Annotated in this window: 52 protein-coding genes and 1 pseudogene (2 of these 53 running past the window's edge); 35 read left to right on the top strand and 18 right to left on the bottom strand. The window is 66.3% G+C overall.

What is annotated here, in order from left to right; genetic code table 11:
* Position 1 carries a 1-nt sliver of an acyl-CoA dehydrogenase family protein gene (locus AC1DP9_RS18650; RefSeq protein WP_477108167.1) on the bottom strand. Its footprint begins 1,250 nt before the window's first position, so a 1-nt sliver of its 1,251-nt coding sequence is all that appears in the window; the start codon is cut by the window's left edge — 1 of its three bases falls inside, at position 1; its stop codon lies off the left edge, out of view.
* A gap of 299 nt (positions 2-300) precedes the next feature.
* Between AC1DP9_RS18650 and AC1DP9_RS18645 the strand changes: the two genes are divergently transcribed.
* Positions 301-1,290 carry a fatty acid desaturase gene (locus tag AC1DP9_RS18645; RefSeq protein WP_092299682.1) on the top strand — a complete coding sequence of 330 codons (990 nt, stop codon included), beginning with the start codon at positions 301-303 and terminating at the stop codon, positions 1,288-1,290.
* Positions 1,277-2,104, top strand: a complete 828-nt coding sequence (locus AC1DP9_RS18640) for a phosphate/phosphite/phosphonate ABC transporter substrate-binding protein (RefSeq protein ID WP_477108166.1) — start codon at positions 1,277-1,279, stop codon at positions 2,102-2,104. Before AC1DP9_RS18645 ends, AC1DP9_RS18640 begins: the two co-directional genes overlap by 14 nt.
* A 10-nt stretch (positions 2,105-2,114) precedes the next feature.
* On the opposite strand, the gene AC1DP9_RS18635 is transcribed toward AC1DP9_RS18640, so the two are convergent.
* From AC1DP9_RS18635 to AC1DP9_RS18600, 8 genes and pseudogenes are all read right to left on the bottom strand, one after another.
* Positions 2,115-3,062 (bottom strand): ABC transporter ATP-binding protein, encoded by a 948-nt coding sequence (locus AC1DP9_RS18635; RefSeq protein WP_477108165.1) that lies wholly within the window; start codon positions 3,060-3,062, stop codon positions 2,115-2,117.
* Complete coding sequence (locus AC1DP9_RS18630) at positions 3,059-3,385, bottom strand: oligopeptide/dipeptide ABC transporter ATP-binding protein (RefSeq protein WP_477108204.1); 327 nt, start codon at positions 3,383-3,385, stop codon at positions 3,059-3,061. The genes AC1DP9_RS18635 and AC1DP9_RS18630 overlap by 4 nt, the downstream gene beginning before the upstream one ends.
* 144 nt (positions 3,386-3,529) lie before the next feature.
* Positions 3,530-4,000 (bottom strand): annotated as a pseudogene (locus AC1DP9_RS18625) (ATP-binding cassette domain-containing protein); the annotation flags it as partial.
* Between the two features lie 70 nt (positions 4,001-4,070).
* Positions 4,071-4,949: an ABC transporter permease gene (locus tag AC1DP9_RS18620; RefSeq protein ID WP_477108164.1), complete on the bottom strand. Its 879-nt coding sequence runs from the start codon at positions 4,947-4,949 to the stop codon at positions 4,071-4,073.
* Entirely contained in the window at positions 4,946-5,944 is a 999-nt protein-coding gene (locus AC1DP9_RS18615; protein WP_092299694.1) for an ABC transporter permease, read from the bottom strand. Before AC1DP9_RS18615 ends, AC1DP9_RS18620 begins: the two co-directional genes overlap by 4 nt.
* 4 nt (positions 5,945-5,948) lie before the next feature.
* Complete coding sequence (locus AC1DP9_RS18610) at positions 5,949-7,553, bottom strand: ABC transporter substrate-binding protein (RefSeq protein ID WP_092299697.1); 1,605 nt, start codon at positions 7,551-7,553, stop codon at positions 5,949-5,951.
* 34 nt (positions 7,554-7,587) lie between these two features.
* Positions 7,588-8,970 (bottom strand): LLM class flavin-dependent oxidoreductase, encoded by a 1,383-nt coding sequence (locus tag AC1DP9_RS18605; RefSeq protein WP_477108163.1) that lies wholly within the window; start codon positions 8,968-8,970, stop codon positions 7,588-7,590.
* A 148-nt stretch (positions 8,971-9,118) separates the two neighbouring features.
* Positions 9,119-9,595 (bottom strand): nucleoside deaminase, encoded by a 477-nt coding sequence (locus AC1DP9_RS18600; RefSeq protein ID WP_477108162.1) that lies wholly within the window; start codon positions 9,593-9,595, stop codon positions 9,119-9,121.
* A 214-nt stretch (positions 9,596-9,809) separates the two neighbouring features.
* Between AC1DP9_RS18600 and AC1DP9_RS18595 the strand changes: the two genes are divergently transcribed.
* The gene (locus AC1DP9_RS18595) at positions 9,810-9,995 is read left to right on the top strand and encodes a hypothetical protein (protein ID WP_092299706.1); all 186 of its coding nucleotides are present in this window, start codon (positions 9,810-9,812) and stop codon (positions 9,993-9,995) included.
* Between the two features lie 117 nt (positions 9,996-10,112).
* Here the strand turns inward: AC1DP9_RS18595 and AC1DP9_RS18590 are convergent, their stop codons facing one another.
* The 3 genes from AC1DP9_RS18590 to AC1DP9_RS18580 form a co-directional block, all read right to left on the bottom strand.
* Complete coding sequence (locus AC1DP9_RS18590; protein WP_092299709.1) at positions 10,113-10,502, bottom strand: DUF427 domain-containing protein; 390 nt, start codon at positions 10,500-10,502, stop codon at positions 10,113-10,115.
* A gap of 271 nt (positions 10,503-10,773) precedes the next feature.
* Positions 10,774-11,481, bottom strand: coding sequence for a GntR family transcriptional regulator (locus tag AC1DP9_RS18585; RefSeq protein ID WP_092299711.1), 708 nt, complete (start codon positions 11,479-11,481; stop codon positions 10,774-10,776).
* 90 nt (positions 11,482-11,571) lie between these two features.
* Positions 11,572-12,327 (bottom strand): TerC family protein, encoded by a 756-nt coding sequence (locus tag AC1DP9_RS18580; protein WP_092299715.1) that lies wholly within the window; start codon positions 12,325-12,327, stop codon positions 11,572-11,574.
* 192 nt (positions 12,328-12,519) lie between these two features.
* On the opposite strand from AC1DP9_RS18580, the gene AC1DP9_RS18575 reads away from it, so the two are divergent.
* The 7 genes from AC1DP9_RS18575 to AC1DP9_RS18545 all read left to right on the top strand — a co-directional run bounded on the left by AC1DP9_RS18575 (position 12,520) and on the right by AC1DP9_RS18545 (position 20,939).
* Positions 12,520-13,530, top strand: coding sequence for a 2-dehydropantoate 2-reductase (locus tag AC1DP9_RS18575; protein WP_092299718.1), 1,011 nt, complete (start codon positions 12,520-12,522; stop codon positions 13,528-13,530).
* 246 nt (positions 13,531-13,776) lie between these two features.
* Entirely contained in the window at positions 13,777-14,493 is a 717-nt protein-coding gene (locus tag AC1DP9_RS18570) for a GntR family transcriptional regulator (protein WP_092299721.1), read from the top strand.
* A 339-nt stretch (positions 14,494-14,832) separates the two neighbouring features.
* Positions 14,833-16,068, top strand: a complete 1,236-nt coding sequence (frc, locus tag AC1DP9_RS18565) for a formyl-CoA transferase (RefSeq protein ID WP_092299960.1) — start codon at positions 14,833-14,835, stop codon at positions 16,066-16,068.
* Between the two features lie 116 nt (positions 16,069-16,184).
* Positions 16,185-16,967, top strand: a complete 783-nt coding sequence (locus AC1DP9_RS18560; protein ID WP_144197074.1) for a fumarylacetoacetate hydrolase family protein — start codon at positions 16,185-16,187, stop codon at positions 16,965-16,967.
* Between the two features lie 280 nt (positions 16,968-17,247).
* Positions 17,248-18,981: an oxalyl-CoA decarboxylase gene (gene oxc / locus AC1DP9_RS18555; RefSeq protein ID WP_092299727.1), complete on the top strand. Its 1,734-nt coding sequence runs from the start codon at positions 17,248-17,250 to the stop codon at positions 18,979-18,981.
* Positions 18,982-19,022: 41 nt separating this feature from the next.
* Positions 19,023-20,273, top strand: coding sequence for a formyl-CoA transferase (gene frc / locus AC1DP9_RS18550; RefSeq protein WP_092299730.1), 1,251 nt, complete (start codon positions 19,023-19,025; stop codon positions 20,271-20,273).
* A 219-nt stretch (positions 20,274-20,492) separates the two neighbouring features.
* Positions 20,493-20,939 (top strand): PAS domain-containing protein, encoded by a 447-nt coding sequence (locus AC1DP9_RS18545; RefSeq protein ID WP_144197077.1) that lies wholly within the window; start codon positions 20,493-20,495, stop codon positions 20,937-20,939.
* 76 nt (positions 20,940-21,015) lie between these two features.
* Here AC1DP9_RS18545 and sucD read toward each other — a convergent pair whose 3' ends face one another.
* Positions 21,016-21,939 (bottom strand): succinate--CoA ligase subunit alpha, encoded by a 924-nt coding sequence (gene sucD / locus AC1DP9_RS18540; RefSeq protein WP_477108161.1) that lies wholly within the window; start codon positions 21,937-21,939, stop codon positions 21,016-21,018.
* A 1-nt stretch (position 21,940) separates the two neighbouring features.
* Positions 21,941-23,155, bottom strand: a complete 1,215-nt coding sequence (gene sucC, locus AC1DP9_RS18535) for an ADP-forming succinate--CoA ligase subunit beta (RefSeq protein WP_477108160.1) — start codon at positions 23,153-23,155, stop codon at positions 21,941-21,943.
* A gap of 349 nt (positions 23,156-23,504) precedes the next feature.
* Between sucC and frc (AC1DP9_RS18530) the strand changes: the two genes are divergently transcribed.
* Positions 23,505-24,737 carry a formyl-CoA transferase gene (gene frc / locus AC1DP9_RS18530; protein ID WP_477108159.1) on the top strand — a complete coding sequence of 411 codons (1,233 nt, stop codon included), beginning with the start codon at positions 23,505-23,507 and terminating at the stop codon, positions 24,735-24,737.
* 55 nt (positions 24,738-24,792) lie between these two features.
* Complete coding sequence (locus AC1DP9_RS18525; protein WP_477108158.1) at positions 24,793-26,922, top strand: acetate--CoA ligase family protein; 2,130 nt, start codon at positions 24,793-24,795, stop codon at positions 26,920-26,922.
* Positions 26,923-27,101: 179 nt separating this feature from the next.
* On the opposite strand, the gene AC1DP9_RS18520 is transcribed toward AC1DP9_RS18525, so the two are convergent.
* The gene (locus tag AC1DP9_RS18520) at positions 27,102-27,416 is read right to left on the bottom strand and encodes an HAD family hydrolase (protein ID WP_441593462.1); all 315 of its coding nucleotides are present in this window, start codon (positions 27,414-27,416) and stop codon (positions 27,102-27,104) included.
* 107 nt (positions 27,417-27,523) lie between these two features.
* The gene (locus AC1DP9_RS18515; RefSeq protein WP_477108157.1) at positions 27,524-28,492 is read right to left on the bottom strand and encodes a LysR substrate-binding domain-containing protein; all 969 of its coding nucleotides are present in this window, start codon (positions 28,490-28,492) and stop codon (positions 27,524-27,526) included.
* A 215-nt stretch (positions 28,493-28,707) separates the two neighbouring features.
* Here AC1DP9_RS18515 and oxlT (AC1DP9_RS18510) point away from each other — a divergent pair, with 215 nt between their 5' ends.
* The 7 genes from oxlT (AC1DP9_RS18510) to AC1DP9_RS18480 all read left to right on the top strand — a co-directional run bounded on the left by oxlT (AC1DP9_RS18510) (position 28,708) and on the right by AC1DP9_RS18480 (position 39,118).
* Positions 28,708-30,039, top strand: coding sequence for an oxalate/formate MFS antiporter (gene oxlT / locus AC1DP9_RS18510; RefSeq protein ID WP_092299750.1), 1,332 nt, complete (start codon positions 28,708-28,710; stop codon positions 30,037-30,039).
* A complete protein-coding gene (locus AC1DP9_RS18505) occupies positions 30,036-30,947 on the top strand; it encodes a LysR family transcriptional regulator (protein WP_092299753.1) in 912 nt (303 codons plus the stop codon). The genes oxlT (AC1DP9_RS18510) and AC1DP9_RS18505 overlap by 4 nt, the downstream gene beginning before the upstream one ends.
* 237 nt (positions 30,948-31,184) lie before the next feature.
* A complete protein-coding gene (locus AC1DP9_RS18500) occupies positions 31,185-31,397 on the top strand; it encodes a hypothetical protein (protein WP_092299756.1) in 213 nt (70 codons plus the stop codon).
* 535 nt (positions 31,398-31,932) lie between these two features.
* Positions 31,933-33,252, top strand: a complete 1,320-nt coding sequence (gene oxlT, locus AC1DP9_RS18495; RefSeq protein ID WP_477108156.1) for an oxalate/formate MFS antiporter — start codon at positions 31,933-31,935, stop codon at positions 33,250-33,252.
* A gap of 137 nt (positions 33,253-33,389) precedes the next feature.
* A complete protein-coding gene (locus AC1DP9_RS18490) occupies positions 33,390-35,132 on the top strand; it encodes an NADH-ubiquinone oxidoreductase-F iron-sulfur binding region domain-containing protein (protein WP_477108155.1) in 1,743 nt (580 codons plus the stop codon).
* Positions 35,129-37,993 carry a formate dehydrogenase subunit alpha gene (gene fdhF, locus AC1DP9_RS18485; protein ID WP_477108154.1) on the top strand — a complete coding sequence of 955 codons (2,865 nt, stop codon included), beginning with the start codon at positions 35,129-35,131 and terminating at the stop codon, positions 37,991-37,993. Before AC1DP9_RS18490 ends, fdhF begins: the two co-directional genes overlap by 4 nt.
* A gap of 108 nt (positions 37,994-38,101) precedes the next feature.
* The gene (locus AC1DP9_RS18480) at positions 38,102-39,118 is read left to right on the top strand and encodes a zinc-binding alcohol dehydrogenase family protein (protein WP_092299768.1); all 1,017 of its coding nucleotides are present in this window, start codon (positions 38,102-38,104) and stop codon (positions 39,116-39,118) included.
* Positions 39,119-39,211: 93 nt separating this feature from the next.
* Here the strand turns inward: AC1DP9_RS18480 and AC1DP9_RS18475 are convergent, their stop codons facing one another.
* Entirely contained in the window at positions 39,212-40,114 is a 903-nt protein-coding gene (locus AC1DP9_RS18475; protein ID WP_255370947.1) for an alpha/beta fold hydrolase, read from the bottom strand.
* Positions 40,115-40,402: 288 nt separating this feature from the next.
* Positions 40,403-41,020: a TetR family transcriptional regulator C-terminal domain-containing protein gene (locus AC1DP9_RS18470; RefSeq protein ID WP_477108153.1), complete on the bottom strand. Its 618-nt coding sequence runs from the start codon at positions 41,018-41,020 to the stop codon at positions 40,403-40,405.
* Between the two features lie 283 nt (positions 41,021-41,303).
* Here AC1DP9_RS18470 and AC1DP9_RS18465 point away from each other — a divergent pair, with 283 nt between their 5' ends.
* The 16 genes from AC1DP9_RS18465 to AC1DP9_RS18390 form a co-directional block, all read left to right on the top strand.
* Positions 41,304-41,687: a helix-turn-helix domain-containing protein gene (locus tag AC1DP9_RS18465; protein ID WP_092299777.1), complete on the top strand. Its 384-nt coding sequence runs from the start codon at positions 41,304-41,306 to the stop codon at positions 41,685-41,687.
* A gap of 381 nt (positions 41,688-42,068) precedes the next feature.
* Positions 42,069-43,403: a homogentisate 1,2-dioxygenase gene (gene hmgA, locus AC1DP9_RS18460; RefSeq protein WP_477108152.1), complete on the top strand. Its 1,335-nt coding sequence runs from the start codon at positions 42,069-42,071 to the stop codon at positions 43,401-43,403.
* Between the two features lie 19 nt (positions 43,404-43,422).
* Complete coding sequence (gene fahA, locus AC1DP9_RS18455) at positions 43,423-44,703, top strand: fumarylacetoacetase (RefSeq protein ID WP_477108151.1); 1,281 nt, start codon at positions 43,423-43,425, stop codon at positions 44,701-44,703.
* 460 nt (positions 44,704-45,163) lie between these two features.
* A complete protein-coding gene (locus tag AC1DP9_RS18450) occupies positions 45,164-45,922 on the top strand; it encodes a beta-ketoacyl synthase chain length factor (protein ID WP_454757761.1) in 759 nt (252 codons plus the stop codon).
* Positions 45,915-46,691, top strand: coding sequence for a lysophospholipid acyltransferase family protein (locus tag AC1DP9_RS18445; protein ID WP_092299789.1), 777 nt, complete (start codon positions 45,915-45,917; stop codon positions 46,689-46,691). The genes AC1DP9_RS18450 and AC1DP9_RS18445 overlap by 8 nt, the downstream gene beginning before the upstream one ends.
* Complete coding sequence (locus AC1DP9_RS18440; protein WP_092299792.1) at positions 46,678-46,947, top strand: phosphopantetheine-binding protein; 270 nt, start codon at positions 46,678-46,680, stop codon at positions 46,945-46,947. Before AC1DP9_RS18445 ends, AC1DP9_RS18440 begins: the two co-directional genes overlap by 14 nt.
* Before the next feature lie 40 nt (positions 46,948-46,987).
* The gene (locus AC1DP9_RS18435) at positions 46,988-47,245 is read left to right on the top strand and encodes an acyl carrier protein (RefSeq protein WP_092299795.1); all 258 of its coding nucleotides are present in this window, start codon (positions 46,988-46,990) and stop codon (positions 47,243-47,245) included.
* Between the two features lie 5 nt (positions 47,246-47,250).
* Positions 47,251-47,808 carry a COG4648 family protein gene (locus AC1DP9_RS18430; protein WP_092299798.1) on the top strand — a complete coding sequence of 186 codons (558 nt, stop codon included), beginning with the start codon at positions 47,251-47,253 and terminating at the stop codon, positions 47,806-47,808.
* Positions 47,801-49,531: an ApeI family dehydratase gene (locus tag AC1DP9_RS18425; protein ID WP_477108150.1), complete on the top strand. Its 1,731-nt coding sequence runs from the start codon at positions 47,801-47,803 to the stop codon at positions 49,529-49,531. Before AC1DP9_RS18430 ends, AC1DP9_RS18425 begins: the two co-directional genes overlap by 8 nt.
* Positions 49,528-50,277 (top strand): glycosyltransferase family 2 protein, encoded by a 750-nt coding sequence (locus tag AC1DP9_RS18420; RefSeq protein ID WP_477108149.1) that lies wholly within the window; start codon positions 49,528-49,530, stop codon positions 50,275-50,277. The genes AC1DP9_RS18425 and AC1DP9_RS18420 overlap by 4 nt, the downstream gene beginning before the upstream one ends.
* Positions 50,274-51,275 (top strand): LpxL/LpxP family acyltransferase, encoded by a 1,002-nt coding sequence (locus AC1DP9_RS18415; protein ID WP_477108148.1) that lies wholly within the window; start codon positions 50,274-50,276, stop codon positions 51,273-51,275. The genes AC1DP9_RS18420 and AC1DP9_RS18415 overlap by 4 nt, the downstream gene beginning before the upstream one ends.
* A gap of 25 nt (positions 51,276-51,300) precedes the next feature.
* Positions 51,301-51,717 (top strand): acyl-CoA thioesterase, encoded by a 417-nt coding sequence (locus AC1DP9_RS18410; RefSeq protein ID WP_477108147.1) that lies wholly within the window; start codon positions 51,301-51,303, stop codon positions 51,715-51,717.
* Positions 51,714-52,343 carry an outer membrane lipoprotein carrier protein LolA gene (locus tag AC1DP9_RS18405; RefSeq protein ID WP_477108146.1) on the top strand — a complete coding sequence of 210 codons (630 nt, stop codon included), beginning with the start codon at positions 51,714-51,716 and terminating at the stop codon, positions 52,341-52,343. The genes AC1DP9_RS18410 and AC1DP9_RS18405 overlap by 4 nt, the downstream gene beginning before the upstream one ends.
* A 1-nt stretch (position 52,344) precedes the next feature.
* On the top strand, positions 52,345-54,711 hold the full coding sequence (locus AC1DP9_RS18400) for an MMPL family transporter (RefSeq protein ID WP_477108203.1): 2,367 nt from the start codon (positions 52,345-52,347) through the stop codon (positions 54,709-54,711).
* A gap of 5 nt (positions 54,712-54,716) precedes the next feature.
* Positions 54,717-55,946, top strand: coding sequence for an NAD(P)/FAD-dependent oxidoreductase (locus AC1DP9_RS18395; RefSeq protein WP_477108145.1), 1,230 nt, complete (start codon positions 54,717-54,719; stop codon positions 55,944-55,946).
* Positions 55,934-56,511: the 5' portion of a DUF3261 domain-containing protein gene (locus tag AC1DP9_RS18390; protein ID WP_092299813.1), read on the top strand. The gene runs 25 nt beyond the window's last position; the window shows 578 of its 603 coding nt (coding positions 1-578); its start codon is at positions 55,934-55,936; the stop codon falls past the right edge of the window. The genes AC1DP9_RS18395 and AC1DP9_RS18390 overlap by 13 nt, the downstream gene beginning before the upstream one ends.

The following is a 56,511-nucleotide window of genomic DNA, read 5'->3' as shown; positions in this document are numbered from 1 at the left end:
TGTCGTCATCGTGGTTCGGGGCCACTCAGGGTAATCAATACGGCGGGAACGGCGAAGCACGATATCCGCATGTCGATATCGCTTGCGCGTGCGATTCATATGCGAAATCCGGCTGTGCGGTGGCGCGTGGGAATGCCGTCACGGTCGCCCACCGGCGTCGGGTGAATGAGCTCATGAGGAATACGCCGGGAAGTGCTCCGACACCGGGCACGCGCATATTCATATGGTCATTCAATCGTTCCGGTCCGGCGGCTCATGCCCGTAAGCTGAACGTCCATTTCCCGTTGCATCACAGCATTCATGGCCACCTACCTCGACAACAGACAGCGCGCCGAACTGGCCCACGCCGCCCGTCATTGGCTGTGGCGATCGGAATTGCCAACCTGGCTGCTGATCGTTGCCGTCTACGCGTCGTGGTTCGGCGTGGCGGTCAACGCCAACCGGATCGGGCTGCCGCTCGCCTGCGTGCTGCTGACGTTGGCGACCACGTGGTTCCTGTCACTGCAACATGAACTGCTGCACGGCCATCCCACCCGGCTGCCGTGGCTCAATGCCCTGCTAGGCGCCGCACCACTTGGCATCTGGCTGCCATACGGCATCTACCGGCGCTCACATCTGGAGCACCATGCTGCGGACCTCACCCATCCGGATGGCGATCCGGAAAGCTACTTCCTGTACGCCGGTGACTGGCACGCAGCCGGGCCGCTGGTGCGCAGGCTCTACGCGGCGCGCAATACGCTGACAGGGCGTGTGTTGCTCCAGCCGGCGTTTGCCATTGCCTCGATTGGCGCCGATGCCGTGGGCCGGGTTCGACACGGCAACTGGGAGGATGTGCCGACGTGGATCGCCCATCTGCTGGCGCTAGGCGTGCTGCTGGTGTGGCTCGATACCTCCTGCGGGATGCCGGCGTGGCTGGTGCTGGCGGGCGTGGGATACCCGGCGCTGTCGCTTGCCGCGATCCGTTCCTTCCATGAGCATCGTGTGGATCCGCCGTTTGGCGCGCGCAGCGTGATCAACGATGCCGGATGGGCGTGGCGGCTCCTGTTCCTGAACAACAACTATCACCTCGTGCATCACGATCTGCCAGCAGTGCCATGGTTTGCACTTGCTTGGGTCTATCGTCGGCGTGCCGGGGACTACCTGGCGCGCACCGACGGATTCCTGGTGCGCGGCTATCGCGAATGGATCTTTCGATACGCGTTGCGTGCCGTGGCACCGGTGGCGCATCCGGTGTATCACGCCCCGGCGGAGCGCCCCAGGGACGCAGGAGGACACCATGAGCGCACCTGAACGCTGGGTGGCCGCACTGCCGATGTACAACGTGAGCCCCGCCTTGCGGGAAGACTGGCACGCGCTGCTGGCTCGAATCGCGGAACGGCTGGCACGAAGCGATACGCCCGTAGCGTTGTCCGTCGTGGAGCCGGGAGAGGGCGCGGAGGCGCTGCACGCGTTCTGGCGTCGTGACGACGTACTGCTGTCGCAGACCTGCGGTTACCCGCTGATCCGTGGCCTCGCCGGCCATGTTCAATTGGTCGGGACGCCGAGTTTCGCGGCGCGCGGATGCGTGGGGCATCGCTATACCAGCGCGATCATGGTGCGTGCGAAGGATGGCCCTGCCACGTTGACAGACTGCCAGGGCATGCGGGTGGCATGCAACGATTGCACATCTCATAGTGGCATGAATGCGTTGCGCCACGCCGTTGCGCCACTGGCGCGCGACGGGCGATTCTTCGCGCACACGGTCTATACGGGTTCGCACCTGTGCTCGCTGGCGGCCGTTGCGGAAGGTGAGGCGGACGTGGCGGCCATTGATTGCGTCACGCTGGCCTTCGCGCGCGAGCACATGCCGGCGAAGCTGGAGGGCCTGCGCCAGATCGGCGAAACACGTGCTGTGGCAGGGTTGCCCTTCATCGCCTCGCGCCGGGTGGGGCAGGCGCTCCTCGACAATGTCAGGCTGGCGCTGCGCGCGTGCCTGCGCGAGGACGCCGCACTCTGCGCACGGCTACGGCTGCGCGACCTCGTGCCCGCCACGGTGGCGGACTACCTGCCGCATGCGCAGATGGAAGACGAGGCGCATCGCCGTGGATACGCCGAGTTGCGATGACGCCCTGCCACTACGCAACGTGGCAAGCTACCCAGTGACCCGCGTCACGCTCCCGCAAAACTGGTGCGGACTCGCGGCATTGTGCGCTGGCATACGCGCAACGGGTGTGAAAGCGGCAACCTGCCGGCGGCGCCAGTGGGCTGGGCAGTTCCCCCTCGATGACCGCGCCGGGACGCTCGCGCGCTTCGCGGCGCGCCGAAGGTGCCGAAGCGATCAACGCACGCGTGTACGGATGCAGCGCTGAATCCCAGACCGCATCGCGGGGGCCCTGTTCGACCACCTGCCCCAGATACATCACGGCGATGCGGTCGGACATATGGCGCACCACGGGGAGGTCGTGCGAGATGAACAGGTAGGCAATGCCGAGCGTGTCGCGCAGGTCCAGCAACAGGTTCAACACCTGGGCGCGGATGGAGACGTCGAGCGCGGACACCGCTTCGTCACAGACGATCAGGTCCGGTTCGAGCATCAACGCCCGCGCAATCGCCACGCGCTGACGCTGACCGCCAGACAGCTCATGCGGCAGCCGTGCGGCCATATCGGCATGCAGGCCGACCTTGTCGAGCATCTCCGCCACGCGCGCGCGCCGCGCTGCCGAAGCGCCCCGACGATGCACGATCAGCGGCTCCTCCAGCGCCCGTCCCACGGTGGTGCGTGGGTTCAACGAGGCGGCGGGGTCCTGGAACACCATCTGCAGGCGCGTACGGATCGTATCGAGCGCGCTGCCGCGCCGCGCGCCAATGTCCTCGCCATCGAGCAGCACGCGGCCGGTATCGACGTCCGTCAGGCGCATGGCCACGCGTGCCACCGTGGATTTGCCGCAGCCACTTTCGCCGACGAGGCCGAGCGTCTCGCCACGTGACACGTGGAGCGAAACGTCGTCAAGGGCCCGCACGACACCCGTCTGGGTTTGGAAATGCCGCGTGACATTGCGCAGCGCAAGCAACGGCTCGGTCATGCCGCCACCTCTTCGAGAACTGGGATGCTGCGCACCGGCAAGCTCAGCGGGGCATGGCACGCGGTTTGGCGACCGCCTTCGCTTCGCAGTGTTGGGATCTCCGTCCGGCATCGGGGCAGTGCGTGTGCGCAGCGCGGCGCGAAGGCGCAGCCTGGTGGCATGGCGGACAACGGCGGTACCGTGCCGGGGATCTCCGGCAGCCGCGCGCCGGGCGGGAGTGCCTCGATGGCAAGGGAGGCGAGCAGGCCCGCCGTGTACGGATGAGTGGGGTGTGACAGCAGGTCGCCCACATCACCGTGTTCCACGATACGGCCCGCGTACATGACGGCCGCGCGGTCGGCGGTCTCCGCCACCACGCCGAGGTCGTGCGTAATCAGCAGCATCGCCATGCCGGTCTCCGCCTGGAGACGCTTGAGCAGCGCAAGGATCTGGGCCTGGGTCGTGACGTCCAGCGCGGTGGTTGGCTCGTCGGCAATCAGCAGGTCGGGCTCGCAGGCCAGCGCGATGGCGATCATTGCCCGCTGCCGCATGCCGCCGGACAACTGGTGTGGATAGTCGCCGGCGCGCGCGGCTGGTGATGGCATGCGAACCTGCTCGAGCAGCCCCACCGCGCGTTCGGCAGCCTGCGCGCGCGTTACCTGCCGATGCAGGCGAATCGCCTCGGCAATCTGGTCGCCGATCCGCATCACGGGGTTGAGCGCAGACATCGGCTCCTGGAAGATCATGGCGATCCGGTTGCCACGGATGTCCTGCATCGCACGTGCGTCCAGCGCCAACAGGTCCGTGCCATCAAATAAGGCCTGTCCACCCGCAATCCTTGCCGTGCGGCGTGGCAGCAGGCCCATGATCGAGTAGGCCGTCACGGACTTGCCCGAGCCGCTTTCGCCAACGAGCGCCAGCGTCTCGCCGCGATCGATGTGCACCGAGACGTCGTGCAGCGCGGTGACGGGGCCGTTGGCGGTGGTGAAGGTGGTGCGCAGCGCGCGCACATCGAGCAGCGTCATGGCGTCAGCTCCGTCGTTGGCGCAGGTGGGGGTTCAAGGCATCGTTGAGACCGTCACCGAGCAGGTTGAAGGCCAGCACGGTCAGCACGATGGCAAAGCCGGGCAGGCCACAGATGTACCAGGCGTCCACGACTTGTTCGCGCCCACTGCCAATGATCGTGCCCCAGCTCATGACGTTGGGGTCGCCGAGACCGAGGAAGGCCAGCGAGGCTTCGGTCTGGATCGCGGTGGCAACCGTGAGGGTCGCCATGGCGATCACGGGCGGCAGCGCATTGGGCAGCAGTTGCGTGACGATGAGGCGCGTGTGGCCCATGCCGATGGTCTCGCCGGCGAGTACGAACTCGCGCTCGCGTAGCGACAGGAACTCGGCGCGTACCAGCCGCGCGGTGGCGGGCCATGACACCACGCCAATAGCCAGCACCACGGTTGTGACGGATGGCTTGAAGATCGCCACCAGCACCACGGCGAGGACAAACTTCGGCACCGTCTGGAAGACTTCGGTCAGCCGCATCAGTGCGGCGTCGACGCGTCCACGGAAATACCCGCCGATAGCGCCGACGGCAATGCCGAGGGTGGCCGCCAGCGCGGTACTGACCAGTCCGATCAGCAGCGAGACGCGCGCGCCGGCCGCCAGCCCCGTGGCGAGGTCGCGCCCCATGAAGTCGGTGCCAAGCGGGTGAGACGGGTCCTCGCCGGGCCACAGCATCGGCGGACCTGCCATTTCCCACGGGTCGCCCGGGAACACAACGGGCCCCACTACGGCAGCAAGGACGACGATCAGCATCAGCAGCGCGCCGAGCGAGACGGCCGGATGTCGCGTGATGGTGCGCCAGAGCGCCCGCGGACGGGATCGCGCGAAAACGGAAGCGGTCGCTGCAGTCATGGCCGTGCGCCAGTGCGGACCACGGCCACACGCGGGTCAATGGCCGCGTAAAGCAGATCGACGAAGATGTTCACAACGATGACCAGAAGCGAGCTGAGCAGCAGGATGCCGAGCAGCAGGTTGAAATCCCGCGCGAGGACCGATTCGAACGCAAGGCGCCCCAGGCCCGGCCAGCTGAAGACCGACTCGACGAGCACGGCCCCACTGAGCAGCGAGGCCACCTGATAGCCTGCCATCGTCACCAGCGGAAGCAAGGCGTTGCGCAGCGCGTGGACGAGCGTGACGCGGATCTCGCCAGCGCCCTTGGCGCGCGCGGTGCGCACGAAGTCTGCGCCGTCCAGCTCCAGCATCGCGGTGCGTACCAGGCGCGTGTAGACCGCCAGATAGAACGTTGCCAGCGTGCAGGCCGGCAGGATGGCGTGGCGCGCCACATCGCCGAAGTAGGCCAGCCCCGTATGGGCGGCGCTGACATCGGTCATGCCACCAGACGGCAGCCAGCCCAGTCGCGCGGAGAACAGCACGATGGCCATCAGGCCGAGCCAGAACGTTGGCATGGCGTAGGCCACCAGCGTTCCCAGCGAGATGAGGCGGTCGGGCCAGCGATGCACGCGCACGGCGGCCACGACGCCGAGGGCAATGCCAAGGACCAGCGCGATGCCCATGGCGAGCGTCATCAGCAACAACGTGGCCGGCAGGCGGTTCACGATCAGGGTGAAGACCGGCATGTTCTGGCGGTACGAAAAGCCGAGATCCAGCGTGGCGATCTGTCGCAGGTAATGCGCGAGCTGTAGCCACATCGGCTGGTCTAGCCCGAAGTTCGCGCGCAGTTGGGCCATGGTCTCGGGCGTCGCCGCGCCGGCCTCGCCGGCCAGCACGTCGACCACATCGCCGGGCGCGAGCTGGAGGATCACGAAGTTCAGCAAGGCAATGCCAAGCACCACGGGTATCACCTGCAACAGGCGCTGGCGCAGGAACACAAGGGCGGGGCGGCGCATGCGCTTATGCCTTGGGTGTGAGCCAGGCATCGGCATACGAGGCGAACAATCCGTCGCCCTGCGCAGTGGCCTTCCGGAAGCGCGCCGTCGATACCGTGACCCAGGTCTGCTCGACGAGATCCAGCACGGGCACATCTTCCTGCACGATCTGTTGCCAGTTGCGGATCAGCGCCTTGCGCTTGCCGTCATCGGCTTCGCGTCCGGCCGCCTCCATGATCCGGTCGAGTTCGGGATTCGAGTACCCCGAGCCGTTGGTCCACGGCGCGCCCTTGATGATGTTCTTGGTCCAGAACAGGCGCTGCACGCCGAGCGTGGGATCGGGCAGGCGATGCAGGCTCGAGATCATCAGGTCGTAATCCTGGTCAGTGAACACGCGCCGCAGGTAGGTGGCGGTGTCACCGGCGCGCAACTCCACCTCCACGCCGACGCGCGCAAGCGACTGCTTGATGAACTCGGCAGGCCGGCTGGCGGTGACGCCGCCGCCGCCATCGTAGTCGAGCGTGATGCGCAGCCGCTTGCCGTCCTTGCCGGGCTTGAAGCCAGCCTCGTCGAGCAGCGCCGCCGCTTTCTTCACATCGAAGGGGTACTGGCGGGTGTCGCCGGCGTAGTAGTTGACTACCGACGAAGGCACCGGACCCGTGGCCGGCTTGCCGTAGCCGAGAAACACCACCTTGAGCAGCGCGTTGCGATCGATCGCATGGGCGAACGCCTGGCGCACGCGTTTGTCGGCGAAGTAGGGCTTGCGCACGTTGAACTGCGTCAGGAAGATCGTTGCCAGGTAGCGGCCGTCGTCGGTGTTGATGCGGTAGCGCTGCTTGTCCTGGAAGCGGTTCAGGTTCGACAGCGGAATGCTGGAGCCGAGCGCCACGTCCAGCTCGCCGGCTTCCAGCGCCACGGTGCGCGCGGCGGCGTCTGGGATGAATTTGAAGACGATACCGTCGAGATAGGGCTGATCGGCCTGCCAGTAGTGCGGATTGCGCTCCAGCCGGACATGGCTGCCCTTGACCCACTCCTTGAACACGAACGGGCCCGTGCCAACCGGCGCGCTGTTGAGCGGGTTGCTGAGCACGTCCTTGCCTTCATACAGGTGGCGCGGCAGGATCTGCGCGCCGTAGGTGTTGATGTAGTTGATCAGGTACGGGGCCGGCGAGGACAGCCGGATGATGACCGTGTGCGGGTCCGGCGTGTCGACTGCCGTGACGTTGGCGAACGCTGCGCGCCCAAATGGATGCAGCTTCTTCCAGACTTCGAGCAGGGTGTACTGGACATCGGCGGCGGTGAAGTCCTTGCCGTCGTGCCACTTGACGTTCTTGCGGAGCTGGAAGGTGGTCTTGAGCCCGTCCGGCGAGGTGTTCCACGCCGTCGCCAGCGCGGGCACGGGTTTCAGGTTCAGATCGTAGGCGACCAGCCCTTCCAGCACCTTGCTGGAGACTTGCCCGATGTTCATGGTGGTGATGAACGCCGAAGTCAGCAGCGTGGGCTCCGGGGAGACGGCCACATTCAGCACGCCGCCGCGCACGGGGGCGGTGGCCTGGGCGAAGGATTCAGCGGAGAAAGGCAGGCCAATCGAGAGCAGGGTGGATGCAGCCAGGAAATCGCGGCGGTTCATGGATGGGTATGGTGTGATCGGTGGAAGAAGGCGGTCAGGCGGCAGCGCGCGACGTGGCGGGCTCCGGCGCGGATACCCGGCCAGATGGCCGGGGCAGGTCGAGGTGGTCGCGCAGGGTACGACCCGTGTACTCGGTGCGGAAGATGCCGCGACGCTGGAGGATGGGCACCACGCCCTCCACGAAGGCGCTCAGGCCATCGGGCAGCACGTCCGGCATCAGGTTGAAGCCGTCCGCCGCGCCCTGGCGGAACCAGTGCTCGATGTCGTCGGCAACCTGTTCGGGCGTGCCGACGATGACACGGTGCCCCCCACCGCCGGCCAGTTCGCGGATCAGCGCTCGCACGGTCAGCCCGCGCCGGCGGGCCAGCGCCACAGTGGTGTTGAAGAACGTGTGGTTGCCGTTGCCGTTGGCCGGCAGCATCAATGGCTCGGGCAGCGGCGCATCGAGTCGAAGGCGGTCGGTCGGGATGCCCAGCGTGCCGGCCAGCCGGTTAAGGCTGTAGTCCCACGGGATCAGGTCGACGAGTTCGTCGCGCCGGCGCAGCGCCTCCGCCTCGGTCGCACCGATGATGGTCGTGAGTCCCGGCAGGATCTTCACGGCGTGCGGGCCGCGCCCGATGGCTTCGGCCTGCGCGTTGATCCGCCGGCCATACTCGATGGATTCCTCGATCGACTGCGCCGCCGAGAACACCGCTTCAGCATGCCGCGCTGCCAGTTCCTGGCCGTCCGCCGAGCCGCCAGCCTGGAACAGCACCGGATGCCCTTGCGCCGAACGGGGCAGGTTCAACGGCCCTTGCACGCTAAACGACGCGCCGCGGTGCGCAATGGGCTGAAGTTTGCGGGTATCGACGAAGCGGCCGTCCCGCTTGTCGCCGATGAAGGCATCGTCCTCCCAGCTATCCCATAGCGCGCGCACCACGGTCGTGAACTCGTCCGCCCGCGCATAGCGCTGCGCATGGTCGGGCACGGCGTCGTGGCCGAAGTTGCGTGCCGAGGCAGCGTCGGCGGTGGTCACGACGTTCCAGCCCGCGCGACCGCCGCTGACATGGTCGAGCGTGGCAAAGCGGCGGGCGATGTTGTACGGCTCGTTGTAGCTCGTCGAGGCGGTAGCGACCAGCCCGATGTGCGTCGTGGCGGCGGCCACGCAGGCCAGTAGCACAGTGGGTTCCAGCGCAGTAATCGGCCGGAAGTTGATCTGGTCCGCAATGGCCGCGTTGTCGGCCAGGAAGATCGCATCGAACTTGCCGGCCTCGGCGATGTGGGCCAGCCTGACGTAGTGCTGCACGTCGGTGAATGCGAGCGGGTCGCTGTCCGGGAGCCGCCATGCCGACGGCACGAAGCCGCTGTGCAGCGCGTTAAGGTTCAGGTGCAGCTGGCGTGGGGCGCGTTGAGGATCGAGTTCCAGCGGAGCGGTCATGCGAGGGTCCTTTCCCGTACAAGCTACGCAGGATAGGGAAGGGCCTCTCGCAACGGAACGAAGGAAACACGATAACGATATGTGGCGTACGTGGCCGACCATCACCGCGCCACCCGGCCATCAAGGCGCCCGTGGCCGCTTCAGGTCCTCAGGATTTGGCCGTGCCCTGTCGGGTTCTCCAGTCCGCATACAGGTCCGCGACGCCGTCCAGCCTGACGGGCACATAGTCGATGTTCATTGACTGTTCCGCGAACGGCCGCGCCAAGTCCGCGTAGATCGCCGCTGTCGAAAGGCCGAACGGTTCCCCATCGTCATTCGAATAGGCGTACGCCACCTGCGTCACGCCGGCCAAGCGCATGGCCGCCATGCACATCGGGCACGGATGTCCGCTGGCATATACCGCGCAGCCAGCAAGGCTTGGGCGGTCCAACGCCTGGCTGGCAGCCCGGATGGCGTTCAGCTCGGCATGCGAGGTGGGATCGTTGGTGGTCAGGATTTCGTTGACGCCGGTGGCGATTACCTTGCCGTCGCGCACGATCACTGCGCCAAAGGGCCGTCCGCCGGCCTCCATATTGGCTTGGGCGAGCCGGATGGCTTCGCGCAGGAATGTTTCGGTATCGGTCATGGTGTGTCTCGAAGTCGTCATGAAGGCGATAGTACTGGACGCGGGGTGCGTTCCTCGTCGCTTCATGGCTGCCGGCGCCTGGTGGAATGTCCAAGGGGAAGACGGCTTGCGTTGCTTCCCTGCATACGTACTATCACCTAATGCTGCATTGCGACAATCCTTCTGCTACAATTCGGGAAAACCCCATAAGGGTAATCCCTCAAGGAAGGAAGCCATGAACACCCAATCCGACATCAAGATGACCGATCAACTCGAACGCGACCTGATCGAGCGCGAACTGGGCACGCAAAGCCTGGGTTTTGCCAACGACGTGAAGCGCGTTGTGGCTGCTGTGCAGAATGTTTTCTCCCGCCTGCAAGCGGAAGCGCGCAAGGCCAAGGTCGTCTACGCGAACGGTTAATCCGGTCAGAACACCCCTGTAGTGCCTGCGGCGCCTCCTGGCGCCGCCATTGAAAAGCCGACCCGCCGTACAGCCCTTCGAGGTGTGCGGCGGGTCGGCTTTTGGCTTTTTTGGTGATTAACGCGTCACTTCGATGCGATCGACACGATCCGGGTAGAAGGCCAGATGATTAGCGATCTGGGCAACCGCCTGATGGGGCGATTCGTAGGTCCACACGGCGTTGTCCGTGCGGGTGCCGCCGGCGGGAATGCTGTAGTAGGCCGCATCGCCTTTGTAGGGACAGTGGCTGGTGTGCTGGGTGCGCGTCAGTTGAGACATGTCCACGTCTTCGCGCGGAATGTACTGGACTGGCGGGTATGAGGCCTCGGCGAGCGTCAAGGCGCGGCGGGTATCGGCAACCACACGGCCCGCTACGGTCACCACCACGCGCCCGCCCTGGGGCGTGATCGTGATCGGATGATCCGGGCCGGGAATCCTGACGGATTTGTCGGCGGATTTGTCGGTCATGGCAGACCTCCCTAAGAAAGGAGGCGCGGCGATCAGGCCGCGCCTCAAAGAAAAAACCGCCACGGAGGTGACGTGAGGCCGAAAAGGGAGAGAAGAGCCTCGGCCTCGGTATGGACGATAGCAAGCGCGGCCGGCCCGGCATAGCACGCGCGAGGGAACACACTCTTCTCGTGGATTAAACAATCCACCCCAACATTCCAAAACAAAGCCCCGCACTGGGCGGGGCTGCTGGGGCTGTTGGGGCTAGGCGGGATCGAAAACTATCGATCAATCAAAACGATAGCGATTGACCGCCTGCTGACTGTTCCTCGATCCACAGCGACAGCCGCACCTTGTACGCCTGCTGGATATGGCGCCGGGCGATCTGCTCGGCCTGCGCCGGGTTGCGGGCCTCGAGCGCTTCCACCAGCGCCAGATGTTCCTCGTATGAGCCCCGGGCGCGGCCCGGCACGGCCAGCGTGGAGCGGCCGAGCAGCGCCATCGACTCGTGCAGCGAGCGCAAGGTCTTCAGCAGATAGCGATTGTGCGCGCAGCGGTGCAGCGTCTCGTGGAACAGGCGATTGTTGACCGCCAGCTTGTCGGGATCTTCGGCGAAGGCCAGGTCGCGCTCGACAATATCGCGCAACAACGAGATTTCCACATCGGTGGCGTGGCGGGCAGCCAGCGCGGCGGCAGTGGATTCCAGTACCTCGCGCATGACGTACAGCTCGCTCACCATGCTGGCGTCGAGCCGCGTCACCATCATGCCGCGATTCGGCTCGTTGACGACGAGCCCTTCGGACTCGAGCCGCGACAGCGCCTCGCGCACCGGCGTGCGCGACAACCCTAGCGATTCGGCCAGTTCCACCTCGCGCAGGCGCGTGCCGGGCGGCAGGTGGCCGGCCTGGATCGCGCCCCGGAGTTGTTGGTAGGCCCGTTCGGAACGCGGCAGCGACGCGCTCTGGTCGCCGTCGGCGCCGGCAAGATCCGCAGGAAGCATGGATGCGTGTGAGTGGGGATGACAGCAAAGACAGCCATCATACCCGCTCGGGCAGGCGGCTCGCCAGCCACCGCGCCCGAATACCCGATATCAGGCCGGCGGCGACGCCGCGCGCCGGCTGCGCCGCCGTCGCGCCAGCATATTCAACGCCTCCACGCCGCACGAGAACGCCATCGCTGTATAGATGTAGCCCTTCGGCACGTGGTGACCCAGCCCGTCGGCAATCAGCGTCATGCCGATCATGATCAGGAAGGCCAGCGCCAGCATGATGATGGTGGGATTGGCGTTGATGAAGTTCGCCAGCGGCGTGGCCGCGAACAGCATCACGGTCACGGCGGCGATGACGGCCACGAACATGATCGGCACGTGGTCGGTCATGCCTACGGCGGTGATGATGCTGTCGACCGAGAACACGAGGTCGAGCACCAGGATCTGGCCGATGGCCATCGCGAAGCCCGGCGCGGCGCGGGCGACCATGCCTTCCTCGCCGTGCCCGGGCTCGGGCGCGACGTGCTGATGGATCTCACGCGTGGCCTTCCAGACCAGGAACGCGCCCCCGGCGATCAGGATGATGTCGCGCCACGAAATGCCCTTGCCGAGGAGCGTGAAGACCGGCTCGGTCAGCGCCACGATCCAGGCAATCGTCGCCAGCAAGCCCAGGCGCATTACCAGCGCCAGGCTGATCCCCAGCCGTCGGGCCTTCTCGCGCATGGCCTCGGGCAGCTTGTTGGTCAGGATGGAGATGAAGATGAGGTTGTCGATGCCGAGCACGACCTCCATGGCCACGAGCGTGGCCAGGGCGGCCCAGGCGGCCGGGTCGCGCGCCAGCGCGAGTAGCGATTCCATGCGAACTCCTTGGTTGGGGTGGGCTGGGGCAGGGCTACCCGAAAGCGGACTACCAGGATCATGGTAGCGCACGCCGGCGGTGCAGGGGACATCAGATAGGGCGAGATTGAGGTTGTGAAACGCCAAGACTGGAATATAGTATGTGATATATCAAAATAATACCGGTCATCACAACCATCGAGGAGACAACCCATGAAGATCTGTATCTATGGGGCAGGGGCAATTGGCGGCTACATGGGCGCGCAGTTGGCGCTCGCGGGCGCCGACGTGAGTTTTATCGCACGCGGGCCGCATCTGGCGGCCATGCAGGCCAACGGCGTGCGCCTTCATATCGAAGGCGAGGAGCGCGTGGCGCGCGTGCGCTGCACCAGCGATCCGCGCGAGCTGGGTCCGCAGGACTATGTGTTCATCACGCTCAAGGCGCACCAGGTGCCCGGCGTGGTGGATCTGATGCAGCCGCTGCTCGGGCCGGAAACGGCAGTCGTGACCGGCGTCAACGGCATTCCCTACTGGTACTTCCACAAGCATGGCGGCGAGTTCGCCGGGCGCACGCTGGAGAGCGTGGACCCAGGCGGCAAGCAGTGGCGCGGGCTCGGGCCGGAACGGGCGATCGGCTGCGTGCTGTATCCGGCCGCCGAGATCGAGGCGCCGGGCGTGATCCGCCATGTCTACGGTAAGAAGTTTCCTATCGGCGAGCCAGATGGAAGCCGTTCCTCGCGCGTGACGCAACTCGCCGACCTGATGGTCAAGGCGGACCTCGACGCGCCCGTGCGCGACAACATCCGCGATGAGATCTGGCTCAAGCTGTGGGGCAACCTCTGCTTCAATCCGATCAGCGCGCTGACGCATGCCACGCTGGACATCATCACGTCCGACCCAGCCACGCGCGCGCTGTCGCGCCAGATGATGCTGGAGGCCAAGGCGATTGCCGAGCGCTTTGGCGTGCACTTTCGGGTCGATGTGGAGCGGCGTATCGACGGCGCCGGCGCGGTGGGGGCGCACAAGACCTCGATGCTGCAGGACCTGGAGGCCGGCCGGGCGATGGAAATCGACCCCTTGCTGACCGTGGTGCAGGAGATGGGCCGGATGATCGGCCAGCCCACGCCGATGGTCGATGCCGTGCTGGGGCTGATCAAGCAGCGCGACAGGATGGCGCAGGGCGGTCAGACTGCGCCGCCCGTGCCGGTGGCGCGCGCGGCATGACGCGGGAGAAATCCCCGGCGATGTGGTGATCTTGATATACCATATACGAAAGGCCGGACCCGCCCCTTTCTCACCCGTTCGGGTTCTTGACGCGCGATCATCGACGAGATTGATGAGCAAACCGCATGGCGCCATGCCAAACTGGACACCATGCGTCCGCGCGTCAGGTCCCGGCAGTGGAGTGGGGCGGGACGCCGCCGGAGGCCGCCTCGGCCCCCGGGGCGCCGGTCATAGACGAGTGCATTCATGTCCGCCCAAACACCCGAAGTCCAGCCCGCCGGCCTGACCCTGTCGCTGCAGCCGATCAACGCGGGCGCCAGCCTGCGCGACCAGGCCTATGCGATGCTGCGCCAGGCCATTGCCGATGCCGATATCTATCAGTCGCGAGAGGAAGTGCGGCTGGACGAGCGCGTGCTGTCCGAAGCGCTGGGCGTGAGCCGCACGCCGATCCGCGAGGCGATGACGCTGCTCGAGCAGGAAGGCTTCCTGCGCACGGTGCCGCGCCGCGGCATCTACATCATGCGCAAGACCAAGCGCGAGATCGTGGAGATGATCCAGGTCTGGGCCGCGCTGGAGAGTATGGCGGCCCGCCTGGCCACGCTCCATGCCACCGACGAGGAAATCGGCAAACTGCGACACATGTTCGACAGCTTCCGAGACTCCACGCCAGCCGAACACATCGAAGAGTATTCCGACGCCAACATCGTCTTTCACCAGGCGATCGTGCAGCTATCGAAGTCGCAGATCATCATGGACGCGATCAAGAACATCTTCGTCCATGTGCGTGCGATTCGGAAAATGACGATCTCGCAGAGCGACCGCGCCGCGCGGTCGATCGTCGATCATCTGCGGATTATCGAGGCGCTGGAGAAGCGCGATACGGAACTGGCCGAGAAGCTGGTGCGCCAGCACTCGCTGGACCTGGCCGACTACGTGGAAAAGAACTGCGACTTCCTGGACTGACTGCCGGCCACGTCATGCACGCCCCGTCGCCCAGCCCATGACGGAGCGCGGGCATTGTTCCGCGATGTGGCCGAATCTTCTTGCGCCCCAACAGCTTTACGGCACGTTGGGGCTTTTTCTTTGGCACGTTTCTTTGGCTATTTGCCCATCTCGCAGGCGAGGGGCTGTCCTTGGAACGGCCTATGCGCATTTGCTGCGATGCAGCGTCGAAACTTCCATGATTCGGGTTTAAACCCTCTTGCATCTTGCTGATATACCACATACTGTATGTCAAAAGAGCGAAGCACAAATCAGGAGACGAGCATGGCCGAGGCTACCAACCAAAGTCAGAGCAGCACCATGGCGCAACGCAAAGCCCTGGACGGCATTCGCGTCCTGGACATGACGCACGTTCAGGCCGGCCCCTCGGCTACGCAGTTGATGGCCTGGATGGGCGCCGACGTGATCAAGGTCGAATTGCCCGGACGTGGTGACATCACGCGCAGCCAGCTGCGTGACGTGCCCAACGCTGACAGCCTGTACTTCACCATGCTGAACAGCAACAAGCGTAGCCTGACGCTCAATATGAAAACGCCGGAAGGCAAGGCACTGCTGGAAGACCTGATTCAGCAGAGCGATGTGCTGATCGAGAACTTCGGTCCGGGCGTGCTGGCCCGCGCCGGATTCGACTGGGAACATATCCAGGACCTGAATCCGCGCATGGTCTATGCGTCGATCAAGGGCTTCGGTCCTGGCCCCTACCAGGACTGCAAGGCGTATGAAAACGTGGCCCAGTGCATGGGCGGTGCCGCATCGACGACAGGCGAAGCCAGCGGCATGCCATTGGTGACGGGCGCGCAGATCGGCGATTCGGGTACGGGCGTGCACTGCGTGGTCGGGATCCTGGGCGCACTGCTGCAGCGCGAGCATTCGGGGCGCGGCCAGCGCGTGGAAGTCGCCATGCAGGACGCCGTACTGAACCTGTGCCGCGTGAAACTGCGCGACCAACAGCGCCTGGATGCCGGCCCGCTGCGCGAGTACCCCAACGATCAGTTCGACGACCACGTGCCGCGCGCGGGCAATGCGTCGGGCGGCGGCCAGCCGGGCGCTGCGCTGCGCTGCGCGCCGGGCGGTGCGAACGACTACGTCTACGTCATCATCCAGCCGCAGGGCTGGGAGCCGCTGATGCGCCTGTGCGGCCGCGAAGATCTGATCACCGATCCGGAATTCGCCACGCCTGAAGTGCGTCTGAAAAAGCTCGCCGCGTGCTTCGGCATCATCGAGCAATGGACCCTGGGCCACACCAAGTTCGAGGTGATGAACGCACTCAACGAGGTGGATGTGCCGTGTGGCCCGATATTGTCGATGAAGGACCTGATCGGGGACCAGTCGATGTACGAGCGCGGGTTCCTGATCGAGCTGGAGCACCCGGTGCGCGGCAAATACGTGCAGCTCGGCTCGCCGATCACACTGTCCGACTCGCCGGTGAACGTCGAGCGCTCGCCGCTGCTGGGGGAGCACACCAACGAGATCCTCGAGTCGCTGGGGCGGTCGCCGGCCCAGATTGCTGCGCTGCGCCTGGCGGGAGCGATCTGACCCGAGGCGTCCGGCCACGGCCGGTGCCTCGTCTCCACAGCCCCTGACGGGGGTCTCTCCATTCTCTGCTGAAAGAGCAGGCGCGGCACGCTCGCGCCTGTCAGAGGAGTTCTGCCGTGCAAACCTGGATTCGCTTCCGCCGTCCTGATGGCGACGCCGCTTATGGCCGGCTTGACGAGGGTGATGCCGACCGCGTCATCGAATGCGATGGCCCTGGCTATACCGATCCTCGCCCCACGGGCAATAGCTACAGCTACGCCTCGCTGGACCTGCTGGCCCCGTGCCAGCCGGGCAAGATCGTGGCGCTGTGGAACAACTTTCACGCCCTCGCGGCCCGGCTGGAGAAAGCGGTGCCCGTGCATCCGCTGTTCCTGCTGAAGCCGGCAAGTTCGCTGGCCGGCCCCGGCGACGGCATCCTGCGTCCGAGCGGGTATACCGGCAAGATCGCCTACGAAGGCGAACTCGGCATCGTCATTGGCCGCGAATGCCGGAATGTGCCGCTCGCCGAGGCTGCCTCGCACATCTTCGGCTACACCATCGTCAATGACGTCACGGCGAGCGAGCTGCTCAATGCCGATCCCAACTTCCCGCAGTGGACGCGCGCCAAGGGTTCCGACACCTTCGGTTGCGTCGGTCCGGCCATTGTCTCCGGCTTTGACTGGCGAAGCGCCAGCGTGGTGACGCGTCTGGACGGCGTCGAGCGCCAGAACTACCCGTTGTCCGACATTGTTTTTTCGCCCGAGGAGCAGGTCAGCCTGCTGTCGCGGGACATGACGTTGATGCCGGGCGACGTGATCGCCGTCGGCACCTCGATCGGGGTCGGGTCGATGAAGGAGGGTTCTGTGGTGGAGGTGTCGATCCGCGGGATCGGCTCGCTGGTCAACCATGTGCGCGGCTGAACGAGCCAGTTTGCGAAGGCGGGAAGCTCGGTAGTTTCCCTTATCTGGGTGCGTAACTTCGGGGAAATGCTGCGGCGCATCGACGAAAGTTCGCATCAATGCTTGCTGAATACTGATATATCACATACCGTATTTGCCAAAGGTCGCTGCCTGTAGCGAATCGTCAAGGAGGAGACATCGTGAAGTCCGAAGTAGCCAGGCGGGCGCGAGAACGACCGCTGAAGACACCTTGAAGCAGAAGTTTTCCAATCCCCGTCAATTTGTATAGAAGGATGCAACCATGGCAGAAGTCGGAAACGAGCTGCAGCGTCAGGCTGGCGAAGAACATCAGGCACAAACCGATGGTTTTCATCTGGTCATCGAAGCGCTGAAGCTGAACGGCATCGAGAACATCTATGGCCTGCCCGGTATTCCGGTCACGGATCTGGCCCGTCTGGCGCAGGCCAACGGCATGCGCGTTATCAGCTTTCGTCATGAGCAGAATGCCGGCAACGCCGCAGCGATTGCCGGCTTTCTCACGCAGAAGCCGGGCGTTTGCCTGACCGTGTCTGCGCCCGGCTTCCTGAACGGGCTGACGGCGCTGGCGAATGCGACCACCAACTGCTTCCCGATGATTCTGATCAGCGGCTCGAGCGAGCGCGAGATCGTCGATCTGCAGCAGGGTGACTACGAAGAGATGGACCAGCTGGCTATCGCCCGTCCGCACGCCAAGGCTGCCTTCCGCGTGCTGCACGCTGAAGACATTGGTGTCGGTATCGCGCGTGCCATCCGCGCCGCCGTGTCGGGCCGTCCGGGCGGTGTGTACCTGGACCTGCCGGCCAATCTGCTGGGCCAGTCGATGGAAGCCGAGCGTGGCCGCAAGTCGTTGATCAAGGTGGTGGACCCGGCCCCGCGCCAACTCCCTGCACCGGACTCGATCGACCGTGCTGTCGCGCTGCTGAAGAGCGCCAAGCGCCCGCTGATCCTGTTGGGCAAGGGTGCCGCATACGCTCGCGCCGATGCGGATATCCGCGCGCTGGTCGAGAAGACCGGCATTCCGTACCTGCCGATGTCGATGGCCAAGGGCCTGCTGCCCGATACACACCCGCAATCGGCCTCGGCCGCACGGTCGTACGTGCTGGCGGAAGCTGACGTGGTGATGCTGGTCGGCGCGCGCCTGAACTGGCTGCTGTCGCACGGCAAAGGCAAGACCTGGGGCAAGCCGAAGCAGTTCATCCAGATCGACATCTCGCCGACCGAGATGGACAGTAACGTGGCCATCGCCGCGCCCGTAGTGGGTGACATTGGTTCGTGCGTATCGGCAATGCTCGACAAGATCGGCAACGGTTTTGCCAAGCCGGGCGCCGATTGGCTGAACGCGGTGGACGAACGCAAGGACAAGAACCTGGCGAAGATGGCCGAGACCTTGTCCAAGGATGTGTCGCCGATGAACTTCCATAGCGCGCTGCGCGCGCTGAAGGACGTCGTCAAAGCCAATCCGGGCATCTCGTTTGTCAACGAAGGCGCCAACACGCTGGACTACGCCCGTGCCGTGATCGACATGTACGAGCCGCGCAAGCGCCTGGACGTGGGCACCTGGGGCGTGATGGGTGTGGGCATGGGCTACGCGGTCGCTGCGGCGGTCGAAACCAGCAAGCCGGTCCTCGCGCTGTGCGGTGACAGTGCGTTCGGCTTCTCGGGCATGGAGGTGGAAACTATCTGCCGCTACAACCTGCCGATCTGCATCGTCATTTTCAACAATAACGGCGTCTACAAGGGTATCGACGTGAATCCGACCGGCGGCAACGATCCGGCGGTCACGATGTTCGTCAAGGGGGCGCGCTACGACAAGATGATGGAAGCGTTCGGTGGGGTTGGTCACAACGTCACCACACCGGCGGAACTCGAAGCCGCGGTGAACGAAGCCTTGCGGTCGGGCAAGCCCACGCTGGTCAACGCCGTCATCGACCCGGCTGCCGGTACCGAAAGCGGTCGTCTGACCAATCTGAATCCGCAGAGCGCGGCCAAGAAGTAATCCACCCCAGTTTCACCCTCTATTCCATCAGGAGAGCGATTGTGAACCTCCCACTCAACGGCATCAAGATCATCGACTTTACGCACGTGCAAGCCGGCCCCGCCTGCACGCAGCTTCTCGCATGGTTCGGCGCAGACGTCATCAAGGTGGAGCGCCCCGGCTCCGGCGACGTCACCCGCACGCAATTGCGCGACATTCCCGACGCGGACGCGCTGTACTTCACCATGCTGAACAGCAACAAGCGCTCGCTGACGCTGGACACCAAGAAGCCGGAAGGCAAGAAGATCCTGGAGCAGTTGATCCGCGAATCGGATGTGCTGGTCGAGAACTTCGGCCCCGGTGCGCTTGACCGCATGGGCTTCTCCTGGGAGCGCATCAAGGAACTGAACCCGAAGATGATCGTGGCATCGGTCAAGGGCTTCAGCGACGGCCACCACTATGAAGACCTGAAGGTCTACGAGAACGTGGCACAGTGCGCTGGCGGTGCCGCGTCGACCACCGGCTTCTGGGACGGCCCGCCGACCGTGTCGGCCGCCGCCCTGGGTGACTCGAACACCGGCATGCACCTGGCCATCGGCATCCTGACCGCGATCATCGGCCGCCAGCAGACCGGCCAGGGTCAGAAGGTTGCCGTATCGATGCAGGACGCCGTGCTGAATCTGTGCCGCGTGAAGCTGCGCGACCAGCAGCGACTGGACCGCCAGGGCTATCTGGAAGAGTATCCCCAGTATCCGCACGGCACGTTCAGCGACGTGGTGCCCCGTGGTGGCAACGCCGGCGGTGGCGGCCAGCCGGGCTGGGTGCTGAAGTGCAAGGGTTGGGAGACCGATCCCAACGCCTATATCTACTTCACCATCCAGGGCCACGCCTGGGAGCCGATCTGCAAGGCACTGGGCAAGGAAGAGTGGATCAGCGATCCGAACTACAACACGCCCAAGGGCCGTCAGCCGCATATCTTCGAAATCTTCAAGACCATCGAAGAATGGCTTGCCGACAAGACCAAGTACGAGGCGGTGGACATCCTGCGCAAGTTCGATATTCCCTGCTCGCCGGTGCTGTCAATGAAGGAACTCGCGGCGGATGAATCGCTGCGCAAGAGCGGTTCGATCGTGGAAGTCCCGCACAAGGAACGTGGCACGTACCTGACCGTGGGCAGCCCGATCAAGTTCTCGGCCATGAAGCCGGAAATCACCGGTTCGCCGCTGCTGGGCGAGCACAGCGAGGAAGTGCTGGCCAGCCTGGGCTATGCCGCCGAGGAGATCTCCCGTCTGCGTGAGTCGCAGGTGATCTGAGCCAGGCGCCAGCACTGCCAGTGCCCAATGTGACAGCGGGCCACACCTGGAGCGCCGGGGAATGCGTAGACGGGACGTAACGCACCCTGGCGCTTCATGGTTTGGACGCCAAGCTGAGGGACCGGCATGGCCGACGGTGCCACAATGACAGCCCGGACCCCTGGTGGCGAACCTCGCCACCCTCCCATTCGCCTGGAAAGCTCAGGAAAGACCAAGACCATGCAGACCGCGATCGACTATGAACAGCTGGTGTCGGCCATCGGCGACGCCGTGATCATCTCCGGCGCCGACGGTGCCATCACATTATGGAACCCGGCCGCCGAGTACATGTTCGGCTACACCCGGGAGGAGGCCCTGGGCAAGTCGCTGGATCTGATTATTCCCGAGCGCCTGCGTGCGCGCCACTGGGAGGGCTACGACAAGACCATGGCAACGGGCCAGACCCGCTACGGCCATGACTTGCTCAAGGTCCCGGCGATCAACAAGAACGGCGAAGCGATGTCGATCGCTTTTACCGTGGCGCTGCTGCACGGGCAGGGCGGGGAAATCACCGGCATCGTGGCGGTGATCCGTGACGAGACCGTGCGCTTCCAGGAAGAGCGGGCGCTGCGCAAGCGCATCACGGAACTGGAAGCCAGGACGGGCGCCGAGGCAGGAGCCGGCTGACTCACCGGACGCAGTTGCAGCATGGCGCAGGAACGATAGGGCCGGGCGATTCTCCCGGCCTTTTCCGTTTCTACGTTCACGCGCTGGCCAACGCCAGGTTTCGTCTGAGCGGGGCGCGTTCCGATGCCTGCTTCATTGCCGCCGCCATGGTCGCACCCAGCTCCGCTGGCGACCCGGCGACATGGATGCCGGCTTCGCGCATGGCGTTGACCTTCGCTTCCGCCGAGCCCGTCCCGCCCGAGATGATCGCGCCGGCGTGCCCCATGCGGCGTCCCGGCGGCGCCGTGGTGCCGGCGATAAAGCCCGCCACCGGTTTGCGCCTGTGCGCATCGCGCAGGAACTGGGCTGCCTCTTCCTCCGCCGATCCGCCAATCTCGCCAATCATGAGGATGCCTTCGGTCTTGTCGTCGGCCAGGAACATCTCCAGGCAGTCGATGAAGTCGGTGCCGTTCACCGGATCGCCGCCGATGCCGATGCAGGTCGATTGCCCCAGTCCGGCCGCCGTGGTCTGCGCCACGGCCTCATAAGTCAGCGTGCCCGAGCGCGACACCACGCCGATCTTGCCCGGTGTATGGATGTGGCCGGGCATGATGCCGATCTTGCATTGCCCCGGCGTGATTACCCCCGGACAATTCGGGCCAACCAGGCGGCTGCCGGACCCCGACAGCGCACGCTTGACCCGCACCATGTCCATCACGGGAATGCCTTCGGTGATGCAGACGATCAGCGCGATGCCGGCATCGACCGCCTCCAGGATGGCATCGGCGGCGAACGGTGGCGGCACATAGATGACCGAGGCGTCGGCGCCTGTGGCATTGGCGGCAGCGGCCACGGTATCGAAGACCGGGAGGCCCAGGTGCGATTCACCGCCCTTGCCGGGCGTGACGCCGCCCACCATCTTCGTGCCATAGGCCAGTGCCTGTGCCGAATGGAATGTGCCTTGTGCGCCGGTAAAGCCCTGGCAGATCACGCGTGTGTCTTTGTCGATCAGCACGGCCATTTCACTTTCCTCCCTTCTTCGATGGGTGCGTGCGCACGGCGGCCACGACTTTCTCGGCCGCATCGGCAAGATCCTTGGCCGAGACGACCGGCAGGCCCGAATCTCGCAGGATCTTCTTGCCGAGGTCGACGTTGGTGCCTTCCAGCCGCACCACCAGCGGCACGGTCAGGTCCGCTTCGCGCGCCGCGGCCACCACGCCTTCGGCAATCACGTCGCAGCGCATGATGCCGCCGAAGATATTGACGAGAATCCCTTCGACCCTGGGATCGGCCAGGATCAGCCGGAACGCCGCGGTGACGCGCTCCGTCGTGGCGCCACCGCCTACGTCGAGGAAGTTGGCCGGCTCGCCGCCATGGAGCTTGATGATGTCCATCGTGGCCATCGCCAGGCCTGCGCCATTCACCATGCAGCCGATGTTGCCGTCCAGCCGCACGTAGTTCAGGGCGTGCCGGGCGGCTTCGGTCTCGGCCGGGTCTTCCTCGCTCTCGTCGCGCATGGCATCGATGTCGGGATGGCGGAAGAGGGCGTTATCGTCGAAACTGAACTTGGCGTCGAGCGCCATCACGTCGCCGCTGCCGGTGACCACAAGCGGATTGATCTCGACGATCGACGCGTCGAGTTCGGTGAACGCGCGGTAGGTCGAGAGGATAAAACGGGTAGCCGCGCCCACCTGCTTGCCCGACAGCCCCAGGCCGAATGCCAGCCGGCGTGCATGAAACGGCTGGATGCCGCTGGCCGGATCGATTGCCACCTTCAGGATTTTCTCGGGCGTGCGTGCGGCAACCTCCTCGATCTCCATGCCGCCTTCGGTGGACGCCATGATCGTGATGCGCGACGTGGCGCGGTCGATCAGGATGCCCAGGTAGAGCTCGCGCGCGATGTCGCAGCCTTCCTCGACGTAAAGGCGCCGCACTACCCGGCCGGCCGGGCCGGTCTGCCTGGTGACCAGGGCCTTGCCCAGCATCTGCGCGGCGCTCGAGCGGACGTCATCGATCGACTTCACCACGCGCACGCCGCCCTTGCCCGAGCTGTCATCCGCGAAGCGGCCGGCACCGCGGCCGCCAGCGTGGATCTGCGACTTCACCACCCAGACCGGGCCGCCCAGCTTGCGGGCGGCATGGGCGGCCTCGTCTGGCGTAAAGACCACGCGGCCATGCGGTACAAGCACGTCATAGCGCCTGAGCAACTCCTTGGCCTGATATTCGTGAATGTTCACGTGTCTCCTCGGTTGAAAAGCGCCGCGGGCCGCAGGTCGGGACCCGCCTGTTCAGTTTTTCGCGGCGTAAAATACGATATGTAATATATCAATAATAAAATCATGCCGAAACTGGGTGCGAGCTGAATCGCGCAAAAGGGATGTCCGCGCTGACAAGGCCATCGCATCAATCGCGCAAGATTGATCGCAAAGCCTTCTATGTTGCGGGTTAACGCTCGTGTATGCCGCAGGATCTATTGCGATGCGGAATGAAAAGTCTGAACCGCGCTGCATTTTCTTCTTGTTGTGTCGTGATATATCACATACGTTATCCAGCAAGCGCGCACGAGAATACTCAAGGAGACAACGCATGAATAACAAAGCACTCGACGGTGTCCGCATCCTGGACATGACGCACGTGCAGGCCGGCCCCTCGGCCACCCAGCTGATGGCCTGGCTGGGCGCCGACGTGATCAAGGTGGAACTGCCTGGCCGGGGCGACATCACGCGCAGCCAGCTGCGCGACGTGCCGAACGCCGACAGCCTCTACTTCACGATGCTGAACTCCAACAAGCGCAGCCTCACGCTGAACATGAAGACGCCCGAGGGCAAGGCGCTGCTGGAAGACCTGGTGCAGCGCTGCGACGTGCTGGTGGAGAACTTCGGCCCCGGCGTGCTCGACCGCGCCGGTTTCGACTGGGACCGCCTGCAGGAGTTGAACCCGCGCCTGATCTACGCGTCGATCAAGGGCTTCGGCCCGGGGCCGTACGCGGACTGCAAGGCGTACGAAAACGTGGCCCAGTGCATGGGCGGCTCGGCCAGCACGACCGGTACCGAGGATGGTGCCCCGACGGTGACCGGCGCGCAGATCGGCGACTCGGGTACCGGCGTGCACTGCGTGGTCGGCATCCTGGCCGCGCTGCTGCACCGCGAGCATTCGGGCCGTGGCCAGCGCGTGGAAGTGGCGATGCAGGATTCGGTGCTGAATCTCTGCCGCGTGAAACTGCGCGACCAGCAGCGCCTCTCGGCCGGTCCGCTTAAGGAATTTCCGAACGAAACCTTTGGCGACTATGTGCCGCGTGCCGGCAATGCGTCGGGCGGCGGCCAGCCGGGCGCCGCGCTGCGCTGCTCGCCGGGCGGGGCCAACGACTACGTCTACGTGATCATTCAGCCGCAAGGCTGGGAGCCGCTGATGCGCCTGTGCGGCAGGGAGGACCTGATCACCCATCCGCAGTTCGCCACGCCGGAAGCGCGCCTGAAATGCCTGGGCGAGTGCTTCTCCATCATCGAGAAGTGGACCAAGACCAAGACGAAATTCGAGGTCATGGACGCCCTGAACGAGGTGGACGTGCCGTGCGGCCCGATTCTCTCGATGAAGGACTTGATCGAGGACGAGTCGATGTTCGACCGCGGCTACCTGGTCGAGCTGGACCACCCGGAGCGCGGCAAGTACGTGCAGCTGGGTTGCCCGATCACGCTCTCGGCCTCGCCCGTGGAAGTGGAACGTTCGCCGCTGCTGGGCGAGCACACCGAAGAAATCCTCGACTGGCTCGGCCGCTCGCCGGCCCAGATCGCGGCGCTGAAGGCGRCCGGCGCGGTCTGAGCCGCGCCACCTCTCGAATGATTGTCTGCAATGCCTGAACAGATGGAGACCTGACATGGCACATGACAAGGATGCGGTACGCAAGATTCTGGCGACCGTGAAGGAAGAGGGGCGCGCTGCGCTGACGGCGCCCGAGGGCAAGCTCGTCTGCGACGCCTATGGCATCTCGGTGCCGGGCGAGGGCGTGGCCAAATCGCCGTCGAACGCGGTGGAATTGGCGACGAAGATGGGTTTTCCGGTGGTGATGAAGATCGTCTCGCCGGACATCCTGCACAAGACCGAAGCCGGCGGCGTGCTGGTGGGCCTGAAATCGGCGGCGGATGTGGAGCAGGGCTACCGCACCATCATCGAGAACGCCAAGAAGTACAACGCCAACGCCGAAATCATCGGCGTGCAAGTGCAACAAATGATCACAGGCGGCCAGGAAGTGATCATCGGCGCCGTGACCGATCCGTCGTTCGGCAAGCTGGTGGCGTTCGGCCTGGGCGGCGTGCTGGTGGAAGTGCTCAAGGACATCACCTTCCGCATGGCACCGGCCACCAACGAAGATGCGCTGTCGATGCTGGACGGCATTGCCGCTGCCGAGGTGCTCAAGGGCGTGCGCGGCGCCGACCCGGCCAACCGCGAGGCGCTGGCCGGCATGATCGAGCGCGTGTCGCAGCTCGTCAGCGATTTCCCGGAGATTTCCGAGCTGGACCTGAACCCGGTGTTCGCCAGCAAGGACGGCGCCATCGCCGCCGACGTGCGGATCGTGGTGGACTTCTCGCCGCAGCCGGAGAAGTACCGTCCGACGCAGGAGCAGATCGTCAAGCAGATGAACCGCATCATGCGCCCGGACACGGTGGCGGTGATCGGCGCATCCGCCGAGGACGGGAAGATCGGCAACTCGGTGATGAAGAACCTGATCAACGGCGGCTACCAGGGCAAGATCTACCCGATCCACCCCAAGGCCGAAGAGATCATGGGCATGTCGGCCTACAAGAGCGTGCTCGATGTGCCGGGCAATATCGATGTGGCGGTGTTTGCGATCCCGGCCAAGTTCGTGGCCCAGGCGCTCGAGGAAGTCGGCAAGAAGGGCATTCCCGGCGCCGTGCTGATTCCGTCCGGGTTTGCCGAAACCGGCAACGTGCAAGGGCAGGACGAGATCGTGGCGATTGCCCGCAAGCACGACATCCGCCTGATGGGACCGAATATCTACGGTTTCTACTACACGCCGAAGAACCTTTGCGCCACGTTCTGCACGCCGTATGACGTGAAGGGCAAGGCGGCGCTGTCGTCGCAGTCGGGCGGTATCGGCATGGCCATCATCGGCTTCTCGCGCTCGGCCAAGATGGGCGTGTCGGCCATCGTCGGCCTGGGCAACAAGTCGGATATCGACGAAGACGATCTGCTCACCTTCTTCGAGCAGGACGACAACACCGAGATCATCGCCCAGCACTGCGAGGACCTGAAGGATGGCCGCGCCTTTGCCGAGGTGGCGCGCCGGGTGTCGAAGAAGAAGCCGGTGGTGGTGCTCAAGGCTGGCCGGACCAGCATGGGCGCGCGGGCAGCCAGCTCGCACACCGGCGCGCTGGCCGGCAACGACCGCATCTACGAGGACGTGTTCAAGCAGGCCGGCGTGATTCGGGCGCGCTCGCTGCGCGACCTGCTCGAGTTCGCGCGCGGCATTCCCAAGCTGCCGACGCCGAAGGGCGAGAACGTGGTCATCATCACGGGCGCGGGCGGGTCGGGCGTGCTGTTGTCCGATGCCTGCGTGGACAACAACCTGTCCCTGATGACGATGCCGGACGACCTCGACGCCGCGTTCCGCAAGTTCATCCCGCCGTTCGGCGCGGCCGGCAATCCGGTGGACATCACCGGCGGCGAGCCGCCCACGACGTACAAGAACACGCTGCGCCTTGGCATGGAAGATCCGCGCATCCACGCGATCATCCTCGGCTACTGGCACACGATCATCACGCCGCCGATGGTGTTCGCCCAGCTGGTCATCGAAGTGAAGGAGGAGATGGCGGCGAAGGGCATCGAAAAGCCGATCGTGGCGTCGCTGGCCGGCGACGTGCAGGTGGAGGAAGCTGCCGAGTACCTGTACGAGCACGGCGTGCCGTCCTACGCGTACTCGACCGAGATCCCGGTGGCCGTGCTCGGCGCGAAGTACAAGTGGGCGAGGGGAGCGGGCAAGATCTGATGCGGTCCGCCCCGCCGGCATAGCCAGACCTGCCGGCATCTCCAGCACAACCAGCCCCCAACGAGACAGCAACCGTTGGGGGCATTTGATAAACGAAGGGGCAAATGCGACAGGCCGTTCCCGAGGGAACGGCCTGTCTGGTATTGCGCGACGAATCGTAAAGGGAAATCGTAAAACGCCTAGTTCATGCCGGTGCCGGACATCGCACGCAGGTATTCGTTCTTCTTGTCGAAGATCAGCTGGCTCAGGAACGGCGCGTCGTAGGCGTTGAGCAGATGCGCGTGGTGTTCCTCGATATAGCGGGCCACGCGGGTCTTCTCGCATTCGATGCCGCAGAGCCACTCGAACATCGGCATGTCCCAGCGGAAGCGCAGGCCCAGTTCGGCGAAGGCGGCGTTGAAGGCGGCGAGTTGCAACGTACGATCAGGGCCCGTGGCGCCGGCGACGGGCGACGAAACGGACGCGGAAGACGCGGCGGGATGCAGTGGGTTCATGATCGTCTCCTGTGTTTGCAAGGTCACGAGCTTGGTACAAGTGCAGAGTAGGCGCGACGAACGATTTACGATAATTAAAGTTTCATCGAGAAACCATAAGCTATCGCTTATACATTGGGAATCTGGACCTGGTGGGCGATACGCGGCCGGATCAGCCCCTCCACGCCGGTGATCTGCTGGATCAGGGTGGCGCCTTCTTCCATCAGGAAATGCTTGAATGCCAGCGCCACGGGCGGCAACCGCTTGTTCTTGCGGTGCACCACATACCAGTTCAGCATGACTGGGAATCCTTCGATGTCGAGCACGGCCAGCTTGCCGGCCTGTAGCTCCAGCCCCACCGTGTGCGCGGACAGGAAGGCGATACCCATATTGGCGATGACCGCCTGCTTGATCGTCTCGGTGCTCTTGATCTCCATGGCGATGCGCAGGTTCGAGAGCCGCCCGGCAAAACCTTCCTGCATCGAATTCCAGGTATCGGAGCCTTTCTCGCGCGAGACGAACGCCTCTTCGGCCAGCCCGGCCAGGGGGATGTCGCGGCGCCCGACCAGCGGATGGTTCGGCGCGGCCACGATGACATAGGGGTGGGGGGCGAACGACTCGGCGATGGTGTCCATGCCTTCGGGCGGGCGCACCATGACGGCGAGGTCGGTCAGGTTGCCGGCCAGCTGGTGCAACAGTTCCTCACGATTGTGCACCGCGAGATTCAGCGTCACGCCATCATGCCGATTCATGAATTCAGCCAGCAGGCGGGGAAAGAAATAATCGCCGGCGCTGATCACCGCCACGTTGAGCCGGCCTCCGGAAATACCCTTGAGTTGCGCCATCGCGTCCTCGGCCTCGCGGAATTGCTGGATGATGCTGCGGCTGTAGTGCAGCATCTCCGTGCCGGCCGGCGTGAGGTAGATCCGCTTGCCCAGCTGCTCGAACAGCGGCAGGCCCACGTGATGTTCGAGCTGCCGAACCTGTGTGGAAACAGCGGGTTGCGTGAGATGCAGTTCCTCCGCCGCGCGCGAAAAGCTCAGGTGGCGGGCCACCGTTTCGAACACTTTCAACTGGCGCAGCGTGGCGTTCTTCATTGGTCGATATCCTGCAATCTATAAAGGATCGTCAATGATCATAATAAAAAACTTTATGCTTTGCGTATCTAAGTTTGAAGTAGCATCAATCAGCAATGCAACGTGCCGCAATGTCAGGCGCGCTCATTCAGTAGTGAAGTAGGGCGTCCCCACGCAGGTCTGCCCACCAGTCGCGCCGTCAGAGCGCGAGACACACTAATGTAAGGAGACACGACATGGCGCACCCGCACGCGGCAGGCCCCGCCTTTGGCAACGGCAATCTGGACGGGCAGGGCGGCTTGCTCCGCAATCGCTGGTTCCAGCTCTTCATCGGCGTCCTTTGCATGGGCCTCGTGGCGAACCTCCAGTACGGCTGGACGCTGTTCGTGACGCCCATGAATGCGCGTCATCACTGGGGCGAGTCCCCCATCCAGGTCGCCTTCTCCATTTTCATCGTCACCGAAACCTGGCTCGTGCCGGTAGAGGGCTGGCTCGTGGACAAGTTCGGCCCGCGCCCCGTGGTGGCCGTGGGCGCGCTGTGCGCCGGAGCAGCCTGGGTCATGAACTCGTTCGCCACCTCGCTGCCGATGCTCTACGCGGCGGCCGTCGTGGCCGGTATCGGCGCGGGCGGCGTCTATGGGACGTGCGTGGGCAACGCGCTGAAGTGGTTCCCGGACAAGCGCGGCCTGGCCGCCGGGCTGACCGCSGCCGGCTTCGGCGCGGGCTCGGCGCTGACCGTGATCCCCATCGCCAACATGATCCAGAAATCGGGCTACGAGCACGCGTTCTTCACGTTCGGCATCTTGCAGGGCGTGCTGATCTTCATCCTGGCGATGTTGCTGGTCAAGCCGAAGCCGCCCAAGGGGCTCGTCGCCGGCAAGGCCAACCTGACCAACCCCGTGGCGCTGACGCCGGGCCAGATGGTGCGCACGCCGGTGTTCTGGGTGATCTACGCATCGTTCGTGGCCGTGGCGGCAGGCGGCATCATGGCCACTGCGCAGCTCGGCCCCATCGCCAAGGACTTTGGCTTCGCGTCGATGCCGGTCACGCTGCTGGGCATGACGCTGCCGCTGCTGACCATGACGCTGTCCATCGACAACCTCTGCAACGGGCTGACGCGCCCGCTGTGCGGCCTGATCTCCGACCGCATCGGCCGCGAGAACACCATGTTCTTCATCTTCATCGGCGAAGGGCTGTCGCTGATCGGGCTGATGGAATTCGGACACAACCCGTACTGGTTCATGTTCTTCGCGGCGCTCACCTTCCTGTTCTGGGGCGAGATCTTCTCGATCTTCCCGGCGCTCTGTGCCGATACGTTCGGCAGCGAGTACGCCGCAGCCAATGCGGGCACGCTCTATACGGCCAAGGGGACGGCGGCGATGCTGGTGCCGCTGGCCTCGGTGTTGTCGCATCGTGGTGGCTGGAGCCTGGTCTTTACGGTGGCGGCCGTGCTGACCGTGGCAGCGGGGCTGTCCGCCAAGTTCCTGTTGCAGCCGATGCGCCGGCGCTTCATCACCGGACACGCGGCAACCCATCCCACCATGCAAGGACAAGGAGCGGCACCATGAATGTTTCGCTTCCCCAACTGAAGGCCTTTGCTGCGGTTGCGCGCCAGAAGAGCTTCACGCGCGCGGCGGCGGAGCTCGGCCTGACCCAGTCGGCCATCAGTCGTAGCGTGCGTGAGCTGGAGGAGGAAATCGACCAGCGGCTGTTCGACCGCACCACGCGCCAGGTGGAGCTGACCGACGCCGGCGAGCATCTGTCCCAACGGATCTGCCATCTGATCGAGGAAGTCGAGCAGACGCTGCGCGAGAGCCACGGCACCGGCAAGCCCAGCCAGGGCACCGTGCATATCGCCACCGATCCGGTCTTGTCGTCGATGTCCATGCCGATGTGGGTGGCCGGCTGCCGTACGGCATGGCCCGGCATCGGCATCACGCTGCGCGACCGCTCGCACGAATGCGTGCTGCAAAGTGTGCGCAGCGGCGAGGTGGACTTCGGCATCGCCAGCAACCCGGTGGCCTGCGACGACCTCTATTGCGAACCGCTCTATATGGACCCGCTGCACGCGGTGCTGCCCTCCGGGCATCCGCTGGCGGCGCGCGAGTCCCTCGGCTGGGGCGAACTTGCCGATGCCTCGGTGCTCTCGCTCGACCATAACTCGGGCGTGCAGCCCGCCGTGGAGCGTGCGCTGGCCACCTATCACGTACGGCCCGGCGCCTTGCAACTGCTCGGGCATTTCTCGGCGATTTTCGGCATGGTGGCGATGGGGCTCGGCATCGGCGTGGTGCCGTCGCGCACCCAGGCCGCCGGTCTGGCGCCCGCGGCCGTGCTGCGGCCCTTGCGGCCCCAGGTCAACAACAACGTGATGCTGGTTCGAAGGAAGGCGCGCTCGCTCAAGCCCAACGCGGCGGCGGTGTGGGACAACCTGCGTGGCCAGGAGTACGAACAGGGCCAGATGAAGAAAGCGGGGTAGGGCCGTGAATCGGATTCATCTGATGCAGCGCCGCAACGTTTTTTGCGCTGAATAAGGCGCTATTTCCCTCGAATTCGAGAGTCGTTCTCGCAAGAAGCGATCCACAACGCACCCCACGGGGTGCGTTGTTGTTTTTAGTGCCAATCTTCTATTGATATATCACATACAGGATATTTACAGACCTCGCGGTGCAGCATATACTGAAGACTCATTGACCTACCTCATTCAGGAGTTTTCATGCACGCCGCACAGCTTTCCCTCATCGCCCTCGGTCTGATTGCCTCGGGTGTTTCCGTAACCTGGCTGATTGCCACGCGCCTGCCGATGGGTCTGCTGACCACCGCCGGTGACCATGGCCGCTTTGCCGGCCTCGGCTCGGATCAGGCAGTGGACGGGATCGGCCGTGCGACGCCTGCCGCTGGCGCGCGCCCGCAGTTCGCCCACGCGTAAGCCAGTTGGGTTCGAAGGCAGGGAGCTTGTAGCGGCCGGCAACTCCCTCCCAGCAGTCGTCGTACTCATCGGCCGTATCTTTCGTTTCCCCCTCGCTTCATCCCCCGCCTGATCCAGCCTGACCCCGCCTGACCCCGCGTTTCCCGGCTTTTTCCTCGCCTAGGACTTTCCCTAGGACATCTCTTTTCCGCTCGCATTGCAGTATCCCAGGTGCTGGCCGTCAGGCCGCGCCATTGATCTGGCGTCGCCCGCTAAGTCATTGATCGGCAACGAACCGAGCGCCGTTTCGCGGCATGGTTTGATGCGCCCGGCGCACCACTGCCAGCCTCGCTCCGGGCGGCGGTGGTCTGAGTCGTATCGGGCAGAAAAACTGGTCACCTGAAAACGGCTTGACTTGGGTGATATACCACATACTGTATAGCACTAGAGCGGCGAGCCACTCTACGAAAACATCTAGAAAACGATAGCGGTACACAGAGGCATCGAATCAGATGCCCATCCACAACGGCGGCGATGACCGCCAGAAGGAGACACCATGGAACTACAGCAAAGCGCGTCCACGTCACGATTTGCGTCCCCATGGACGCAGCTCGTATTCGGCGTTATCTGCATGGCGATGATCGCCAACATGCAATACGGCTGGACCCTGTTCGTCAATCCGATCGATGACAAATACCAATGGGGCCGCACGGCCATCCAGGTGGCGTTTACGATTTTCGTGGTCACGGAAACGTGGCTGGTGCCGATCGAGGGCTATCTGGTCGACAAGTACGGCCCGCGCCCGGTGGTGGTGGGCGGCGGCCTGCTCTGTGCGATTGCATGGGCGCTGAACTCGGTGGCGTCGTCGCTGCCGCTGCTGTACTTCGCTGCGGCCATTGGCGGCGTCGGGGCCGGCGCGGTGTATGGCACCTGCGTGGGCAATGCGCTCAAGTGGTTCCCCAACCGGCGCGGGCTCGCGGCGGGGATTACGGCGGCCGGTTTCGGCGCGGGCTCCGCGCTGACCGTGGTGCCCATCGCCAACATGATCAAGACCAGCGGCTACGAGAGCACCTTCCTGACCTTCGGGCTGGGGCAAGGCATCGTGGTGGTGATCCTGGGCCTGGCGCTCTATCCGCCGTCGGCCAAGATCCTCTCCGACGTGAAGAGCACCCTGAAGGCGGCTGCTACTTATAATGCGTCGCCGCGCCAGGTGCTGTCCTCGCCGATCTTCTGGGTCATGTACGCGATGTTCGTGATGATGGCCGCCGGCGGGCTGATGGCCACGGCGCAGCTGGGCCCCATCGCCAAGGATTTCGGGCTCCATGACTCGCCGGTGTCCATCCTCGGGCTGACGCTGCCGGCGCTGACCTTCGCGCTGACCATCGACCGCGTGCTGAACGGGCTGACCCGGCCGTTCTTCGGCTGGATCTCCGATAACATCGGCCGCGAGAACACCATGTTCCTGGCCTTCGCGGTGGAGGCGGTCGGCATCCTGCTGCTGTCCAAGTACGGGCACAACCCGGTGGCGTTCGTGATTCTGACCGGCGTGGTGTTCTTCGCCTGGGGCGAGATCTACAGCCTGTTCCCGGCCACCTGTGGCGACACCTTCGGCCCCAAGTTTGCGGCGACCAACGCCGGCCTGCTGTACACGGCCAAGGGCACGGCCGCGCTGCTGGTACCGTTCTCGAGTGTGATTACCGCCGCCACCGGTGACTGGCACGCGGTGTTCATGCTGGCCTCCGGCATGGCGGCGCTCTCGGCGGTGCTGGCGATCTTCGTGCTCAAGCCGATGCGCGAGGCCCATGCCCGGAAGTACGTCAACGATAGTTCGGCGCCGCCGATGGGCTATCGGGCCGTGCCGGACGACCTGACCTGACCTGACCTGAGCCGAGCGCCGGGTTAGACAGAAGGGGCCCGCCATCGCGGGCCCCGTGCGTCTGGCGATGCCGGGCGTATCATCAGACCAGCCGGCAGCATAGCCGGCGCGCAACACAGCAACCGACAGGATTCCCCATGAACCAGGTTGTGATTCCGATTGTGGTGGAGGGCGGGGGACGCGAGCGGAAGCGCCGCCAGCCCAAGGGCCGGCAGGTGGATCCGGCGGCACTGTCCGAGGTGCGCCAGCTGCTGGGCGATGCCCCACGCCGCCGCGATCTGCTGATCGAGCATCTGCACGCCATCCAGGACCACTACGGTCAACTGGCCACCCCCCATCTGGCCGCGCTGGCGCAGGAAATGCGCATGGCCCAGACCGAAGTCTTCGAGGTGGCCAGCTTCTATCACCATTTCGATATTGTCCGAGAGGACGCCGACGGCCATATCGCCGCCCCGGCGGCGCTGACCGTGCGCGTCTGTGAGGGCATCGCCTGCGAGATGGCCGGCGCGCCCGCGCTGCTGGAACGCCTGCCGGCGTTGCTCGGCACCGATGTCCGCGTGCTGGCCGCGCCCTGCATCGGCCGCTGCGAACGGGCGCCGGCCGTGCTGGTAGGCCAGCATCCCGTGGATGCCGCCACGCCTGCTGCCGTCCAGGCCTGCGTGACGGCCGGCACGGTGCGCGATGACCCCCAACCCTACCTCGGCTATGACGACTATCGCGCCCAGGGCGGCTATCGCCTGTTGCAGGCGCTGGAGCAGGGCGATACCAATGCGGATGCGCTGATCGCCGTGATGGAGAACTCGGGCCTGCGCGGGCTGGGCGGGGCGGGCTTTCCCACCGGCCGCAAATGGCGCATCGTCCGGGCTGAGCCGGCGCCGCGCCTGATGGCCGTCAATATCGACGAAGGCGAGCCGGGCACGTTCAAGGACCGCGTCTACCTGGAGCGCGATCCCCACCGCTTCCTGGAGGGGATGCTGGTGGCCGCACGCGTGACCGGCGTGGCCGCCATCTATATCTACCTGCGCGATGAGTACGCGGGCTGCCGTGCCGTGCTGACCGAGGCCCTGGCGCAACTGCGCGCCGCGCCGCCCGTGCCCGGCCTGCCCGAGATCCACCTGCGGCGGGGCGCCGGCGCGTATATCTGCGGCGAAGAGTCGGCCATGATCGAATCGATCGAGGGCAAGCGTGGCATGCCCCGGCTGCGTCCGCCCTATGTGGCGCAGGTCGGGCTGTTCGACCGGCCCACGCTCGAGCACAACTTCGAGACCCTGTACTGGGTGCGCGAGATCGTGGAGCGCGGCCCGGAGTGGTTCGCACGGCAGGGCAGGCATGGTCGCAAGGGTTTGCGCTCGTTCTCCGTATCCGGCCGGGTGCGGCATCCCGGCGTGCATCTGGCGCCGGCTGGCATCACCGTGCGGGAGCTGATCGACGAATACTGCGGCGGCATGCTGGACGGCCACGCCTTCTACGGCTACCTGCCGGGCGGGGCGTCCGGCGGCATCCTGCCGGCGGCGATGGGCGATATTCCGCTCGATTTCGACACCTTGCAGCCACATGGCTGCTTTATCGGCTCGGCGGCTATCGTGGTGCTGTCCGACCACGACCGGGCCGTCGATGCCGCGCGCAATCTGATGCATTTCTTCCGCGACGAGTCCTGCGGGCAGTGCACGCCGTGCCGTGTGGGCACGGCCAAGGCGCTCGACCTGATCCGGCAGCCGGCAGCGGCGTGGGACCTGGCCGCGCTGGCCGACCTGTCCGCCGTGATGCGTGACGCATCGATCTGCGGGCTGGGGCAGGCCGCGCCGAATCCCGTCGATTGTGTGATCCGCTACTTCCCGCATGAACTCACATCCGTCGCTCCTCCGGAGGGCCAGCCATGAATGCACTGACCCGCGCTGAAGTCGCGCTCGTTCAGGCGTCGTCCGATACCGAGGTCACCTTCCGGCTCGATGGCCGGGACGTGACCGCCCGCCCCGGGGAGTCGCTGCTGCAGGTGGCGCGTCGGGAAGGCATCGAGATTCCGCATCTTTGCTACAAGGATGGGCTGGATACGGCCGGCAACTGCCGCGCCTGTATGGTGGAGATCGATGGGGAACGCGTGCTGGCGCCGTCGTGCTGCCGCGCGCCGGCCAATGGCATGACGGTGCACACGGACTCCGAGCGTGCCCGCCGCGCGCAGCGCATGGTGCTGGAACTGCTCCAGTCCGACATGCCGGAGACCGCGTACACGCGCCATAGTGAACTCGACCAGTGGTCGGCCCGGCTCGAAGTCGGCAAGCCACGCTTCGCCCCGCGCGAGGCGGTGCCGGCTGACCTGTCGCACCCAGCCATCGCCGTCAACCTCGACGCCTGCATCCAGTGCACGCGCTGCGTGCGTGCCTGCCGCGACGAACAGGCCAATGACGTGATCGGGCTGGCATTTCGCGGCGATCATGCGCGCATCGTCTTCGATATGGCCGATCCGATGGGCGTCAGCACCTGCGTGGCCTGTGGCGAGTGCGTGCAGGCCTGCCCGACCGGCGCGCTGATGCCGGCACGCAACGTGGCGCTGGCGGTGCCCGACCGCGAGGTGGATTCGGTCTGCCCGTATTGCGGCGTGGGCTGCCAGCTCACGTACCACGTCAAGGACAACCGCATTTTGTTCGTGGAAGGGCGTGATGGCCCGGCGAACCACAATCGGCTCTGCGTGAAGGGGCGCTACGGCTTCGACTACGCCCAGCATCCGCACCGGCTGACGGTGCCGCTGGTGCGGCGCGAAGGCGTGGCGAAATCCGGCGACATCGTGCTGGATCCCGATCGCGTCATGGAGGTATTCCGGGAAGCCACCTGGGAAGAGGCGCTGGCGCTGGCCGCCGGCGGGCTTGCGCGCATCCGGGACACGCTGGGTGGCCGCGCACTGGCGGGGTTTGGCTCGGCCAAGGGCAGCAACGAGGAAGCCTATCTGTTCCAGAAGCTCGTGCGGACCGGGTTTGGCAGCAATAACGTCGATCACTGCACGCGGTTGTGCCATGCCTCATCGGTGGCGGCGCTGCTCGAAGGGATCGGCTCGGGCGCGGTGTCCAATCCGGTGATGGATGTCGGCAAGGCCGAGGTGGTGCTGCTGATCGGCGCCAATCCCACGGTCAACCATCCGGTGGCGGCCACCTGGATCAAGAATGCGGTGCGCAACGGTACGAAGCTGATCGTCGCCGATCCTCGCCGATCGGATCTGGCGCGCTTTGCGCACCGTTTCCTCCAGTTCCAGGCCGATACGGACGTGGCGCTGCTGAACGCGATGATGCATGTGATTGTGGAGGAAGGACTTGTCGATCCCGAATTCATTGCCTCGCGCACGGCCGGCTACGAGGCGCTGGCGGCCAATGTGGCCCCGTACAGCCCCGAAGTCATGGCCCCGGTCTGTGGCATCGACGCGGAAACCATCCGCGAGGTGGCCCGGCTCTATGCCACCTCGAAGGGATCGATGATCCTGTGGGGCATGGGTGTGTCCCAACACGTGCATGGCACCGATAACGCGCGCTGCCTGATCGCGCTGGCGCTGATGACGGGCCAGATCGGCCGGCCGGGCACGGGTTTGCATCCGCTGCGCGGGCAGAACAACGTGCAGGGCGCGTCCGACGCGGGGCTGATCCCGATGATGTTCCCGGACTACCGGCGCGTGGATGACCCCGCCGCCAATGCCGCCTTCGAGGCGCTGTGGGGCATGCCGCTGGACAAGCAGCCGGGCCTGACCGTGGTGGAGGTCATGCAGGCTATCGAAGCGGGTACCGTGCGCGGCATGTACATCATGGGCGAGAACCCGGCGATGTCCGACCCGGACGCCCAGCACGCGCGCGAGGCGCTGGCCGCGCTCGACCATCTGGTGGTGCAGGACATCTTCCTGACCGAGACCGCCTGCCTGGCCGATGTGGTGCTGCCCGCCTCGGCCTTCCCCGAGAAGACCGGCACGTTTACCAATACGGATCGCACCGTGCAGCTTGGCCGGCAGGCCATCGACCCGCCCGGGCAGGCGCGTCAGGACCTGTGGATTCTGTGCGAACTGGCTGCGCGGCTCGGGCTGCCCTGGGACTACGGGCATGCCACCCGCGATGCGGCGCCCGTGGCCTTGGTTTTCGACGAAATGCGACACGCGATGCCGAGCATCGGCGGCATGACGTGGGCGCGGCTCCAGCGCGAGCATGCGGTGACCTATCCCTGCAAGACGGAGGGAGATCCAGGCGAGCCGGTGATCTTTACCGACACGTTCCCGACCGTAAGCGGACGCGGGCGATTCGTGCCGGCAGACATCATCCCGGCGGCGGAGCGTCCGGATCAGGAATATCCGACGGTCCTGATCACGGGCCGACAGCTCGAACACTGGCATACGGGCAGCATGACGCGCCGCGCCGGCGTGCTCGACGCCATCGAGCCCGATCCGGTGGCGCTGGTCCATCCGCTCGATCTGGCGGCACTCGGCGGCAAGCCCGGGGACGTGGTCACGCTGGCGTCCCGGCGCGGCCAGGTGGTGCTCTACGCGCGCGCCGACGATGGCACCCCGCGCGGTGCCGTGTTCGTGCCGTTCTGCTATTACGAGGCGGCCATCAACAAGCTGACCAACCCGGTGCTCGACCCGTTCGGCAAGATTCCGGAGTTCAAGTACTGCGCGATCCGGATGACGCTGGGCGGCGCCGTGCCCGAGCAGCTGAGCTTCGGCGGTGGGCAAATCCTGGATTCGCTGGCCGGTGCATTGGCCTTGCCCGGATGATTTTCCGAAAATTCGTGAAAGTGATTGCGGATTCATCTGGCTAATCAGGGCAATCCGAAACGGTTAGGATGCAGGCATCCCCTCGATACGTTGGAAAGGATGCCTGCAATGAAAGCCATTGGACTGACCCGTTACCTGCCGATCAGCGACCCCCAAGCGCTGGTGGATGTGGCAATCGACAAGCCCGCCGCTTCGGGCCACGACCTGTTGGTCAAGGTGGAGGCGATCGCCGTGAACCCGGTGGACACCAAGGTCCGCGCGCCCAAGGACAAGGTCGAAGATGCCCCGCGCGTGCTGGGCTGGGATGCCGCCGGCACCGTGGCCGCCGTGGGCCCGGACGTGACGCTGTTCAAGGTCGGCGACCCGGTCTTCTATGCGGGCAGCATCACGCGGCCCGGCGCCAACAGCGAATTTCACCTCGTCGATGAGCGCATCGTCGGCCATAAGCCAGCATCGCTGGACTTCCCCAACGCCGCCGCGCTGCCGCTGACGGCCATCACCGCCTGGGAGGCGCTGTTCGATCGCCTGGGCGTGTCGCCAAAGGGCGACGATGCCGGCCGTTCGGTGCTGATTATCGGCGGGGCAGGGGGCGTGGGCTCCATCGGCATCCAGCTGGCCAAGGTGCTGGGCGGGCTGACGGTCATCGCCACGGCCTCGCGGCCGGAATCGGAAGCCTGGTGCCGCCGCCTGGGCGCCGACCATATCATCGACCATCGTGCCGACATCCCCGCGCAACTGCGCAAGCTTGGGTTTGACGCGGTGGATTACATCCTCTGCTTCAACGACACCGATCGCCATTTCCCGGCGATGGCCGAAGCCATCGCGCCGCAGGGCAAGATCTGCTCGATCGTCGAGAACGCGAGCGAACTGCCGGTGGGCGCGCTGAAGAGCAAGAGCGCGACCTTCGTCTGGGAGTTCATGTTCACCCGTGCGATGTTCGGCACGCCGGACATGATCGCGCAGCACCGCCTGCTCAACGAGGTGGCACGGCTGATCGATGCGGGACGCCTGCAAACCACGGTGGGCGAGAACCTGGGCACGATCAACGCGGCCAACCTGCGCCGCGCCCACGCGCAGCTCGAAGGTGGCCAGACTATCGGCAAGCTGGTGCTGTCCGGGTTCTAATCTGCAATTAACCGCCAAGTCGCGGGCGCGCCATAAACGAGGGCCGGGGCTGCTGACGCAGCACCCGGCCCTTATTGTCTATATAGAAGGGGGTTAGCTGAGAGGACGAGCGGCGACCGCGCGCGCGAGGCTTCGCACTGGGTTCTCCCCAACCAGTCCCGCCACGAAACTGACCACTTCGGTCGCCACGGCCTTGTCCTGCAGGATGCGCCGATGGCCGAGTCCGGTCGTGGTCACCAGCTGCGCCGCCGGCCACGCGCCTGCGATGGCGGCGCCGTCTTCCCAGCGCACTTCCTTGTCGTCGCGGTCATGGATTACCAGCGCCGGCGGCACCGGCCGCGTGCGCCCCACATCGGGCACGTTGAACGTCGCCCAGGACGTGCCGAGCCACTGCTCGCTCTGCTGCCGCATGCGCGCAAGGATGCCCGGCGCAATGCCGAGCTGCCAGGCGAGGGCGGCGCAGGATTCGCCCATATCAGCGGGCGAGCCGATCATCACCGCGCCGCGCACCGGCAAGCCTTCGCGTATCGCCTGCGCGGCGGCGGCACCGCCCAGCGAATGGCCGACCACTGCATGGACCGGCCCGACCTGCCAGGCCGCGGCCAGCAGCGAGCGTGCCATCTCCAGCAAGGAGGTCTGGTTCGGCCCGCGTGCGCCGGCGTCGGAGGCCCCGTGAGATAGCGCATCAAACGCCACCACGCGCATCCCGGCGCCCAGCAGCGCATGGACCAGCGCATGCCACTGGCCGGCATGACCGCCCCAGCCATGGGCCAGCAGGACCACCGGCCCTTCGGTGCCCCAGCGGTAGACGCGCACACGCCGGCTGATGCCCTGGCCGGTGACCAGTGCCCATTCGCTGCGCGCGGCATCGATCAGGCGCAGTGCATCCGGGCTCGACTTGGCGCGGGGCGGCGTGAACCATAGGCGCTCCAGCGCGCGGGCGGTGCCCCCCGGATGGAGGAGGCTCGCGGCCTGCCACCGCAGTCTGAGCCACATGGGCGGCCCCCTGCGGACGGTGGAAACGGGTTCCGCATGCGTCACATGATGTGACCCAGCGGCGCGTGGCGTGGATGAGGAAAACAGCACTTGCGGCACGGCGAACACCTCCAACCGATGGCTTGCCGGCGAAATCGGCCAGCTTCGCTGGCTTCCCGCCTGTTTTTTTATGATTCACGACCGACCAGTCGTGCTATTTTTCGGGCAATAAATGACGACGAAAATGCCGTCTGACACACTGCGTTCGTGCCCGGGAACGCCGTGGTGTGAAGCCGCCGGCGAGCCGTTTCAGGCGTCGGCCGGGGCGGTTTCCCGCGTGGCTCGGGCGTCGTCGAGCAGCCGGGCGAACGCGCGCCGGGCCATCGCCTCGGCATCGCTGCGCGCCATCAACTTGAACGATGTCTGGAACGACATACCAATCCCGGCCATCTCGAACGCAAACTGGCGCGGGTCCACATCGGTCCGGAGATCGCCTTCGTCCATCGCGTCGGTAATCACGCGGCAGATGGTGCTGTGCCAGTCCTTGAAGGCCTGCACGACCCTGTCACGAATGACGCCAGGCTTGTCGCGGTACTCCTGGGAGAGCGCCATGAACAGGCAGCGCCCCTCCGTCACCGTGGCACCTAGCCAGTCCATATAGCCGTCGAACAGCGCCTGCAGGCGGCGTGCGCCGCGCGGCTGGCGCATCGCCGGACGTACGACGACATCGTTGAAACGCTCCGCCGCGCGCTCGAGCACGGCCTCCTGCAGCGCCTCTTTCGAGCGGAAGTGCGCGTAGAGCCCGCTCTTCGACATATTCGTGTCCGCGGCCAGCGTGGCGAGCGAAAGCTGCTCGAACCCCACGCGCGCGGCGGAAGCGAGTGCCTGTTCGATGATCGCGGTACGGGTGAGCTGGCCTTTTTGCATGAGGTTGAGAATAGCACGACCGGTCGGTTTGTCAACTTGCCTTATTCCACACATCGTTGATACTGAAGTGACGTCAACGCAAAGCGTGCGTTGTCGTTATGAGGAGGCGGGGAGAGGAAGTTGTGCTGTATCCGCCTTTTGGAGGAGGTTCCGGTGGGCGAGATCAAGCCATCATAAGAAATCTGTAAAAGTGTTCCAAACATGACCTTACGGAACGCTTTACGTGCTCTATACTCGAATGCACGTCCGCGCACTTTTTTTTCACTGGTGACTGGAGACCGACATGAACAGTACAGCCGTGCCAAGAGGCGCTAGCGAACCGTTCCGGCAACTGCGGGCGTTGCGTCGTGCGCGCAAGCTCAAGCAGGAGGACGTCGCCCGTAAGGCGGGAATTTCCCGGGAAGCCTATCTTCGGGCCGAATCGGGGCAAGCCGATCCACGCATGTCCACGTTCCTGGCGGCCTGTGAGGCGCTGGGGCTGGAAGTGGTGCTGGCCCCGCAGCATCTGGCAGCCGACGTCAACGCATTCATCGCCAGCCGCAATGGCGGCGTTACAGCAGCCTCGATGGCCGGCCAGCCGGCCGGCTCGGCTCCCGCGGCAGCGCCGCAGGGGCAGGGCGGGTTCGGTTCCGGACCCAGCACCGGGGAGGGCCACAAGCCCATGTAACACCGCCAGTCCACGGGCCTGGGGGCACCCGCCCACATGGTCTGCGGATAGCAAGACCACCGGGCATTTCCGGCGCGGCTAATCCGCCGCGCTGGCAATGCCCGGTCCTTCATGCGATCGCGCCCGCGATCCCCAGCCGCTGCCATTGCGCCGCGTGCTTTTTCGTGCACATCTCGCTGCGCGTCTTCTGATTTCCGTTTCGCCTTTTCCATCGGCAGTGATGTAACCGGCCGCCGGGTCGCCTATTGTCGTCCTAGGACCGACTCAGGGTCGTTCCCGGTTTGACACGTCCATCCGTCATCATTACGATATGCGAAATTGATTTCACCATTCGTAATTTGTCGAACGACGAATACGATCCGGGGCACGAGAGGAGACTTCATGACCCAGACTCAACTGAACGAAGCCATGGCGGACGTCTCGGTGGCCGGCTATCTGTCCGGCTTCGCCAACGAATTCGCCACCGAGGCACTGCCCGGCGCGCTGCCCGTGGGCCAGAACTCGCCCCAGCGCGTGCCATATGGCCTGTACGCCGAGCAGATCTCGGGCACTGCCTTCACCGCGCCGCGCGCTCACAACCGGCGCGCGTGGCTGTACCGCATCCGCCCGGCCGCCATGCATCAGCCGTTCAGCCGCCTGGAGCCGGGCCGCTGGCTGAGCCGTTTCGACGAGGTGCCGCCGTCGCCGAACCAGCTGCGCTGGAGCCCGCCGGCGATGCCGACCGCGCCGACCGACTTTATCGACGGCATCGTGACGATGGCCGGCAATGGCAGCCCCGAAGCGATGACCGGCTGCGGCATCCACCTGTACCTGGCCAACCAGTCGATGCAGGACCGCTTCTTCTACAACGCCGATGGCGAGATGCTGATCGTGCCGCAGCAAGGCCGTCTGTTGCTGTCGACGGAAATGGGCCGGCTGGCGGTGGAGCCGCAGGAGATCGTCGTGATTCCGCGCGGCGTGCGCTTCCGCGTGGACCTGCCGGACGGCACCGCGCGCGGCTATATCTGCGAGAACTACGGCGCGCTGTTCAAGCTGCCGGACCTCGGCGTGATCGGCTCGAACGGGCTGGCCAATCCGCGTGACTTCCTGACGCCGGTGGCGAGCTACGAAGACCGCGAGGGCAAGTTCGAACTCGTCGCCAAGTTCCAGGGCAATCTCTGGCAGGCCGAGATCGACCATTCGCCGCTCGATGTGGTCGCGTGGCACGGCAATTACGCGCCGTACAAGTACGATCTGCGCCGTTTCAACACGATCGGATCGATCAGCTACGACCATCCGGATCCGTCGATTTTCCTCGTGCTRCAGTCCCCGTCGGACACGCCGGGCGTGGACACCATCGACTTCGTGATCTTCGGCCCGCGCTGGCTGCCCGCGCAGAACACGTTCCGTCCGCCCTGGTTCCACCGCAACGTGGCGAGCGAGTTCATGGGCCTGATTTCGGGCGTTTACGATGCCAAGGCCGAGGGCTTTGCACCGGGTGGCGCCAGCCTGCACAACTGCATGAGTGGCCATGGCCCCGATGCGGAAACCTTTGAGCGCGCCTCGGGGGCTGACACGAGCCAGCCGCACCACATCACCGACACCATGGCGTTCATGTTCGAGACGCCGGGCGTGATCCGCCCGACGCCGTACGCGGCCCAGTCGGYGCTGCTCCAGCATGACTACTACACCTGCTGGCAAGGCCTGAAGAAGCATTTCAACCCGAACGTGCGCTGATTTCCGGAAGATTCCCAAGATGACTGCCCCCCAAACCGGCACCCAAACGCGTGCCACCAGCTGGGTCGAATCGGCCAACGACGGCCAGACCCATTTCCCGATCCAGAACCTGCCATACGGCCTGTTTTCGGCAAACGGCCAGGCCCCGCGCGTGGGCGTGGCGATTGGCGACCAGGTGCTGGACCTCGTCGCGCTCGACGATGCCGGCCTGCTGCCGGCGGCGGCCAAGGGCGCGTTTGCCTCGGCCAGCCTCAACCGCTTTATCGCGCTGGGCCAGCCCCTGTGGCAGGCCACCCGCGCCCGGCTGACGGCGCTGCTCTCCGGCGAAGACGCCGCGCTGCGCGATCACGCGGCGCTGCGCGCCAAGGCTTTGTTGCCGATGGCCGGCGTGACGCTGCACCTGCCGGTCGAGATCCCTGGCTACACCGATTTCTATTCGTCGCGCGAGCACGCGACCAACGTCGGCCGCATGTTCCGCGACCCGGAAAACGCGCTGCTGCCGAACTGGCTCGAAATCCCAATCGGCTACAACGGCCGCGCCAGCTCGGTGGTGGTTAGTGGCACCGCGCTGCGTCGCCCGAACGGCCAGACCAAGCTGCCGAACGAGGCGCGCCCGACCTTCGGCCCGTGCCGCAAGCTCGACTATGAGCTGGAGATGGGGTTCATCGTCGGCAAGCCGTCGGCGCTGGGCGAGCCGGTCAGCACGGGGGATGCCCCCGCGCACATGTTCGGCATGGTCATCCTCAACGACTGGAGCGCGCGCGATATCCAGCAGTGGGAATACGTGCCGCTCGGGCCGTTCAACAGCAAGTCGTTCGGGACGTCGATCTCGCCGTGGGTGGTGACGATGGAGGCGCTCGAGCCCTTCCGCCGTGACAATCCGGCACAGTCGCCCGAGCCGCTGTCGTATCTGCAGCAGCAGGGCCGCAACGCCTACGACATCGCGCTCGAAATCGCGCTGCAACCGGCTGGCGCGGCGCCCAGCACGGTCTGCCGCACCAATTTCAAGGCGATGTACTGGACCATGGCGCAGCAACTGGCGCACCACACGGTGTCTGGCTGCAATGTGCGCGTCGGCGACCTGATGGGCTCGGGCACGATCAGCGGCACCACGCCCGATTCGTGCGGCAGCCTGCTGGAGACCACGCGCAATGGCGCCGAACCGGTGACGCTGAGCGGCGGCGTGCAGCGTGGTTTCCTCGAGGATGGCGACACGGTGACCATGACCGGCTGGTGCCAGGGCGATGGCTACCGGGTCGGCTTTGGCGAGGTCACGGGGAAGATCCTGCCGGCGGCCTGATCGACACGTCCTCCGGGGCGTCCCAGCACAGGGCGGGGCGGCTGAAAAGCCGCGCCCGCCCTCGTTACATTTGCGAAGGACCGTTACTGTTGCGCCATTCCTACGGGTGCCGCTTTATGCGAGAATTCGCCCCTGACAAAAAAAGTGTGGCGAAGTTCGCCGGGTTGAAACATTTCAGTATTTTGCTAGGAATGACCACCCGGAGCACGCTCCACGGACACCCCTCGACTGGGCGGCTCAGTGTTTGGCCGAAACCCGCCGTTAGCGCGGTATATGCGAAATCGGGGTGTCGATAACTAATTTCGGCGAAATCCTCGGATTTTGCTTCTAATTTCAGGGAAAAACGGAATCTGTTCCCCGGTGCGATGGTCGCGCGCGGGCCTGCGCACACGCGCGTGGCCAACGTTGCCCCAGGCACGGCGGGGGACGCGGGGCTCACATTCCACCCAACGCGCACGGCATGGCAATTGAATTCGGAATTCGCGCATGGGCGGCCTGTGCGCCGGCACTGCAATCCCCGGAAGCCTGGCAGGCGTGGAGTCTTGCGCCATGGCTGCCCGAGGGATCGGACCTGCCGGCGCTCTCGGCCATGGCCCCAATGTTGCGCCGACGCGTCAATGCCATCGGCCGCGCGGCGCTGCATCCCGCCTACGACACCCTCCCGCCCGACGAGGCCCCCGCCGCGCCGGCCCCGCCGGCCGTGTTTGCCTCGCGCCACGGCGACACCCGCCGCGCCTTCGACATGCTCAGCGAACTGGCAGCCGGCGAGCCACTGTCGCCCACCGCGTTCGGCCTCTCTGTCCACAACGCCATTGGCGCGATGTTTACGATCGACCGGGGAGACGCCTCCAACCTCCAGGCTGTGGCGGCTGGCCGCGATACCGTGGAGACGGCCGCCTTCGAAGCCTGCGCGCTGCTGGCCGATGGTGCGGACGAGGTGCTGCTGGTCTGCTATGACGCGCCGCTGCCCGAGGCCTATGCCGAGTTCGCCGATGAGCCCGGCTGCCTGTTCGGCTGGGCCTGGCGCATCGGCAAGCCGCGCCCGGGCGAGCCGGTGTTCCGGCTCGACATCGACCATGTGCGCGAGGCGTCGGACCCCGACACCGCCCATCCGGTGCTGCCGCACGCGCTGGATGTGCTGCGATTCATGCTGACCGGCGACGCCGAGCTGTGCCACCGTGGCGAACGCGCGGTCTGGAGGTGGCAGCGCCATGGTTGAACGCCTCGACCGCGCCTGGCGCGTGTGCGCCACCGGCTTCTGCTTCTCGAGCTTCGGCGTGGGCGGCCTGCTGCTGCGCGTGCTGGTGTTCCCGGCGCTGGCGCTGCTGCCGTGGTCCACCCAGACGCGCCAGCGCGTATGCCGCGATGTCATCCACCATGCCTTCCGGCTGTTCCTCTGGCTGATGCGCAGCGTCGGCGTCATCGGCTACGAAATCCGCCATCCAGAACGGCTGCAACGCGAGGGGATGCTGGTGGTGGCGAACCATCCGTCGCTGATCGACGTGGTGTTCCTGATGGCGCTGACGCGCCGCGCCGACTGCGTGGTGAAGTCCGGCCTGGCACGCAACCCGTTCACGCGCGGCCCGGTGCTGGCCACCGGCTGGGTGCAGAACGACAGTGGCGCGGCGATGGTCGACGACTGCATCGCCTCGCTGCGGGCCGGCAACAACCTGATCATCTTTCCGGAAGGCACGCGCACGCGCCCGGGCCAGCCGCTGCAACTCCAGCGCGGCGCGGCCAACGTGGCCGTACGTGGCGGCTTTGCGCTGACCCCGGTGGTCATCCGCTGCGAACCGCCCACGCTGACCAAGGGCGAGAAGTGGTACCACGTGCCGGTGCGGCGCCCGCGCTTCGTCATCGACGTGCACCCAGACGTGCCACCCGCGCAGTGGGTGGCGCCGGGCACCGACGACGCCATGGCCGTGCGCCACCTGACCCAATCACTATTCGAGTTTTTCTCCAGGGAGATCCGCCGTGCAGGCGCTTGAGCAAGAAATCAAGGAACTGATCATCTCGTCGCTGTCCCTCGAGGACGTGGCGGCTGACGATATCGACGCCACCGCGCCGCTGTTCATCGAAGGCCTGGGCCTCGATTCCATCGACGCACTGGAACTGGGCCTGGCGCTGCAGAAGCGCTACGGCATCACCATGAACGGCGACAAGGAGGAAATCCGCGCGCGCTTTGCCAGTGTTTCGGCGCTGGCGGCGTTCGTGGCGTCGCAGCGCGGGCAGGCCCCGGCCTGATCCGCGAGGTCATCGCAATACTGCTATACGGAGCCAGATCATGACTCACGACGAAATCTTCGCGCGGGTGGCGGCGGTTCTCGAGGAAACCTTCGAGATCGCCCCGGAGCGCATTACGCCCGAGGCGCGGCTGTACGACGACCTCGACATCGACAGCATCGACGCCGTCGACCTGCTGGTGAAGCTGAAGCCGATGCTGAACAAGCCGCTCAAGCCCGAGCAGTTCAAGTCCGTGCGCACCGTGCAGGACGTGGTGCAGGCGCTTGCGCTGCTGATCGACTCGCCGGCCACCGCCTGACGCCAATGACCTGGCGCAAGTGGGGGCTGGGGCTGCTGACGCTGTCGTACCCGGTGGTGATCTACCTGGGTCTGCAGCACTTCTCGCCGCGCGTGATGGCGCTGGCGCTGGTCGCGCTCGCCCTGCTGCGCGCCGGCACCAGCCGCCAGGCCGGCTGGCGGGCGATGGCGGTGCTCGCGGCGGGGCTGGCCCTGATCGTGCTGGCCTCCGACCACGCGCTGCCGCTGAAGCTCTACCCGGTGCTCGTGAACGTGGCGATGCTGGGCGTGTTCGGCTGGAGCCTGCGCCATCCGCCCTCGCTGGTGGAACGCATGGCCCGGCTGCGCGAGCCGAACCTGCCGCCCAGCGGCGTGGCCTATACGCGCCGCGTGACGCAGGCCTGGTGCGTGTTCTTTATCTGCAATGGCGCCGTTGCCGCCGTGACCGCGCTGGCCGCCAGCGACCGGGTCTGGGCGCTGTACAACGGCGCGATTGCCTATGGCCTGATCGGCGCGATGTTCGCCGGCGAATGGCTGGTGCGGCAGCGCGCGCGTGCGCGGCATGCGGAGAATCGTCATGACTGAGCCCGCGCTCAGTGGTTTCACTGGCTTCACGGGCGTTGGCGCCGTGATGGCTGCCCAGGCGGCACGGGCCGCGCGAGGCGATGCCCAGGCGGCAGCGTTCGTCGCCAGTGTGGCGGCGTGGCGCCGGGCCTTCGTAGCGGCGCCGGGCGCGCGCTGGGCGCTGTACGTCGAGGGCACGGCCGATTTCGCCGCCGCGCTGTTCGGCGCGTGGCATGCCGGCAAGCACGTTGTGCTGCCCGGCGATACCCGCACGGAGACGCTCGCGGCGCTGCGTGGCCATGCCGATGGCTGGGCCGGCGAGTTGCCGGGCGGCTTGATGCCAGCGCCCGGAACAACTCCGGGGGCAGGGGAGGCCGACTGGCTCCCGCTAAGCACGCACGACACCTGGGTCACGCTGTTCACCTCGGGGTCCACCGGCGAGCCCGGCGCCATCGACAAGCGCCTGGCCCAGCTCGACGCGGAGGTCCATACGCTCCAGCAAGCCTTTGGCGCGCGGCTGCCCGCCGATGTGCGTGTGCTGAGCACGGTCTCGCACCAGCACATCTACGGCCTGCTCTTCACGGTGCTCTGGCCGCTGGCGGCGGGCCGGCCGATGCCCGGCGCGCGGCTCGCCTTCCATGAGGAACTGGTACGCGCCTGCGCGGACGACGCCCGCCCGGCGGTGCTGGTCAGCAGCCCGGCGCACCTGAAGCGGATGCCCGATGCGCTCGACTGGCCCGTCACGCGCCCGGTGCTGCAGGCGGTGTTCTCGTCCGGCGGGCCGCTCCCGCCCGAGGCTGCCGCGGACGCGCTGCGCCACACCGGCCGCTCCCCCATCGAAGTATTCGGCAGCTCCGAGACCGGCGGCATCGCCTGGCGCCAGCGCGCCGTGCAGGCGGACCGCTGGACGGCACTGCCCGGCATCGCCTGGCGCCTGCAGGACGGCTTCCTGGCCGTGCGCTCGCCGCATCTGGCCGATGACGACTGGTACGTCTGCGCGGACCGCGCGCTGCCCGCCGGCGACGACAGCTTCGTGCTGGCCGGCCGCGCTGACCGCATCGTCAAGATCGAGGAAAAACGCGTCTCGCTGACGCAGATCGAGCAGCGGCTGGCCGCCTCGCCGCTGGTGCGGGAGGCGCGGGTTGTCATGGTCGAACTCGATGTCGGCACCCGCGTGGCCGCCGCCGTGGTGCCTGGCGACGCCGGACAGGCACTCCTCGACACCCATGGGCGTGCCGCGCTGACCGCCGCGCTGCGCGCGCAACTGGCCGACGCCGTGGACCCGGTGGCGCTGCCGCGTCGCTGGGCCTTCGTGCCGGCGCTGCCGTGCAACGCGCAGGGCAAGACCACCGAAGCCATGCTGCGCGACCTGTTCCGCCGCACGGTGCCGGCTGCGCACTGGCTGGACGCTGAGGCCAATTCGGCCACCTCGGCCACCGCCGCGCTGGAGGTGACCGATGACCTGGCGATCTTCGACGGCCACTTCCCCGATACCCCGATCGTGCCTGGCGTGGCCCAGGTGGACTGGGTGATGGCGCTGGCGCCCCAGCGGCTGCCGATTCCGCCGCGCGAGCGCTTCGCGCGGCTGGACACGCTCAAGTTCCAGGCCGTGATCCAGCCCGGCACCACGGTGCGCATGGCGCTGACGTGGCAGCCAGACGCCCTCGCGCTCGGCTTCCGGCTGACATCCGACACCGGCCCGCACGCCAGCGGCAAGATCATTTTTCATCCCGATACGCCATGACGCCGTTCCGTCCGGTTGTGCTCGTGCCGGTCTATGACCACGAAGGCGCCATCGGCGCCATGGTCGATGCCATCCTCGCGCACCCGCTGCCGTGCCTGCTGGTGGACGACGGCAGCAGCCCGGCCTGCGAGCAGGTGCTCCGCGAGATTGCCGCCGCGCACCCCGAGCGCGTCCGCCTGATCCGCCTGTCCGTGAATCAGGGCAAGGGCGGCGCGATCATGGCCGGCTTCACGGAAGCCGCGCGGCTCGGCTACACGCACGCGCTGCAGATCGATGCCGATGGCCAGCACGACGCCGGCTGCATTCCCCAGTTCACCGCGCTGGCGCAGGCCCAGCCTGCCGCGATGATCTGCGGCCACCCGGTCTACGACGACTCGGTGCCGCGCCTGCGGCTCTACGCGCGCTACCTCACACACATCTGGGTCTGGATCAACACACTGTCGTTCGAGATCAAGGATTCGATGTGCGGCCTGCGGGTCTACCCGCTGGCGGCGGTAACCGCCCTGATGCGCGATGTGGACCTCGGCCGGCGCATGGAGTTCGACACCGAGGTGCTGGTGCATCTGGTCTGGCGCGGCGTGCGCATCGTCAACGTGCCGACGCGCGTGACCTATCCGTCCGATGGCGTCTCGCACTTCCAGGCGTGGCGCGACAACGTGCTGATCTCGCGCATGCATACGCGGCTGTTCTTCGGCATGGTGTGGCGGCTGCCGCGCCTGCTCTGGCGCAGGGTGAGGCCGGCATGAGCACGGCGAAGCCTACGGCTGACGCCGCCACGCGCCGCACGCCGTCGCGCCACTGGAGCACCATCGGCGAGGCCACGTGCGTCTGGGGCGTCTGGTGCCTGTACGGGCTCTATCGCGTCTTCGGCCGCACGCTGTTCCGGGCGGTGCTGTACCCGGTGGTCACCTATTACTGGATCACGCATCCGCTGGCGCGCCGGGCGTCGATGGACTACCTCACGCGCATGGAGGCCACCGCCGGCGCGATCGGCGCGCAGCCCACCTGGCGCCATACGCTGCGCCACCTGTTCTCGTTCGCAGACACGCTGCTGGACAAGCTGCTGTCCATCGGCGGCCAGTACCGCTTCGGCAACGTCACCCGGGAAGGCCATCAGGTGCTGCTGGACCAGATCGCCAGCGGGCAGGGCGGCATCATCATGACCGCGCATATGGGCTGCCTGGAGCTGTGCCGGGTGCTGGCCAACCAGCGGCAGGGGCTGCGGCTGACCGTGCTGGTGCACACCGCCCATGCCGAGCGATTCAACCGGATCCTGTCGCGGCTCGATCCCAAATCGGGCCTCCAGCTCTATCAGGTGGACGATATCTCGCCCGCCACGGCGCTGGAACTGGCGGCCAAGGTGCAGGCGGGCGAGTTCGTGGCGATTGCTGGCGACCGCGCGCCCGCGCACGGCGGCCGGGCGGTGCGCGTGCCGTTCCTGGGCGCGCCGGCGCGTTTCCCGGTGGGCCCGTACGTGCTGGCGGGGCTGATGCGCTGCCCGCTGTACGCCATGGGCTGCGTGCGCCATGGCGACGGCCATCTGCTGCGTTTCACGGAACTCACGCGCGCGGTGACGCTCCCACGTGCGAGCCGGGACGCCGCGCTGACCGCGCTGGCCACGACTTACGCCGCATGGCTGGAGGCGCTGCTGGTGCGCTCGCCATTCGACTGGTTCAACTTCTACGACTTCTGGGCGGACGATCCGGTCCGTACCGGTCGCCAGGACGCGCAGGACGCGCGTTAGCCCGCGCGCCGCCCACCGGAGACCTATGTCCAAAGCTTTCAGCCACGAGATCACGCTGACGCCGGCGTTCCACGACCTCGACCCGATGAACGTGGTCTGGCACGGCAACTACGTGCGCTACTTCGAGGTGGCGCGCTGCGCGCTGCTGCAGCAGATCGACTACGACTACCCCCAGATGCGCGATTCCGGCTACGCGTGGCCGGTGGTGGACCTGCGCGTCAAGTACGTGCGCCCGCTGGTCTACGGCCAGTCGATGATCGTGCGCGCCACCATCGTCGAATGGGAAAACCGGCTCAAGATCGACTACGAGATCCGCGATGCGGCGTCTGGCCAGCGGCTGACCAAGGGCTATTCGATCCAGGTAGCCGTGGACATGACGACGCAGGAGATGCTCTACGTCTGCCCGCCGGTGCTGCTGCAGAAGCTCGGGGTGCCGTCGTGAGGCGCCGCCAGGTTCTGGCCGCTGCTGGCGCACTGGCGCTGGTGGTGATGTTGCCGGCGCTGCCGGCCCATGCCGACGACCTGCTGGCCTCGGTGGCCAAGCGGCTGGCCGATGCGCCCGTGATCCGGGGCCGGTTCGAGCAGACGCGCCGGCTGTCCGGCTTCAGCAATCCGCTGGTCTCGCGGGGCGATTTCGTGCTCGCGCGCGGCCGTGGCGTGGTCTGGCAGACGCGCGAGCCGTTCCCGTCGAGCCTGCTGGTCACCCCTGAGAAGCTGGTGATGCGCGGCGCCGATGGCAGCGTGCAGCAGCAGATGCAAACCGAATCCCAGCCTGCGATGCGCGTGGTCGGCGAGTCGATGATCGCCGTGCTGCGCGGCGACCTGCGCGGGCTGTCCGCGCGTTTCGACGTGACCGGCAAGCTGGCCGGCAGCGCCGGATGGGCGCTGACGCTGATCCCAAAGGATGCCGGCATGCGGCGCGTGTTCACCCGGATCGAGCTGGCCGGCGACAAGTTCGTGCGCGACGTACGGCTCGAGGAAGCCGGCGGCGACAGCACCGTGGTCCGCATGATCGACCCGGCCGCCGCCGCCAGGCTGACCCCGGCCGAGGAGCAGCGCTTTGAGTAACGTGGCGGGCGGCGTGGCGATGCAGGGCGGCATCACGCGGCTGGCGCGTGGGCTGGCCATCGTCTGGCTGCTGATCGTGCTGGCGATGATCGCCCATCAGGTGCAGTTCTGGCGCGGCTCGCGGCTCGATACGGATGTGATGGCGCTGCTGCCGACCAGCGAGCGCACCGCTGCGGCGGACCGCGTGCTGCGCCGGCTGGCCGACAGCGTGGCGCAGGAGGTGGTGGTGCTCGTCGGCAGCCCGGACTGGGCGCGCACGCGCGCCGCCGCGCAGCGCTTCAGCCAAGCCACGGCGCAGGGCGGCACGCTGCTGCAACCGGTGGACAAGATCGCCGCGTTCGACTTCGACAAGGCGCTCGACTTCTATCGCCCGTGGCGGGACCGCCTGCTGACCGACGCCCAGCGTCAGCAGTTGCAGCAAGGTCATCCGGACCAACTCGCCCAGCAGGCGCTGACGCGCCTCTACCAGCTCTCCACCGGGCCGCGCCTGACCGACTGGGCCGCCGATCCGCTTGGGCTGTGGCAGGACTGGTGGCTCTCCCGCGCCGCCGTGACGCGCGTGCAGGAGCGCGACGGGCTGGCCGCCTTGTCCGGCGATGGCAAGGAGTGGGTGCTGCTGACGTACCACATCACCAAACCGGCATTCTCGGTCAGCGGCAGTACCGACTACAGCGACCTGCTGCGCGCCGCCGAGGCCGCTGCGCGGCAGGGCGATGCGGACGTGCGCGTAGTGGCCGCCGGCATTCCGCTGCACGCGGAGGCCGCCGCCGCGCAGGCGAATTTCGAAATGAACGTGATCGGCTGGGGCTCGCTGGCGGCGGTGCTGCTGCTGGTCTGGCTGGCGTTCCGCTCGCTGCGGCCGATCGTGCTGGTGGGGCTGTCGCTGGCCATTGGCACGGCGGCGGCGATCTCGGCCACGGCCATCGTCTTCGACCGCGTGCACCTGATCACGCTGGTGTTCGGCGCCAGCCTGGTGGGCGTGGCGGAGGACTTCGGTATCCATTACTTCGTCTCGCGGCAGGCGCTGCCGCGCGCCACGCCGCCATCGGTCATGCGCCATCTGCTGCCGGGCATGGCGCTGGCGCTGGCGACCAGCGTGGTGGCATACCTGGCGCTCGGCATCGCGCCGTTCCCGGGGCTGCGCCAGATGGCGCTGTTCTCGGCGGTGGGGCTGGTCGCCGCGTTCCTGACCGTGGTGTTCTGGTTTCCACTGCTGGACCGGGGCGCGCTGCGGCCCACGCGGGTGTCGAGCTGGCTGGCCCAGAGCCTCGCCCGCTGGCCGCGCGTGCGGGCGGACCGGCGCACGGCGCTGGCGCTCGGGGCGCTGGCCCTGTTTATCGTGCCGGGGATCTGGCAGGTGCGGGTTGTCGATGACGTGCGCCAGCTGCAAAGCTCGCCGCCGGCGTTGATCGAGGCGCAGCGCCTCACGGGCCGCCTGCTCGGCACGCCGAGCCCCGCGCAGTTCGTGCTCGTACGCGGTGCCACGCCGGACGAGGTGCTGGCGCGCGAGGAGGCCGTCAAGGCCGCGCTGGCGCCGGCCATCCGGCGCGGCGAGCTGGCCGGCTTCCTGGCGATTTCCGACTGGGTGCCGTCCGCCGCCCGCCAGCGCGCGGACGCCGCGCTGGCCGGCCGTCAGGAGGCCGCCGTGCGCGAGCGGGTGGCCCGCACGCTGGGTGGGTCGATTGCCGCGCCGGCGGCGTCCTCGGCCGACGTCGTGCTGACGCTGCCCGCCTGGCTGGCCAATCCGGTCTCCGGCACGCTGCGTCATCTGTGGCTGGACCGCGAGGGCAGCGGCTACGCCAGCGTGATGCTGCTGCGCGGGCTGGAAAATCCGGCAGTCATGTCTGGCATCGCCGCCACCGTTAACACGGTGCAGGGTGCCGAGTGGGCCGACCGCATCGCCGATCTGTCCTTCCTGCTGCACCATTACCGCGTGCTGATGAGCTGGCTGCTGCTGGCCGGTGCGGCCGGCGTGGCGCTGCTGCTGGCGTGGCGCTATGGCCGCGAGGGCTGGCGCGCGCTGGCGCCCACGCTGCTGGCCGCCGCCTTCAGCGTGGCCGTGCTGGGCTGGCTCGGCGTGCCGTTGCAACTGTTTTCGGTGCTGGCGCTGGCGTTGCTGCTCGGCGTAGGTGTCGATTACGGCATATTTCTGCTCGAACACCCCGGCGATGGCGTGTCCTGGACCGCCATCGTGCTCGGGGCGGCCAGCACCCTGCTGGCGTTCGGGCTGCTCGCACTGTCTTCCACGCCGGCGCTGCATGCGTTCGGCATGACCATGCTTTCGGGCGTGGGCGCGGTCTGGGTGCTTTCGCCATGGTTCCGGCCATTGGCCCGGCATGCCTCACAACAACAAGCTGAACAGGGTTGATTGATATGAAAACGGAACAGGTGGAGGTTTTGATCGTCGGCGCCGGGCCCGCTGGCTCGGTGGCGGCTGGCCTGCTGCGCAAGCGCGCCGTCCAGGTGCTGGTCATCGAGAAGGAGACGTTCCCGCGCTTCTCCATCGGCGAGAGCCTGTTGCCGCAGAGCATGGAATACATCGAGGAAGCCGGCATGCTGCAGGCCGTGGTGGAGGCCGGGTTCCAGTACAAGAACGGCGCCGCCTTCGCCCGGGGCGACCGCTACACGGAATTCGACTTCCGCGACAAGTTCTCCAAGGGCTGGGGCACCACCTACCAGGTGCAGCGCGCGCATTTCGACGACGTGCTGATCCGCGAGGCCGAGAAGCAGGGCGCCGAGGTGCGCTTCCGCCACGTGGTGGAAGCGGTGGATGTCACCGGCGCGCAGCCGGTAGTCACCGTGCGCGACCCGGATGGGCAGGCGTACAACGTGCAGGCGAAGTTCCTGCTCGATGCCTCCGGCTTCGGTCGCATCCTGCCGCGCCTGCTGAAGCTCGAGTCCCCGTCGAACTTCCCGGTACGCGCAGCCATCTTCACGCACGTGGAAGACCGCGTGGCGCCCGGCACCTTCGACCGCAACAAGATCCGCATCGGCGTGCATCCCGAGCATGTCGATGTCTGGTACTGGACCATTCCGTTCTCGAACGGCCGCTGCTCGCAGGGCGTGGTGGCGGAGAAGTCCTTCCTGGACCAGTATCGGGGCGACGAGATGGCCAAGCTGAAGCAGCTGGTCAGCGAGGAACCGGGGCTGGCGCACCTGCTGCGCGACGCCAACTGGGACACGCCGGCGCGGCAGATCGTCGGCTATTCGGCCAACGTCAGCTCGCTCTGGGGCAATGGTTACGCGCTGCTCGGCAATGCCGGCGAGTTCCTGGACCCGGTGTTCTCGTCGGGCGTGACCATCGCCTTCAAATCGGCCAGCCTGGCCACCGCCTGCCTCGCCCGCCAGCTGGCCGGCGAGACCGTGGACTGGGAGGCCGACTACGCCAAGCCGCTGAAGGCCGGCGTGGATTGCTTCCGCACCTTCGTCGAAGCCTGGTACGAAGGCCGCTTCCAGACCCTGATCTTCCATCCGAACGCCACGCCCGAGATTCGCCGGATGATCTCGTCGATCCTGGCCGGCTACGCCTGGGACCGCAGCAACCCCTTCGTGGCCGAGTCCCGGCGGCGCCTCAACGTGCTGGAGCAGCTTTGCGCGGTCTGAGGCTGACGTGTTCGATATTGGCCGGCGCGGCGTTTGCCGTGCTGGCCGGTTGCGCCGCGACGCCGCCGGCCGGCCCCACGCCGCCCGTGGCGGAAGCGGGCCGCCCGGCGGTGCCGCTGCTGCGCCTGCCGCCCGCGTCGCTCGGTCGCACCCTGCATCTGCAGCAGCAGATCACGGTGCGCTATCCGTCGCCGCAGGGCGAGCAGACGCGGGACATCCTCGCGCTGCTGGAGGCCGACGCCGGCCACACCCGGCTGGCCGCGCTGGCCGGCGGACAGGTGCTGGCCCGGCTGGACTGGGACGGCAGTGACCTGCACGTGACACGCGCGCCATGGGCGCCCGCGGAACTCGTGCCGGAGCGTATCCTCAGTGATCTGCAGTTGTCGCTCTGGCCCGTGGCGGCCATTCGCGCGGCGCTGCCGCCGGGCTGGCGCCTGGACGCCACGCCGGCCATGCGCCGCCTGCTGGCCGGTGACGAACTCGTGGCCGAGATCCGCTATCCCGACGCCGCCACCACGGAATTCGTGCAGCGCCGCGACGGCTACCGGCTGACCATCCGCACGCT

This window comes from Cupriavidus sp. 01L43 (genome assembly GCF_056399925.1).
This window is presented reverse-complemented; position numbering and strand designations above follow the sequence as displayed.

What these genes read in the sequence shown, in the direction of transcription:
- fahA (WP_477108151.1), top strand. Translation starts at nt 43,423, where the DNA reads ATGACTGCCCCCCAAACCGGCACCCAAACGCGTGCCACCAGCTGGGTC.
- sucD (WP_477108161.1), bottom strand. Translation starts at nt 21,939, where the DNA reads ATGGCCGTGCTGATCGACAAAGACACACGCGTGATCTGCCAGGGCTTT.
- AC1DP9_RS18410 (WP_477108147.1), top strand. Translation starts at nt 51,301, where the DNA reads ATGTCCAAAGCTTTCAGCCACGAGATCACGCTGACGCCGGCGTTCCAC.
- AC1DP9_RS18500 (WP_092299756.1), top strand. Translation starts at nt 31,185, where the DNA reads ATGCACGCCGCACAGCTTTCCCTCATCGCCCTCGGTCTGATTGCCTCG.
- AC1DP9_RS18430 (WP_092299798.1), top strand. Translation starts at nt 47,251, where the DNA reads ATGACCTGGCGCAAGTGGGGGCTGGGGCTGCTGACGCTGTCGTACCCG.
- AC1DP9_RS18425 (WP_477108150.1), top strand. Translation starts at nt 47,801, where the DNA reads ATGACTGAGCCCGCGCTCAGTGGTTTCACTGGCTTCACGGGCGTTGGC.
- AC1DP9_RS18470 (WP_477108153.1), bottom strand. Translation starts at nt 41,020, where the DNA reads ATGCAAAAAGGCCAGCTCACCCGTACCGCGATCATCGAACAGGCACTC.
- AC1DP9_RS18620 (WP_477108164.1), bottom strand. Translation starts at nt 4,949, where the DNA reads ATGACTGCAGCGACCGCTTCCGTTTTCGCGCGATCCCGTCCGCGGGCG.
- AC1DP9_RS18490 (WP_477108155.1), top strand. Translation starts at nt 33,390, where the DNA reads ATGAACCAGGTTGTGATTCCGATTGTGGTGGAGGGCGGGGGACGCGAG.
- AC1DP9_RS18480 (WP_092299768.1), top strand. Translation starts at nt 38,102, where the DNA reads ATGAAAGCCATTGGACTGACCCGTTACCTGCCGATCAGCGACCCCCAA.
- oxlT (WP_477108156.1), top strand. Translation starts at nt 31,933, where the DNA reads ATGGAACTACAGCAAAGCGCGTCCACGTCACGATTTGCGTCCCCATGG.
- AC1DP9_RS18575 (WP_092299718.1), top strand. Translation starts at nt 12,520, where the DNA reads ATGAAGATCTGTATCTATGGGGCAGGGGCAATTGGCGGCTACATGGGC.
- AC1DP9_RS18450 (WP_454757761.1), top strand. Translation starts at nt 45,164, where the DNA reads ATGGCAATTGAATTCGGAATTCGCGCATGGGCGGCCTGTGCGCCGGCA.
- AC1DP9_RS18515 (WP_477108157.1), bottom strand. Translation starts at nt 28,492, where the DNA reads ATGAAGAACGCCACGCTGCGCCAGTTGAAAGTGTTCGAAACGGTGGCC.
- AC1DP9_RS18635 (WP_477108165.1), bottom strand. Translation starts at nt 3,062, where the DNA reads ATGACCGAGCCGTTGCTTGCGCTGCGCAATGTCACGCGGCATTTCCAA.
- AC1DP9_RS18585 (WP_092299711.1), bottom strand. Translation starts at nt 11,481, where the DNA reads ATGCTTCCTGCGGATCTTGCCGGCGCCGACGGCGACCAGAGCGCGTCG.
- AC1DP9_RS18465 (WP_092299777.1), top strand. Translation starts at nt 41,304, where the DNA reads ATGAACAGTACAGCCGTGCCAAGAGGCGCTAGCGAACCGTTCCGGCAA.
- AC1DP9_RS18420 (WP_477108149.1), top strand. Translation starts at nt 49,528, where the DNA reads ATGACGCCGTTCCGTCCGGTTGTGCTCGTGCCGGTCTATGACCACGAA.
- AC1DP9_RS18595 (WP_092299706.1), top strand. Translation starts at nt 9,810, where the DNA reads ATGAACACCCAATCCGACATCAAGATGACCGATCAACTCGAACGCGAC.
- AC1DP9_RS18525 (WP_477108158.1), top strand. Translation starts at nt 24,793, where the DNA reads ATGGCACATGACAAGGATGCGGTACGCAAGATTCTGGCGACCGTGAAG.
- AC1DP9_RS18520 (WP_441593462.1), bottom strand. Translation starts at nt 27,416, where the DNA reads ATGAACCCACTGCATCCCGCCGCGTCTTCCGCGTCCGTTTCGTCGCCC.
- AC1DP9_RS18630 (WP_477108204.1), bottom strand. Translation starts at nt 3,385, where the DNA reads ATGTACGCGGGCCGTATCGTGGAACACGGTGATGTGGGCGACCTGCTG.
- AC1DP9_RS18545 (WP_144197077.1), top strand. Translation starts at nt 20,493, where the DNA reads ATGCAGACCGCGATCGACTATGAACAGCTGGTGTCGGCCATCGGCGAC.
- AC1DP9_RS18640 (WP_477108166.1), top strand. Translation starts at nt 1,277, where the DNA reads ATGAGCGCACCTGAACGCTGGGTGGCCGCACTGCCGATGTACAACGTG.
- AC1DP9_RS18645 (WP_092299682.1), top strand. Translation starts at nt 301, where the DNA reads ATGGCCACCTACCTCGACAACAGACAGCGCGCCGAACTGGCCCACGCC.
- frc (WP_092299960.1), top strand. Translation starts at nt 14,833, where the DNA reads ATGGCGCAACGCAAAGCCCTGGACGGCATTCGCGTCCTGGACATGACG.
- AC1DP9_RS18600 (WP_477108162.1), bottom strand. Translation starts at nt 9,595, where the DNA reads ATGACCGATACCGAAACATTCCTGCGCGAAGCCATCCGGCTCGCCCAA.
- oxc (WP_092299727.1), top strand. Translation starts at nt 17,248, where the DNA reads ATGGCAGAAGTCGGAAACGAGCTGCAGCGTCAGGCTGGCGAAGAACAT.
- AC1DP9_RS18395 (WP_477108145.1), top strand. Translation starts at nt 54,717, where the DNA reads ATGAAAACGGAACAGGTGGAGGTTTTGATCGTCGGCGCCGGGCCCGCT.
- AC1DP9_RS18590 (WP_092299709.1), bottom strand. Translation starts at nt 10,502, where the DNA reads ATGACCGACAAATCCGCCGACAAATCCGTCAGGATTCCCGGCCCGGAT.
- AC1DP9_RS18605 (WP_477108163.1), bottom strand. Translation starts at nt 8,970, where the DNA reads ATGACCGCTCCGCTGGAACTCGATCCTCAACGCGCCCCACGCCAGCTG.
- AC1DP9_RS18445 (WP_092299789.1), top strand. Translation starts at nt 45,915, where the DNA reads ATGGTTGAACGCCTCGACCGCGCCTGGCGCGTGTGCGCCACCGGCTTC.
- AC1DP9_RS18475 (WP_255370947.1), bottom strand. Translation starts at nt 40,114, where the DNA reads ATGTGGCTCAGACTGCGGTGGCAGGCCGCGAGCCTCCTCCATCCGGGG.
- AC1DP9_RS18570 (WP_092299721.1), top strand. Translation starts at nt 13,777, where the DNA reads ATGTCCGCCCAAACACCCGAAGTCCAGCCCGCCGGCCTGACCCTGTCG.
- fdhF (WP_477108154.1), top strand. Translation starts at nt 35,129, where the DNA reads ATGAATGCACTGACCCGCGCTGAAGTCGCGCTCGTTCAGGCGTCGTCC.
- AC1DP9_RS18415 (WP_477108148.1), top strand. Translation starts at nt 50,274, where the DNA reads ATGAGCACGGCGAAGCCTACGGCTGACGCCGCCACGCGCCGCACGCCG.
- AC1DP9_RS18615 (WP_092299694.1), bottom strand. Translation starts at nt 5,944, where the DNA reads ATGCGCCGCCCCGCCCTTGTGTTCCTGCGCCAGCGCCTGTTGCAGGTG.
- AC1DP9_RS18505 (WP_092299753.1), top strand. Translation starts at nt 30,036, where the DNA reads ATGAATGTTTCGCTTCCCCAACTGAAGGCCTTTGCTGCGGTTGCGCGC.
- AC1DP9_RS18610 (WP_092299697.1), bottom strand. Translation starts at nt 7,553, where the DNA reads ATGAACCGCCGCGATTTCCTGGCTGCATCCACCCTGCTCTCGATTGGC.
- AC1DP9_RS18580 (WP_092299715.1), bottom strand. Translation starts at nt 12,327, where the DNA reads ATGGAATCGCTACTCGCGCTGGCGCGCGACCCGGCCGCCTGGGCCGCC.
- AC1DP9_RS18435 (WP_092299795.1), top strand. Translation starts at nt 46,988, where the DNA reads ATGACTCACGACGAAATCTTCGCGCGGGTGGCGGCGGTTCTCGAGGAA.